Genomic DNA, 57,671 nt, shown 5'->3' with positions numbered 1-57,671 from the left:
TTCTCCGCCGGTGACCGGCTCACGCCCGAGGGGGCGAGCGCGCTGGCCGAGCTGGGGCGGCGCCTCACGGGCCGGGATGTCACCGTGGCGGTCATGGGGCATGTCGCCGCCGGGCCCGGCAGCCAGGCGCGTGCGGGGTCCCCACTGGCCCTCTGGCGGGCGCAGGTCGCCGTCCGCGAGCTGAGCGACCACAGCGGCCGACCGTTCAGCACCTTCACCGCGGCCAGCGGTGACGCCCGGCACGCGCCCTTCCCCTCTCCCGGCCGCAATCGCACGGTCACCGTGACCGTCACTCCGAATCAGCCGTGAAAGCCCGTACGACAACGGTGGGGTGGGGTGACGACGTCCCCTCCACGCCGGATCTCGAAGCCACGGCAGACGCCGTTCTGCGCGCCCTCGACCAGCCACCGGAACTCGTCCTGGCCTGCCACCGCCTGCTCTCCCACGCGGCGCGGGCACCGCGGCGCAGCGAGCACCGCCGCCTGTGGGCCGCCGCCCAGGGCCTGTACGCGTGGGGACTGACCCGCACCCCGCACGGCGACCGGGAGCACAACCACGAGCGGGCCCGCACAGCCCTGCGCTCCGGGGTTCACACATACCGGTTCCTCCAGGACGGCGCCGGCTCCCGGGACGGCGACGGCCTGCGGGAGTTCCGTGACGGTGACGGGCTCGCGGCGCAGGAAGCATTCCTGGCGTGGCTCGACGACGGTGCGGCGGCGGCCGCTTCGCGCCTCGCCGCACCCGGGGGCCGCCCGGAGGATCTCGTGGGCCGGTTGACCGACGCGTTCCAGTACGCGGTGCGCGACCTCTGCGCGAGCCCGGACCGAGCCCACAGCGAGTATCGCTACGCGATCCGGCTGCTCGACGACCTGGAGGACACGCGCCGCAACGCGGAAGCGGCGATCGCCCACCTCTTGGCCGCCGTTCGCGGTTACGACCGCGCAGCCGAGCCGACCCGCTGGGCCGACGCTCAGCTCCGCCTCGGCGAGTGCTACGCGTCCCGCCCGCACGGCTCGCGCCGTACCAACCTCGAACGGGCCATCGCCTGCTACGAGGCGGCCCTGGAAGCACGCGGCCACGGCTCGGGCTGGCGGCGTTGGCCAACCGCGATGACGGGTCTGGCACAGGCCTACTCCCGCCGCATCGCCGGGAATCAAGCCCAGAACGCTGAGACAGCCCTGGCCACGTTCCGGACGCTCCTGGCCACGCTCACCCCGGACCTCGACCCCAAGCTGTGGTCGGACACGCACCACGGCCTCGGCCTCGCCTACAACCATCGGGTGCACGGTGACCGGGCCGAGAACATCGAGCGCGCCATCGATCACCTCAAGGAGGCGTTGCGCCACCTCTCACCCGAAGCCGATCCGTATAACTGGGCCGTCAGCCACCAGGCCCTGGGCGCGGCCTACGACTACCGCGAAACCGGCGACCGCGCCGCCAATCTCAAACTGTCCGTCAGCCACCAGGAGACCGCACTCCGGGCGGCCACCCGGGACCGGGCCCCAGACCTCTGGGCGTCGATCAAGGCGAACCTGGGGCTTACCTACTGGCACAGCAGCCATCAAGACCACAGCCAGGAGAATGTGGAGCGCGCGACCGCATGCCTGGAGGACGCGCTCACCGTCCGCACGCGGGAGGCGATGCCCGGCGCATGGGCCCGGACCATGGACACCCTGGCCGCGGTGCACACGGGACGGGCCGGGGACGACGCCTTGGAGTACGTCGACCGGGCCATCGCCACGCTGCGTACTACAGCGGCGGTACACGACCGGCATGCCGATCCCGAGGCTTGGGCCCTTAACCGCCTCACCCTCGCGAAGGCCCTGGAGCGACGGACCGAGCTGACCGGAGAACAGACCGCCGAGAAGCGCGTCGCCCTCTACCGTTCGCTCCTCGACCACTACTCGATCGACAACCACCCGTATGGCTGCCTGGGCGTCGCCTCCGAGCTCGGGGCGGCCCTTGGCGACCTCGGCCGGTGGCCGGCCGCCGCGGAGGCGTTCGACACCGCGTTGGACGCCTTGGAGGCGCTGATCGCCCCCTCGCTCACGACCGCTTCGCACGCCCGCCTCGCCGGTTGGGGCACGGTCGCACGCTGGGCTTCCTACGCTCAGGCCCGCGACGGTCGGCTCCAAGACGCGGTGGTCACGCTGGAGCGCGGCCGCGCCCGGGCTCTGGGGGACGCCCTGGACCGTGACCACACGGACCTCACCGCACTGCGTGCCGAACACCCGGGGCTGCACGAGGCGTATCGGGACGCCGCCGCACGGCTACGCCGCTTCCAGGACCTGAAGCTGGAGAACAGCGGGTCCGCCACCGCCCCCGACGACGACGTCGACGCCGACGGCGGCCATGACGACGACAAGGACGACGGACAGGACCACGACCACGACATCGGCCCGGAAGGGGGCCGCTTCACCATCGATGACCGGGAGCTGGGCAGCGCCCTGATCGAACTCGCCGAGGGTTCCCGGGCCGCCCGTGCTCGCCTCGAAGAGGTCATCGAGCAGATACGCGGGATCGATGGACACACGGACTTCCTGGCCTCCCCGGGATGGGAGACCGTCGCCGCTGCCGTGGAGCCGGGCGCCCCGCTCGCCTACCTCAACACCACACCGTGGGGCAGCCTCACCCTCCTCGTGCACCGCACCGGCGCCGACCCAGGGGCGATCGACGTGCACCCGGTGTGGTCGCGCGACTTCACTCAGGACGACATCGATCAGCTGTTGCACCGCTCGTCGGCCGCCGACTCCCCGTTCCCGTTCCTCAGCGGCTTCCTGATGCGCCAGTACAACCTCGTCCATACGAACTTCCCGGACGGCAATTCGGCGCTGACCTGGGGACGTTGGGACGTGCCCGGGGCCGTCACGCGCACGGCACTGGACGAGGACGGTGACATGGACGTCCTCGGCCGCCGGGTCATCGCACCGCTCACCCGGAGCCTCGCCAAACGCCACGTGCGCCAGGTGACCCTGATTCCCTGCGGCACCCTCACCTCACTGCCGCTGCATACCGCGCACTACGACGACGGGGCGGGGGGTCCCGGCCGCCGCTGCCTCCTCGACGAGGTCGACGTCAGCTTTGCGCCCTCCGCGCGGGCGCTACGGCACGCCCGTGCCCGCGCCCGCCGGCCCTGGGGCACACCGACCCTGGCCGGAGTCGGCAATCCGCTCCCGCACCCGGCCCCGCTGCGCTTCGCCGCCTTCGAGCTGGACCGCATCACCCCGCTCTTCGCCACCCGCACCGCGTTGTACGAGGAGCGCGCGACCAAGGAGGAGACCCTGCGGGCGGCCGCCGCCGCCACGTACATCCATCTCGCCTGCCACGGCGCCGTGGACTTCGGCGGCGACGACGCCCGGCTGCAGTTCGGGGGCACCGAGGACCTGACCCTCGCGGAGATCGTGCGCGAGCGTCCCTTCGCCGGGGCCCGGCTCGTCGTGCTCTCCGCGTGTCAGAGCGCCGTAGGCGGCCGTACGGGCTCCATCGACGAGGTCGTCGGGCTGCCCACGGCGATCATGTCGTCGGGCACGCCCGGCGTCATCGGCACCCTGTGGCCGGTGGACGACCTGTCCACGGCGCTGCTGATGGAGCGCTTCTACACGCTGCATCTGCGCGGCGACGAACGTACCGGCGAAGGCCCGATGGCCGCGTGCCGCGCCCTGGGCCGCGCCCAGCGCTGGCTCGCCACGGTCACCTGTGCCGAGCTGCATGAGCGCTTTCTTCGCGAAACAGACCTCGTAGACGTAGACGGGCCGGACGTTGACGGGCCGGACGGGGGCGGAAAGAACTTGGGCGGACAGGACTCGGGCGGACCGCACGGCGGACCGTCCGCCGCCGCGATGGCCGCGGCCAACGCCGCCCGCTTCGGCCTCGACGACCCCGCGGCCCGCCCCTTCTCGAACTCGTTCTACTGGGCGCCCTTCGTCTTCCTGGGAGAGTGACTGTGCCGGACGATGCCGCGGCCTTCGTGGACCAGGTCGTCACCGTGGTCCTGGCCAACTGGGATGGATATCCCGCCCACTTCGGCCCCAAGTGGCCGGACACCCGTGCCACGGTCGAGGACCTCCTCCGCCGCATCGAAGCCACCGAGAACCTGGACTTCAAGTGCGTCCTCGCCATGCGCCTGGCCCTGCTGTTCGCCGGCCACCCCACGGTCGCCCCGCAGCTGCGCTCCGACGCCGCCGCCCATGTACGGGGCACCCACGGCGCCCGCCGGGAGACCGGGCCCTTCTCGGAGAAGGAGAAGGAGGCGCTGGAACGGGCCTTCGAGAAACTGACGGCAGAGGGAAAGGTGACGGAGCTCCCCGTCAACTCTCCCGGCTATCCCGGGCCTCGCGGGGGACTCCCGCCCCAGGCCCCGGGTGCCCCCGAGCCCCGCCACCTCATGGCCGAGCTGGCCGAACAGGCCCCGCCCGGCCGCGAAGTGCCGCTGCATGTCCAGGTCGTACGAACCGCCCACGCCGCTGACCACAGCACGCCCCTGCGCCCCCTCGCCGTACCGGACGGCGGCGTCCGCCTGGTGATCAGCGTGCACGCCCCTGGCCTGGTCGCCCTCGGCCACCTCCAACAGGAGGTAAGCGTCAGCGCGGGCCGGGACTCCGATGTTCTGCGGTTCGGTCTGCGCACCACCGTGGCGGGCCTGCACACCGTCGTCGTACGGGCCTTTCTGGGCGGCGCCTGCCTCGGCGAACTGCGCCTGCAGATCTCTGTACGGTTCGACACCCCCGGCCGCGACGGGCCCGCGCACACCACTCCGCTGGCCCCGCTGACCACCGACCCGGGCGAGGCCACCCTGCAGGTCCTGCGGGACGGTGACGGCACGTTCTCCTTCCAACTCCTGAGCGAGACCCGCTACGCCCCGGAGGTCTTCCGCATGCGGGCCGGTGACCCACGCGAGGCCACCGAGCGCATCTACGGCGAGCTGCGGCGCACGGCTGCGGCGTCGATACGCGCGGAGCGGTTCGACGCACAGCGGGCGCAGGACCGGCTGCGGGGCCTCGGTGCCGAGTTGTGGGCCGCCGCCGTGCCCGACGCAGTCCGCCGGCAGTTCTGGCAGGAGGCCGAGCGCTTCACCTCCGTCACCATCCTCGGCGAACACAGCGCCGTGCCATGGGAGTTGATGTATCCCGTCGACGGCGACCAGGAGGGCGACGGGTTCCTCGCCGAGTGGCTTCCCGTCGTACGCCAGGTCTTCGGTCAGCCAAGGGTGAGCCACCTGCCCGTGCCGCACGCCACGTTCGTGGTTCCCCCGGGCTCGCCGCCCGAGGCCCATCGGGAAGTCCAGGGCCTGCGCCGGCTGTTCACCGACACCGTTCCCTACAACGGCACTCTCACCGAACAGCGGGCCCTCGGCGGCCTCATCGACCAAGGGCTGGGCGGGGTGCTCCACTTCGCCTGCCATAACACCTTCGACAGTGCCGGGTCCCGGATGCTCATGGCCGACGGGGAGTTCTTGCCGGTCGACCTCTCTCTCGCCAAGCAGCGGGGCGCGCTGCGAGCCACCCATCCGCTGGTGTTCTTCAATGCCTGCCGCAGCGCCGGCGAGATCGACTGGTTCGCCGGGACGCTCGGCTGGGCCCCGCAGTTCCTGCAGGCCGGGGCCGGTGCGTTCATCGGTACGTTGTGGCCGGTGCGCTCGGACTCCGCGCTCACCTTTGCCGACGCCTTCTACCGCCAACTGATCGCAGAGGGGCAACCGCTCGGTACCGCCTCCCTGCACGCCCGCCGCGCCACCAGTGGCGACGACGGCGATCCCTCCCGGCTCGCTTACGCCGTATACGGCAGCCCCGCCGCCCGCGCCCTGCCCGTGACCGCCCACACGTGAGGAGTCCCGCCCCTATGACGGCCGATCGCCCCGCACCTGCCCCTGGCCCTGCCCCCGCCCCGAGCGCCACGCAGGACCCGGCCTTCGTCATCCATGGGGTGGCCAACCGCGACCGAGACCACTTCGGCCGGGACGTCGCGGCGTTGCAGGCAGCCTCCGGAGTGGAGCTCGTGCCGGTCTACTGGGGCGATCTGGGAGCCCAGGAACGACACATCGAGGCGGCCCTGCCGCCCCGTACGGCGCCACAGACGCACCCCGCCGACGGCGGCCCCGACGACGGTCTGCGCGAGGGCGAGCCCTTCCCCCGGGACACCACCCTCGCCCATCTCTCAGCCTCCGCCCTCCTCGGCGACGGCCTGCGCGCACCCGAACCGTCCGCGCGACTCGCCGTCGTCGAAACCTCCCTGCGCGAGCGGTACGCGTCCCGGCAGCACGAGCCGGACGAGTCCGGGCTCCGGGGCGGTTCCGCTTCCCCCGAGGCCCCCGACATGCGCGACATCCTCGACTGCCTGCGGGAGGAATGGCCGCGGACACGCTGGCTGCGCCATGCCGACGATCCGGCGCTGCTCGCACGTACGGGCGAAGCCCTTGCCGACGCCGTTGCGGACACCGCCGCCATCGCGGAACGCGCGGGCGAGGCCCTGGACAGCACCGAGGACGGGCTGCGGGCCGAGGCCCCCGAGGGCGGCCGGTTGCATACGCTGATACGGCGCAGGCTGCGCGATCTCGACCGGGTCGCGGGCGCAGCGGTCCAGGCCGTCGCTGGACGTCTGAACCATGCGGTGCGGACCCGTTTCGGCCCGGGCACGACGCGATTCCTGGGCGACGTCCTCGTCTATCAGCGCCACCAAGCGAAGATCCACGCGCGTGTACGCGAGACGATCGATGCCGTCGACCCCGCGCTCGGCCGCGGCCCCGACCGCCCGGTCCGGGTGATCGCCCACAGCCTCGGCGGAGTGATCGCGGTGGACATGGCCACCGCCTCCGTACCGCTGTGGACCGGGTCTCTGCTGACGTTCGGATCGCAGGCCGCGTTTTTCCACGTCTGCGACCCGCGCGGCGGCCAACTCGCCCCCTTCGCGGGGGCGGAAGGCGTCATGCTGCCGCCCTCCCTCGGCAGCTGGACCAACCTGTGGGAACCCCTGGACATGCTGGCGTTCGCGGCATCGAAGGTCTTCCGCTTGCACGACGGCAGCCCCCCTGTCGACATCGCCCTGCCGCACGCCGCCAGCGACGGCCTGTGGACCCACTCCGCCTACTGGACCCTGCCGTTTCTGACCGACATCATCGCGAGCAGCGTGTAGGAAACCTTGCTCCCCAGTGTCGGCCGTCCCTTTCCCGCCCGCCGGACCGACCGAACGTGCCCGTCGGCCGAGCACCCGGTTCTCCATGTGATCCGTCGAGTCATGCGAGGTGTTCGCTGACCTGCCCGACGAAGGCTGCCTCGTCATGATTGAGCTTCTTCAGCGTTGCCGCTCCAGGGTGAGGTCGGCTTTGGCGATGGGTGTAGTGAGGTTCAACCTCGGGAGTGGACACCGGGTTTCATGCGACGAGCGACAGCCTCTGTGATGTGGCCAGCTGTTGTTCGAACTCGGCTGGTGTGAGGTAGCCGAGCACGGAATGGCGGCGACGTCGGTTGTAGTAGGCCAGCCAGCGGAACAGCTCCAGACGGGTCCGCGCCTTCGAGGCGAAGCGACGGCCGTGCAGCAGCTCCCGCTTCAACCCCTGGAAGAACGACTCGGCCAGGGCATTGTCGTAGCTTGAGCCGACACGGCCCATGCTGCGGCGGATGCCGTGCTGCAGGCAGCCCTCGGCGAAGGTCGCCGACGTGTACTGGGTGCGCCCGGTCGGTATGGAAGACAACACCGTCGACGCGGCCGCGGGCGGCGACCGCCATCTCGATCGGTCGGCGATCGACCAGCCGATCACGCGCCGCGAGCAGATGTCGATGACCGTGGCCAGATACAGTCACGTCGCGCCGACGGCTATGTAGGTGATGTCGCCGCACCATCTGGTGTTCAGCGCCGTCGCGGTGAAGTCCCTGCCGATCAGGTCCGCCACGGGCGGCGCGCTCTTGTCGGCGATTGTGGTGCGCTTTCGGCGCCGCAGGTGCCGGCCGACCATGTCGTTGACGCGCATCAGGCGGGCGACCCGCTTGCGGTTGATCTTCTGGCCCCGGGCCCTCAGCTCGGCGTGGACGCGCGGGGCGCCATAGGCGCCGTGGTTGACTTCGCCGACCCCGACCACGCAGGCATCGGCACCGTCCCTTACGTCCGCACGCCCAACCTGCCGGCCTCCGTCATCCGCGGTCCCAACCTGCCGGCCTCCGTCATCCGCGTGCAGAAGAACCCCAACGCGGTCCAGGACGGCAACTTCGTCCTGGAGGAGGGAAAGTGCAGCCCAAGCGGCGCGCTCACCCGGTGCCCGGAGAAGCCCTACGACCCGGACAACCCCACTGACGCCGGGTACTGCTTCGGCTGGCACCGCGTCCTCGTGCCCGCCCATCAGTCGAGCACCTTCACAGGGGAAGGCAGCCTGACCCTCACCCGGTTCATTGTGGAAGCTGCGGCCGGTGAGCGGATCCCGTTCCAGCGGGGCGGCCACCACGGTTGGCTCCCCGCACAGCAGTGGCAGCAGTACCTCGAGGCGAACAGGCCTGCCCTGGACGACAAGGAGCGCCAGCCATCCGTACGACAGGGGGACCGGCGCGACAGGTGCACCGAGGACCGTCCGGCTTCAGAGGTGCGGGCTGAACCGAAGCAGAGACGTGGCAGCCGCGCGATCGTCCTTGAGTCCCGCCCCCTGGAAACCGAGGCCGCCAGGGTTCCGGTCGACGCGTCGGGTCAAACGATCCCGCTCTGCCGCTTCGGCTGCGGTCAGCCCGCAAGCCTTCCAGGACCCGAAGGGCTGCCCGAGCACTTCTCCTGCCGCAGGGCGCATGAGGCGTGATCTATCGGCCACCGCTGACCGCCCCTCGCTCCGTCACCTGGTGCCAGAGCCTCCTGCCCGGTCCGGGCGGGGGGTGTGGTGTTTCCGCCCAACATGTCAGCCCCCGGTGCCACAGTGAGCGCAGCACACCCAGCACCCCTTCCCCGAGGAGCCGAAACCTCGTCCGGCACCTCTCTTCGCGAGTTGCGGCCTACCCGACGACCACAATTCCACCGCCTACCACACGGCCCAGCGTCCAATCTGCAACAACATGCTGGAGCTCTACGCAGCGTAGTCAGCACCAAGTCAGCACGGGAGGGGTGGGAACGGGTGATGACATGGGCTTTTGGTCAGCACCAAACCAGCACGGGAGTCAGTACGGCACCCCCAAACCATGCCCGATGAACGCAAGGCGGACAGCCTCTTCGGCGGCCTCGTTTGAGGCCGCCGCGGAGGCCAGGCATCGCCTCCATGGTGACCACGCGCACTCCGGGACCAAGAACTATGGTGTTCCACCACATACGCCTCTGACCTGCGTATTTCTACGGTGTGGTGACACGCAAACGTCCCCGTCGAACGCCAGGAAGTGGTGCCGATGTCCACCCCCGCGACCGCTCCGCCAGCCCCCTCCAGTCTCAAGCGCATCGTCGCCGCGAGCCTCATCGGCACCACCACCGAGTGGTACGACTTCTTCCTGTACGGGTCCGCCGCCGCGCTCGTGTTCAACAAGCTGTTCTTCCCCGACTCCGACCCGCTCGTCGGCACGCTCCTGTCGTTCCTGACGTACGCCGTCGGGTTCGCCGCGCGGCCGCTCGGGGCGCTCGTGTTCGGGCACTACGGGGACCGGCTCGGGCGGAAGAAGCTGCTCGTGCTCAGTCTGCTGCTGATGGGCGGGGCCACCTTCGCCATCGGGCTGCTGCCGACGCACGCCACCATCGGGTCGGCCGCTCCGGTGCTGCTCACCGTGTTGCGGCTGGTGCAGGGGTTCGCGCTCGGAGGTGAGTGGGGCGGGGCCGTGCTGCTGGTGTCGGAGCACGGGGACGCCGAGCGGCGCGGGTTCTGGGCGTCGTGGCCGCAGACCGGGGCGCCGGCCGGGCAGTTGCTGGCGACCGGGGTGCTGTCCGCGCTCACGGCCCTTCTGTCGGACGCCGCCTTCACCTCATGGGGCTGGCGCATCCCGTTCCTGCTGTCCGGTGTGCTGGTGATCGTCGGTCTGTGGATCCGGCTGTCCGTCGACGAATCCCCCGTCTTCAAGGCCGCGTTGGCCCATGCCGAGGCCCGCAGGGAGGAGTCCGGGCAGCTGGAGAAGATGCCGCTCGTCGCCGTGCTGCGGCACCACTGGCGCGATGTGCTGGTGGCGATGGGCGCCCGGATGGCGGAGAACATCAGCTACTACGTGATCACTGCCTTCATCCTGGTGTACGCGACGACGTCGGCCGGGATGAGCAAGCAGACCGCCCTCAACGCCGTACTCCTCGCCTCCGTCGTGCACTTCGCCGTGATCCCCGCCTGGGGTGCGCTGTCGGACCGCGTCGGGCGGCGGCCGGTGTACCTGATCGGCGCGGTCGGCGTGGGACTGTGGATGTTCCCGTTCTTCGCCCTGATCGACAGCGGCAGTTCCGGCGGTCTGCTGCTCGCCGTGACCGTCGGGCTCGTCCTGCACGGGGCGATGTACGCGCCGCAGGCGGCGTTCTTCTCGGAGATGTTCGCGACGCGGATGCGGTACTCGGGCGCATCCATCGGCGCGCAGTTCTCCTCGGTGGCCGCAGGGGCGCCCGCGCCGCTCATCGCGACGGCGCTGCTCGCCGACTACGGCAGCTCCACGCCGATCGCGCTGTACGTCATCGCCGCGGCGCTGCTGACCGTGGTCGCCATCGGGTGCGCCCGGGAGACCCGCAGCCGGGACCTGACCGAGGCGGACGAGGCGGACGAGGTCGCCGAGGTGGCCGACGACGCCCCGGGGCGCGCCACCGCGGACCGCTGAGGCACGGACGGGACGGACGGGACCGACGGCCGGCCGCACCCGCGGCCGGCCCTTTCGGTGGCCGGCCGTTACGGTGGCCGTCTCAGTGGGCGACCGCGGCCGACATCGAGTGGAGCCGCAGCGCCAGCTGGATCTCCAGCGCACGGGACGGGGACTGCCAGTCCGGGCCGAGGAGGCAGCCGATCCGGTCGAGGCGCTGCGCCACCGTGTTGACGTGGACGTGGAGCGCGTCCTTGGTACGGGCCGGGCTCATCCCGCTGGCGAAGTACGCGTCGAGGGTGCGGACCAGGTCGGTTCCGCGGCGCCGGTCGTACGCGATGACCTGGCCGATCGTGCGGGTGACGAACCCGGCGATGTCGCGCGTGTCGGCGAGCAGCAGCCCCAGGAAGCCGAGGTCCTGCGCCGCGACCCCCTCTCCGGAGCGGCCGAGCAGCCGCAGGGCCTCCAGGCAGCGGCGCGCCTCGGCGTACGCGGCGGATATCGCGCCCGGCCGGGTGGCGGGCGCGTCGACGGGTGACGAGGCGCCGACGGTGACCGGTTCGCGCAGGGTGCCGCCGAGGTGCTTGGCCACCTGCCGGGCGAGGTCGGCGGCGGTGTCGTCGGGGCCGAGCGGCAGCAGCAGGACCGTGCCGCCGTCCCGCGCGGAGGCCAGTCCGTGCCGGGTGGCGGCCAGGTGTGAGGCGGCCGACCACAGGCGCTGCCGGTCGGCGCCGTCCCGTTCCACGCTGCCGGGCGCGGGCCGGTCGATCCGGGCGGCCAGCACGGCGTGCGGGGCGTCGAAGTCGGTACGCAGGCGGGCGGCGCGCTCCTTGAGCAGCCGCCGGTCGCGGTCGGGCGCGTCCAGCAGGTCGTCGAGGAGTTCGCCGCGTACCCGCTGCTCCGCCTCGCCGGCCGAGCGGCGAGCGAGGAGCAGCAGGGAGGTGACCATCGCGGCCCGTTCCAGGGTGCGCCGGTCGACCGGGTCGAGGTGCGGGTGGCCGTGCACGACGAGCGCGCCGAACACCTCGCCGCCCGCCGAGACGGCCGCCACCCAGTCGTCGCCGTGCCGTACGGCGTGGCCGTCGCCGTGCGCCGTCGGGAGCGGCCCTTCGGTGAACTCGACGGTTCCGCCCAGCACTTCGGCGAGGGCGGCGGCGACGTCCTGCACTCCGCCGCCGCGCAGCACCAGCTCGGTGAGCCGGTCGTGGACGTCCGAGGCGCGTTCGATGACGCCGCTGTGGGCGCGGATGATCGCGTTGGCCCGCTCCAGCTCGGCCAGCGCGGTACGGGTCTCGGCGAGGAGGTTGGCGGTGTCGATGGCGACGGCGGCGTGGGCGGCGAACGAGCCGAGCAGGGCGATCTGTCCGCGCTCGAACACCCGGGCCCGGCGGTCCGCGGCGAACAGCACGCCGATGACCTGGCTGCCCAGCATCAGCGGCACGCCGAGGATGGCGACGAGCCCTTCGTCCCGCACTCCGGAGTCGATGGCACGGGTGTGGCGGAACCGGTCGTCGTCGAAGTAGCTCTCCGTCACGTACGGGCGGGCGGTCTGGGCCACGAGCCCGCCGAGGCCCTCCCCCATGCCGAGCCGTAGTTGCTGAAAGCGCGCGGACACCGAGCCCTCGGTGACCCGCATGTAGGTGTCCCCGGCGGCCGGGTCGTTGAGGCTGAGGTAGGCGACCTCGGTGCCGAGCAGGGACCGGGCGCGCTGCACGATGGCCCGCAGCACCGCATCGAGGTCGCGCAGCCCGGCGAGGTCGTGCGCGGTCTCGAACAGCGCGGACAGCTCGGCCTCCCGGCGTCGCCGGCCCTCCAGCTCCGCGCGCACGCGCAGCGCGAGCCGCTTGGCCCGCTCCAGCGCGGCCAGCGCCTCGGGGTCCGCCCCGCCGGCGCGGGCGAGCAGCACGGGCCGGTCGTAGGCCTCCCCGGCCGCGCCACGGGCGAGGAGCTCCAGGTAGGCGAGCTGTGCGGGCTCGCCGAGTCGCTCGGGCTGAGGGGGCTGGTCGGGCTGGTCGTCGGACATGGTCACAGGATTCCTGCCGTACGGGTGAGCGCACCAGCCCTGTGGACAACCCCGGGGCGCTGCACGGGGCTCAGTGCGCGGTCCAGCCGCCGTCGAGGACGAGTGAGGTGCCGGTGACGAAGGAGGCGTGTGGTGCGCAGAGATACGCGACGGCCTCGGCGACCTCCTCGGGCTCGATGAGCCGCTTGAGCGCCGAGTCCTTCAGCAGTACGTCGGCGAGGACGCGCTCGCGCGGGATGCCGTGCGCGGCGGCCTGGTCGGCGATCTGCGCCTCGACGAGCGGGGTGCGTACATAGCCGGGGCTGACGCAGTTGGAGGTGACTCCGTGCGGGGCGCCTTCGAGGGCGGCGGTCTTGGAGAGTCCCTCCAGGCCGTGTTTGGCGGCCACATAAGCCGACTTGTAGGCGGAGGCGCGCAGCCCGTGGACGGAGGAGATGTTGACGATGCGGCCCCACTCCTGCCCGTACATGTGCGGCAGTGCGCCCCTGATCAGGCGGAAGGGTGCTTCCAGCATCACGGTGAGGACGGTGTGGAAGACGTCCGGCGGGAAGTCCTCCAGCGGGCTCACGCGCTGCAGCCCGGCGTTGTTGACCAGGATGTCGATGCCGACGGCGGCCTCTTCGGCGGCGTCGAGGTCGGTGAGGTCCAGGAGGTGCGGGGCGACCGCGCCGGGCAGGCCGGGCGTCGCATCGGCCAGCGCGGCCAGCGCGGCGAGGCCGTCGGCGTCCCGGTCGACGGCCCTGACCTTGGCCCCGGCGGCCGCCAGCCGGAGCGCGCAGGCCCGGCCGATGCCGCCCGCGGCGCCGGTGACGAGTGCGGTGCGGCCGCCGAGGTCGAGGGGGGTGACGAGGGGGTGGGGTGCGGTCATGCTCGGCACTGTATGAAGCCGGAGGTCAGCGACGTATGTGCTCCGGCTCCACACTTCGCTTTACGGAGCCGTGGTGGCGAACCATGTGGGGTCGTCCGTGAGGGCCTGCTTGATCCGGAACAGCTCTCCCTCTCGCAGTGCCGGCAGCGCGTCGAGCGGGAACCAGCCCACCTCCAGCGACTCGTCGTCGTTGACGCGCGCCTCCCCTCCGACGGCCCGGCAGCGGAAGGTCGTGTCCATGAACTGGCACTGGTCGCCGTTGGGGTACGTCAGCGGCTCCCGCTGCGCCTCCACCAGGACGACCCGCTCCACCACGCACTCGACGGCGGTCTCCTCGTACACCTCCCGTACGGCGGCGACGGCCGGCTGCTCCCCCGGCTCCGGGATCCCTCCGACCAGCGACCACCGGTGGTTGTCCGCCCGTCTGGCCAGCAGGACCCGTCCCGTGTCGTCGAAGACGACGGCGGTGACGCCTGGCAGGAAGAGCAGCTGGTGGCCGGCGGTGGCCCGCAGGGCCCGGATGAAGTCGGGGGTTGCCATGCCCCTGACCTTAGGCCCATGCCCCCGGTCTCAGGCCCCGGCCTCAGGCCGCGGGCCCATGCCCCCGGTCTCAGGCCGCAGCAGAACGGCGGGTACGCCGTGCCCGGGCGGCGGCCCAGCCGAGCCCGGCCGCGGCGATCGCCACCAGGGCGGCCTCCGGGAGGGTGCCGAGGCGGGTGGCGGGTGTCAGGGAGGACCGTAGCGGCACCTCGGCGACCAGGGCGTCCGGGGTGAACATCCGGGACTCCCGGACGATGGTCCCGTCCGGCCGGATGATCGCGCTGACGCCGCTGGTGACGGGCACGACCACCGCGCGGCTGTGCTCGACGGCCCGTACGCGCGACATGGCGAGCTGCTGGTAGGTCATCTCGCTGCGCCCGAAGGTGGCGTTGTTGCTGGGCACGCTGATGAGCCGGGCGCCGTGCGTGACGGTGTCCCGTACCGCCCAGTCGAACGCCGCCTCGTAACACGTCGCCAGCCCCACCCGGGTCCCCGCGAGGTCGAAGACACCGACCTCGTGGCCCGGTCCGAAGTCCCGGCTGACGCGGTCGACGTCGTTGTTGAAGATCCGCACGAAGGACCGCATGGGGATGTACTCGCCGAACGGCTGCACATGCCTCTTGTCATACGTGTCGACCGGGCCGCGCCGCGGGTCCCACACGATGAGCGTGTTGCGCAGCGGTCCGGTCTCGGGCGTGAGGACGGCGCCGACGACGACGGGGACGCCGATGGCCTTGGCGGCGCGGTCGATCGCGTCGTGGGCGTCGCCGTTGCGGTACGGGTCGAGGTCGGAGGAGTTCTCCGGCCACAGGACGAAGTCCGGCCTGGCGGCCTTGCCGGCCGCGACGTCCGCGGCGAGCTGCTCGGTGCGGTGGACGTGGTTGTCGAGGACCTGGCGGCGCTGGGCGTTGAAGTCCAGGCCCAGGCGCGGCACGTTGCCCTGGACGGCGGCGACGGTCGCGGTGCCGTCCTCGGCCGCGTCGGAGACGAGCGGCTGCGCGGCGAGGGCCGAGGTGACGGGCACGAGCACGGAGAGCAGGGCCGCGGCGAGCGGGCCGCGCGGCAGGGCGCCGGTGCTTCGGTAGGCGCGCAGGGCGCGGGCCGCCTCGTAGAGGCCGAAACCGCACAGGGCGACGGCGAAGCCGAGGACGGGCGTACCGCCGGCTGCGGCGAGCGGCAGGAACAGGCCGTCCGCCTGGCCGAAGGCGATCTTCCCCCAGGGGAAGCCGCCGAAGGGGACACGCGCGCGTGCCGCCTCGCCCAGGACCCACACGGCGGCGGCGAACACCGGCCACGCGGGGACCCGCGAGACGGCGGCGGTGAGCAGGCCGACGGCCGCCAGGAAGAGCGATTCGACGGCGACGAGCGCCAGCCAGGGCACGGCGCCGACCTCCTCGCCCGTCCACACCAGGAGCGGGAGGAGGAAGCCCAGTCCGGCGAGGTAGCCGAGACCGAAGCCCGCCCTGAGGCGCCGGCCGCGCAGCGCCCATCCGAGCAGGGCGAACCCGGGCACGGCGAGCCACCACAGGGGACGGGGCGGGAAGCTGAGGTACAGCAGGACGCCGGAGAGCGCCGCCGCCCCGGTTCTCGGCAGCTGCCGCAGGAGCCGGGTGCTCCGCCGCTCCTCGGCGGCCGCGGGCGGAGGTGCGTCGTCGACGGGGGTCATGGTGGCGCTCACGAGCGGAGTCTACGGCGGCGCCCCGGAGGGACGGGAAACCGGTCCTGGCCACCCCCGACGCCACCTCATCGCCTCCCGCACCGTCCCTCTCACCGCCTGCCTCATCGTTTCTGCACAGGCTCTCCACATCTCGGTCCCAGTGCCCTACGGTGAGCAACGGACCCCTCTCACCAGGGGGCCCGTCACTTTCGGGGGGTTGACGGGGATGTTTGCCGTGTCGAAGCCGGTCGCGGACCGGTACCGGGGGACGGTCTTGAAGCAGGTGCCCTCGAACCGGGTGGTCTCGAAGCGAGCCGTCTCGAAGCGAGTGGTCCCGGTGCGTGTCGCGGACCCGGCTCCGGAGCACATCGCGGACGGCGCTCCAGGAGGCGTGTCCGAGCAGGTCGCGGAGGTCCGCAGGGGCTCGGACGTCGTCGGTGCCGCCCTGCTCGGTGCCTGCGCCGTCGCGGCGCTGATCAGCGCGGCCGGGCGGGACGCGCGCCCCGAGGGGGTGCTGCTCGCGGTGCTCGCCGTCGCGGCGGGGTACGCGTGCGGCCGGATCGCCGGGGCGCTGCTGCCGGTGGCCGCCGCCGCGGGTGCGGCGCTGGGCGTCGTGGGCCTGGTCCTCGCGACGTGGCCCGGGCTGCCGGGCGCGACGGCCGTCGGCCCGGTTCCGCCCGGGAGCACCGGCGCGTACGCCGCGCTGGCGGCGCTGGCCGTGGGCTTCGCCTGCTGCGCCGCCGCGGCGGCCCGGCGCCCGGTACCCCGCCTGGTCCTGCGGCTGCTGGCCCTGGGGGTGGCCTGCGCCGCCTTCGCGCTGGGGTCGGTGGCCGGAGGCGTCGCGGGGCTGCTGGTGCTGCTGTGCTCGCTGGCGGCGGTACGGATACGGAGGCGGCTGCCCGCGCTGGCGGCGCTGGCCCTGGTCGCGGGGCTGCTCGCCGGGACGCCGTGGGCGGTGGCCGCCGGCGCCGTTCCGGCAGGGCCGGCCGCCTCCGTGGAGGGCCCGCTCACCTCGTACCGGACGCAGGTGTGGCGCGACGCGATCGGTGTCGCCCGGACGGATCCGCTCTTGGGGGTGGGGCCGGGCCGATTCGGCGCTCTGAGCGCGACGGCCCAGCAGTCGCCGCGCTCGGACGGCAAGCCGCACTCCGCGCCGCTCCAGCAGGCGGCCGAGCAGGGGCTGGTCGGCGTGGTCCTGCTGGCGGCGCTGTGCGGCTGGCTGCTGTACGGCCTGTGGCGCTCACCCCGCCCGACGCCGGTCGCCCTGTCCGCCGCCGCCGCGCTCACGGCGCTGGCCGCCTTCGCGGCCGTCGGCAGCGCGCTCAGCTTCACCCCCGTGACGACGGCCGCCGGCCTGCTGGCCGGCCTGGCGACGGCGCACGCCCCGGCGACGGTACCGGGGGGCTCCAGCCTCAGAGGTTCTCAGGGTGGTCCTCGCGGCGGCTCTCACGCCGGCTCTCACGGTGGTGGAGGGGCAGGCGGCGGCGGATGAAGCGGACCGCGCCCTCCGCGTCGTCGACCGTCACCGTGAAGCTGCATCCGTCCCCCAGGGTGAGGACCAGCGCCTCGCCCCGGCGCACCACCACGGCCGTGCCCTTCTCCGGGCGCCAGCGGTAACCCCAGCCGCCCCACTGGCGCGGGGTGACGGACGGGGCGAACTCGGCGCACACCACGTGCTTCAGCGGGATGCGGCGGCGCGGCACGCCCATGTGGCCGCAGCGCACTTCGAGGGCGTCGTGGTCGACGGTGAGCTCGACGTGGACGAAGGCGAGCGTCCCGAAGAGCACCAGCAGCCCGGCCGCGACACAGCCGATCACCGCCATCAGCAGCGCCGCGACGCCCGAGGTCCACGGGGATTCGACGGCCAGCTCGACGCCGAGGGCCACGCAGGCCGCGCCCGCGGCGGCGAGGAGCCACTGGCCGCGGTTGGTCGCGCGCCCCGTCCAGACCTCGGGCAACGGGTCCGTCGGAGGGGACGGCTCGCTGCGGGGGTGGTCCCTCATGCGTAGCAGCGTACTGACGTTCCGCGTTCGCGGCCCCTCGACGGGCGCCCCTCGGAGCCCCCGGGCGGCTCGGCGGTGCCTCAGCGAGCGGGCGCGACGGCGGCCAGTACGCGGCCTTCGGCGTACGTGAGCGCTGCTTCCGGCAGCTCGGAGGGGCGGCCGCTGAGCAGCACCTCCAGGGAGGTGCTGGGCGTGGCGGTCGGGTCCGGGTCGGCTCCGATCCGGCGCAGCGCCTGGGCGGCGACCGCGTCGGCGGAGCCGTACAGGGCGACGGGCGGCAGGCCGGCCGGCTGGACGGCGGCGCGGATGCGCTCGGCGAGCAGTTCGTAATGGGTGCAGCCCAGGACGACGGCCCTTACGTCGTCGGGCGTGAGGGCGGCCGCGGCCGCGATGGCCCGGTCGATGGCGTCCTCGTCGGCGTGCTGCACGGCGTCGGCGAGCCCGGGGCACGGCACCTCCGTGACGTCGACGGAGTCGGCGAAGTCGCGGATGAGCCCGCGCTGATATGGGCTGCCGGTGGTGGCGGGGGTCGCCCAGATCGCCACCGGGCCTCCGCCGGCCGCGGCGGGCTTGATGGCGGGGACGGTTCCGATGACGGGGATCCCGGGCTCCAGCTCGGCGCGCAGCGCCGGCAGGGCGTGTACGGAGGCGGTGTTGCAGGCCACGATGAGCGCGTCCGGCCGGTGCGCGGCGGCCGCCCGGGCGACGGCGAGCGCGTGCTCCATGAGGTAGTCCGGCGTGTGCGGTCCCCAGGGCATCCCGTCGGGGTCCGAGGAGAGGACCAGATCCGCGTCCGGCCGCAGCCGACGCACGGCGGCCGCCGCCGGCAGCAGGCCGATTCCGGAGTCCATGAGCGCGATCTTCACCCGGTCACCCTAGCCGACGGCCCTTGCGCTCCCGTCGTTGTGGGGCAGACTGCGACGAATGAGCACCATTGCGTGGATCGCGCTGGGGTCGTTGGCGGCATGGGGCTGGCTGTTGCTCGGGCAGGGCTTCTTCTGGCGGACGGACCAGCGCCTACCCCGCCGCGAGGACCCCGCCCGCTGGCCGTCCGTCGCCGTCGTGGTGCCGGCCCGGGACGAGGCCGAGGCGCTCCCGGTGAGCCTGCCCTCGCTCCTGGTCCAGGACTACCCGGGACCCGCGTGGATCGTCCTCGTCGACGACGGCAGCAAGGACGGTACGGGCGACCTAGCCCGCGCGCTGTCCGTACGGTACGGGGGGCTGCCGCTGACGGTGGCGTCACCGGGTCCGCCGGAGGCCGGCTGGACCGGGAAGCTGTGGGCCGTGCGGCACGGCATCGCGGTGGCGCGCGCGAGCGAGGCGTGGCCGGAGCCCGAGTACCTGCTGCTGACGGACGCGGACATCGCGCATGAGCCCGACAGCCTCCGCGAGCTCGTGGCCGCGGCCACCACGCACTCCATCGACCTCGTCTCGCAGATGGCCCGGCTGCGGGTGGCGAGCGGCTGGGAGCGGCTGGTGGTGCCGGCGTTCGTCTACTTCTTCGCGCAGCTCTATCCCTTCCGCCGGGTCAACAAGGACGGCGCGCGGACGGCCGCCGCGGCGGGGGGCTGCGTACTGCTGCGTACGGAGACGGCGGACCGGGCGCGGGTGCCGGAGTCGATCCGGCACGCGGTCATCGACGACGTGTCCCTGGCGCGTGCGGTGCGGAGGGCGGGCGGCCGGCTGTGGCTGGGGCTCGCCGAGCGGGTGGACAGCATCCGCCCGTACCCGGGGCTGGGCAGCCTGTGGCGGATGGTGTCGCGCAGCGCGTACGCCCAGCTCCGGCACAACCCGCTGCTCCTGGCCGGCACGGTGGGCGGGCTGCTGCTGGTGTACGTGGCGCCGCCCGCCGCGCTCGCCGCGGGGCTGTTCGGGGGCGACACCGCGGCCGGGCTGCTGGGCGCCGGCGCATGGGCGGTGATGACGGGTACGTACGTCCCGATGCTCCGCTACTACCGCCAGTCGCTGTGGTCGGCCTTCCTGCTGCCGTTCACGGCGCTGCTCTATCTGTGTATGACGGTCGATTCGGCGGTGCAGCACTACCGCGGGCGCGGGGCGTCCTGGAAGGGCCGCACCTATCCGCGTCCGCGGACGGGACATTCGCGCGCCTAATCATGGACATGCCCACTCACGTGCACCCGCCCCCGTTTCCACCCCGCCCGTCGCTCCGAACCCTGAACTACCGCGGGAGTTTTATGTACCAACCAACGAAAACAAGGACGGTGGACCACCGGTAACCCCCTGCTCAGCATGGGCTTTACCAGAAGAGGCGCCCCTTTTCCCCACGTTCGATGGCATTGGGTCCCGGTGGCCGCTCAGTACACGTAAAACAACCCTCTTACCGGGCTCCCCACTAAGCACATCGTGGGCTTAACTTATGTGCCATGACCTCCCCCCGTTCCTACGGCGGCGCTTACTACGGCGTGCCGTCGTTCCCGGACACCCCCATCTACGACTCCCTGGTCGCAGAGCGGGGCACGCCTCAGATCGCCCCGATCCGAGTGCCCGCCGCGTACGACACCGGCAGCAGCCACCTGCCGGCCCTTCCCTCGGCGCTGCCCGCCCTCCCGGCAGCCCCCTCCCAGCCCGGTCCTTCCTACGGCGGCTCCTACGGTTACCCGCAGCCGCAGTCGCAGCCCTACCCGCAGCCCGTCCAGGCGCAGATGCCGCAGCCCACGCCGCTGCACCAGGCGCCCGCGCCGTACATCCCCCAGCAGGCGACGGCCCCGCGCGGCTACCCGGCGCCGCAGGCCGCCCCGTACGCGCGGCCGGTCGCCACCGGCTACGAGGCGATGCGCCCGGCGGCGCCGCGCCCCGCTCCGGTGCCCGTCCAGCCCGCTCCGTACGACGACCCGTACAACCGCCCCTACCAGGGCGGGGGATACTGACCGACCCGGTACCCGGAGCGACTGGCAGGATGAGGCCATGCCCACTCCTGTACTGCGCTCCCTGCACATCCACCCGGTCAAGTCACTCGGCGGTTGTACGCCCGCCGAGGCGGTGGTGGAGCCGTGGGGGCTCGCCGGGGACCGCCGCTGGATGCTGATCGACACCTCGGGGAAGGCGGTCACCCAACGCCGGCACGCGCGACTGGCGTTGGCCCGGGCCGAGCGGCTCGCGGACGGGGCGCTCCGGCTGTCCGCCCCGGGGTGCGAGCCGCTGACCGTCGCCATACCGTCCGGGTCGGCGGGAACGGTCACCACGGACATCTTCGGCACGAAGGTGGAGGCCGTACCGGCCGGCCCCACCGCCGACGCGTGGTTCGGCGGCTATCTCGGCGACGAGGTGCGGCTGACGTACATGGACGAGCCCGCGCACCGTCGCCCCATCGACCCGGACTACGCGCTGCCCGGCGAGACGGTCAGCTTCGCCGACGGCTACCCCCTGCTGGTCACCACCACCGCCTCGCTGGACGCCCTCAACTCGCTCATCGCGCAAGGCGACCACCCGGACGAGGGCCCTCTGCCCATGGAGCGTTTCCGGCCGAACGTCGTCGTCGACGGCACCGAGCCCTGGGACGAGGACCACTGGACGCGGATCGCGATCGGCGAGGTCTCCTTCCGCGTCGCCAAGCCGTGCGGCCGCTGCATCGTGACCACCACCGACCAGCGCACGGCACAGCGCGGCAAGGAGCCGCTGCGCACCCTCGCCCGGCACCGCCTCTTCGGCAAGCGGATGGTCTTCGGCCAGAACCTCGTCCCGGAGAGCACCGGCACCCTCCGTACCGGGGACCGGGTGCAGATCCTCGAGCGCAGCTAGCAACACCGCCGGGGCAGCGGCCGCGCCGGGCCCAAGAGGCCGGAACGGTGCGCATGGGCGGTGTCGTCACGGGAACCCGGGAGGTCCGTACGCGCGTTGACGGACACGGAAAGGGGGTGCTGGCCCGTTGCACACCGTCCTCGGGCTCTGGCGCTGGCGGCACAACCCCCTGCGCCGGACCACCGATCTCGCGGAGGCGTGGACCGCCTTCGCCGCCCTGCTGCTGATCTGTCTCGTCGCTCCCGCCGTGGGCTGGGCCTCCGGCGTGGCGACCGAAACCTCCCTCCAACGGACGGCGCGGATCCAACACGAACAGCGCCACCCGGTCACGGCCGAGGTGATGGGCCCCGCCCCGGGGCGCGAGGGGTCACCGCGCGACCCGGAGGCATCCGCCGAGCACCGGCTGCGCGAGCCGGTGGCGGCGCGCTGGACCGCGCAGGACGGCACGGTACGGACCGGGGTCGTGACGGCCGCCCGGCACACCGTGGAGCCGGGCGACACCCTGCGCATCTGGGTCGACGACCGGGGCCGCCCGGTGGACCGGCCGATGGACGCGGACACGGTCCGCGACCACGCCGTACTCGCCGGGACCGGTATCGCGGTCGGGTTCGCCGGCCTGGTGGAAGTGGCCCGCAGAGCCGTCGTCGGGCAGCTGACGCGGCGGCGGTACGCGCGCCTGGACCAGGAGTGGGCCAGGGCGGGCCCGGACTGGGGCAGGACGGGCGCGGACAGCTGAAGGGGGCGCGAAGGGCGCCCAGGGGAACCCCAAGCGGCCGAGCGCAGCCGAGTGCGACCAGGCCGCGGCCGGGCGCGGCCGAGCACACCCGAGTGCGACCGGGCCACGGCCGGGCGCCGCCGAGCCGCCCGACCGGTCAACTCGCCCTCGCCACGCGCGCTACGGTGGTGCGACCGTTTCGCAGCGACGCACGACGAGGTGGGGGGCTCAGCAGCACCATGGCACAGGGCACGGTCCAGGTGACGCACACCGGCACATCGCGGTGGCGGCGCCGCACGGGCGAGTACGCCTCCCTCGCCGCGGCCCTGGAGGCCGCCGCGGACGGCGACGTCCTGACCATCGCCCCCGGTACGTACCGGGAGAACCTGGTCCTGCGCCGCGCGGTCACCCTGCGCGGCGCCGACGGCGCGTCCGGCTCCGTGCGGATCGCCCCGGCCGACGGCGTACCGCTGACCGTACGGGCCTCCGCGACCGTGCAGGACCTCCAGGTGGAGGGCCAGGACAGCTCGGCGCCCGCCCTGCTCATCGAGGACGGTACGCCGGAGCTCTCGGACCTGCGGATCGTGACCCGTTCGGCGTCGGGGGTCGAGGTGCGCGGCGCCGCGCGGCCCACCGTACGGCGCTGCACCGTCGACAACCCGGCGGGCGTCGGCATCGGCGTACTGGACGGCGCGGGCGGCGTCTTCGAGGAGTGCGAGGTGGTCGCGGCCGGGCAGGCGGGCGTCTCGGTACGCGGCGGCGCACATCCGCGCCTGGAGCGGTGCCGTATCCACCACGCCTCCGGCGCGGGCGTGTCCGTGACCGGGGAGGGCAGCGGCCTGGAGGCGATCGGCTGCGAGGTGTACGAGATCAAGGGCAGCGGCGTCCAGGTGACCGCGCGGGCCGTCGCGCACCTGACGGACTCCTCGGTGCACCGCACCACGGCCGACGGCATCACCCTGGACACGGACGCCGCGCTCACCCTCTCCGACTGCGACATCCACGACGTCCCGGAGAACGCCGTCGACCTGCGGTCGCGCGCCGTGCTGACGCTGACCCGCTCGACGGTGCGGCGGTTCGGCCGCAACGGCCTGTCCGTGTGGGACCCGGGCACCCGCGTGGACGCCAACCAGTGCGAGATCCACGACAGCACCGGCGACTACCCGGCGGTGTGGGTCTCCGACGGTGCGGCCGCCGTCCTCGACGGGTGCCGTGTGCGCGACGTACCGGACGCCCTCTTCGTCCTCGACCGCGGCTCGCGCGTGGACGTCGTCGACAGCGACCTGTCGCAGGTGCGCAACACGGCGGTGTCGGTCAGCGACGGCGCCATCGCGCAGCTGGACGACTGCCGCATCCGGGAGGCGTCGACCGGCGCCTGGTTCCGGGACCACGGCAGCGGCGGCACGCTCAGCGGCTGCACCATCGACGCCGTGCAGACCGGGGTCATCGTCACCAAGGGCGCCGATCCGACGGTCGAGCGGTGCACGGTCACCTCCCCCGCCGAAGCGGGTTTCTACGTCTCGGCGGAGGGCCGCGGCACCTTCCACGGCTGCCGGGTGACGGGCAGCGGAGGGTACGGCTTCCACGTCATGGACGGCTGCCGTACGACGCTGCGCCGGTGCCGTACGGAGCGGTGTGCGCGCGGGGGGTACGAGTCCGGTGAGGACGGCCCCGTCATGGAGGAGTGCACGAGCGACGAGAGCGGCGTCGTCCGCGCGGCACCGGAGGGCGCCGCGCACGGCACCGTGCGGACGGCGGCGCAGGCGCCCGCGGGCGGTCTGCTCGGCACGGTACCGGCGCAGGTCCCCGTCCTTCCGGAACGAGCCGCGGCCCCCGTCGCGGCGGCGGTCGTCCCGGTGACGCCCGACCCGCCCGTGCGGGGTGCGCAGGACGTCCTCGGCGAACTGGACGCGCTGGTGGGGCTCGACAGCGTCAAGCGGGAGGTCCGCACCCTCATCAACATGATCGAGGTCGGCAGGAAGCGCCGGGAGGCGGGGCTCAAGGCCGCCTCCGCACGCCGTCATCTGGTCTTCACCGGCTCCCCCGGTACGGGCAAGACCACGGTCGCCCGCCTGTACGGCGAGATCCTGGCCTCCCTCGGTGTGCTGGAGCGCGGTCATCTCGTCGAGGTGTCGCGGGTGGACCTGGTGGGCGAGCACATCGGTTCCACCGCGATCCGCACCCAGGAGGCGTTCGACCGGGCGCGGGGCGGGGTGCTCTTCATCGACGAGGCGTACGCGCTCTCCCCCGAGGACTCGGGGCGGGACTTCGGCCGCGAGGCGATCGACACCCTGGTGAAGCTGATGGAGGACCACCGGGACGCCGTCGTGGTGATCGTGGCCGGGTACACCGCCGAGATGGAGCGGTTCCTCAACGTCAACCCCGGGGTGGCGTCCCGGTTCTCACGGACGATCACCTTCCAGGACTACCAGCCCGACGAGCTGGTGCGGATCGTCGGGCAGCAGGCCGAGGAGCACGAGTACCGCCTGGGCGCGGGCACGGGTGAGGCACTGCTGAAGTACTTCACGGAGTTGCCGAAGGGACCCGCCTTCGGCAACGGCCGTACCGCGCGCCAGACGTTCGAGTCGATGGTCGAGCGGCACGCGGGCCGGGTCGCGGCGCTCGCCGAGACGAGCACCGACGACCTGACCCTGCTCTATCCGGAGGACATCCCGGACATGCCCTGAGCCTCGTCCGTGCGCTGCTGCGGGACGGGCAGCGGCAGGGCGGGCGGGAGCCGGTCGAGCAGGATGGTGCGCTCCTTGGCGAAGACCGGGTCCGCCCGGTAGTCGCCGTGGCCGAGGACCGGCTCGGGCAGCGGGTGTTCGGGGGTGCGCCCGTACACGACCGGGTCGCGCAGCGCCTTGTGGTCGACCTCCGGCTTGTCGCCCTCGGCGGGGAGGTTCACCGGGCCGCCGATCGGGTCGGTACGGCGCCACAGGTTGCGCCAGCAGTGCACCTCGCGGTGGAGGGCGGCCAGCGGGACCGGACCGAAGTAGGCCGGGAACCACCGTCCGTACAGCCGCTCCAGGGGGGACCCGTACGTGAGCAGGGCGACGCGGCGGCGGGTTCCGGCCGGGAGCTGCCAGACGGCCGCCGCCGCGAGCACGCTGCCCTGGGAGTGGCCGGAGATGACCAGACGCCCGCCGGTGCGGCCGGTCCAGGACGACATCCGCCAGGCCAGGTCCGGGACGGCCCGCTCGGCGTAGCAGGGCGGCGCGAACGGATGGGCGGCGCGCGGCCAGAACGTACCGACGTCCCACAGGATGCCGATGGTGCGCCGCGCTGAGGCGTCCCGGTAGGCGCGCCGGCCCCAGGTGACGAACAGTATGAAGCCGAACCCGATCAGCCAGGAGCCGAGCGCCTGCGCGGCCTCGGCCACGCTCTCGACGAGGGGGTGGGTGCCCGCGAAGGCCTTGCCGGGCACCGTTCCGCTCGCGCGCGACCCGACGAGGGCGACCGCGCCGAGCAGCAGGGTGGCACCGGAGAGGAGGCCCACGATGCCGGGCGCCGAGTCGGTGAGCGCCGCCCGCGCGCGGACGGCGGCGATGCGGCGGGTGCGGACGGGGTCGGGCTTCTCGCCCTCGTACTCCGCCTCCACCACCGGGCCGAGACGGCGGGCGGTGAGCGCGGTGCGGACGGCGAGGACGAGCGCGGGGATCAGCAGCAGGAGCAGCAGCACGGGGATGACCGAGGCCTGCCAGCTGAGCAGCACCGGCGGGCCCACGATGGGGCCCTTTCCGGTGCCGGGGGTGGCGGGCCCGTCGAGCCAGTCGGCGACGCGCTGCGCGATCCCGCCGCTCATCACGCCGCCGAGCGCGCACGCGAGCATGGCGACGGTGGGGCCGCCGAGCCCGTACAGCACGGTACGCGTGTGCGGGGCGCGGCGGTGGAGCCGCAGGGCGACGGCGGCGAGGGCCAGGACGAGGACGCCCTGGGCGAGGGTGATGACGCTGAAGGCCAGGTCTCCGGGGAGGGTGCGCGCGGAGCGCCAGTCGGGGCGGGACCAGGCGGCGTACGCCATCGCGAGGGCGAGCAGGGCGAGGGAGGAGCCGGGCAGCCAGCCGACGAGGGCGCGGTCGAGCCGGTTGTCGAGCCGCTTCTCGCTGCGCCCGCGGCGGCACACCACCCATGTCACGACCACCGCGCCGAGCAGCAGGGCGCCTTCCAGGGCCCAGCCGAGCAGCTCGCGCGTGGTGCTCGCCGCGCCGCGGTCGTAGCGGGCCGCCGCGCCGCCGACGGCGGCGGCGATGGTGAGGAACCCGGCGGCGGTGTGGGCGGCGCGCAGACGGGCGACGAGGCGGCGTCCGTACCAGAAGCCGGGGCGGCCGAGGGCGGGGCGCGGCTGCCGGCCGGCCGCCGTGCCGTCGCCGTCCTGCTCGCCGCGGGGCGGGCGTTGGGCCTCGTACGCGCTCCAGGTGCGGTTGGACAGGTACCACAGGAGCCCGACGAGCGCGGCGGGGACCAGTGCGGCGAGCGCGAGGCGGCGGCCGGGCTGCGACCACCAGCCACCGTTGGTGACGGAGAGGAAGCCGAGCCAGGACCGCCCGTCGGCGCAGCGGGCGGAGCCCGCGCACTGCCAGGCCGTCAGGTCCAGCGCGACCTCGCAGGCGGCGGCGGTGAGCAGCACGGTGAGGCTGAGCGCGACGAGCCGTACGAGCACGCCGTAGAGCCGGACGGCGGCGGCCCGCCCTTCGGCCGGGGGCCGCATCCAGTGCGCGAGGTTGACCACCATGAACGGCAGGAGCAGCAGCCACAGGGCGCGCGATCCGTTGCCTGAGGTGAGGTTGCACCAGCAGTACGCCTCCTGGACGGGGCCGTGGCGGAAGCGTTCGGGCTCCTTCTCGGCGTCCCGGTCGGCGGTGCGGCGGAAGATGGCGGCGGTGTTGTCGCCGGTCACCCGTACGGTACGGGGGTCGTCGAGCATCTCCTCGGGCGTGGTGCCGCCGACGCCGTGGACGAGGAGTTCGAGCGCGGCTCCGGGGCCGGCGGGCTCCGTGGTGGCTGGGTGCACTTCGGCGGCTCGCTCTCTGCGGGGCGGAAAGGGGCGGGAGTAAGGGGGCGGGGCGGGGCGGAGTGGGGCGGGGCGAGTTGGGCACGGGACGGGGGTGGAGTGGGGGCGCTTGACAAGAATCGTCCATGGGCGCGGCGATGTGTACGGCTCATTCACGCAATCTCCCCGCCGTACCGCGCCGTGCGGCGCGTGGCAGGATGAGGGATCCCTGGCGAGCGTGTCGACGACGTGGAAGGACCGGCCCCTGCGGTGAGCGACAACCAGAACCTCCTCGCGGAGCAGCGGCGCGCCTTGATCCTGGACGAGGTGCGGCGGCGCGGCGGTGTGCGGGTCAACGAACTCACCCGCAGGCTCAACGTGTCGGACATGACGGTCCGCCGCGACCTGGACGCGCTGGCCCGTCAGGGCGTCATCGCGAAGGTGCACGGCGGGGCGGTGCCGGTGGCCGAGGCCAGCACGCACGAGCCGGGCTTCGAGGCGAAGTCGGCGCTGGAGCGGAGCGCGAAGGAGGACATCGCGCGGGCGGCCGCCGCGATGGTGGCGCCGGGGAGCGCGATCGCCCTGTCGGGCGGGACCACGACGTACGTGCTGGCGCAGCATCTGCTGGAGGTGCCGGACCTGACGGTGGTGACCAACTCGGTGCGGGTGGCGGACGTGTTCCACGCGGCGCAGGGCACGGCGTCGGGCGCCGGAGCGCCCCGGCCGGGCGCGGCGACGGTGGTGCTCACCGGCGGGGTCCGTACGCCGTCGGACTCGCTGGTCGGGCCGGTGGCCGATCAGGCCATCCGTTCGCTCCACTTCGACGTGCTGTTCCTGGGGGTGCACGGCATCTCGGTGGAGGGGGGCCTGTCCACGCCGAACCTCGCGGAGGCGGAGACCAACCGTCGTCTCGTCCGTTCCGCGCGGCGGGTGGTGGTGGTCGCCGACCACACCAAGTGGGGCACGGTGGGCTTGAGTTCCTTCGCGCGCCTGGACGAGGTCGACCACCTGGTGACGGACGCGGGCCTGTCGGCCGGGGCTCGGGCGGAGATGGCGGAACACCTGCCGGGCCTGATCGTGGCGGGCGAGGACACGGGCGACACCGGCCCGGACAGGGGTGCGGACACGGGGCCTGGCACGGGCGCCGACCCCGGCGAGGACTGATCCGGGGGTGGCCGTTTTCCGGATCGAGCGATGGGCGCCGCTGGACGCCGCCGAAGCGTGGCGGCGGGTGACGGACTGGCCGGCGCACGGAGCCCGCGTGCCGTTGACCCGGGTGGCCCCGGTGCCGGACGGGCCGACGCAGAAGGGCGGCCGGATCAACGCGCGTACCGGGATCGGACGGTTCGGGTTCGACGACCCGATGGAGGTCGTGCGCTGGGAGCCTCCGGCCCCCGGCCGGACGGTGGGCGTGTGCCGCCTGGAGAAGCGCGGACGGGTGGTCACCGGGTGGGCGGAGATCGCCGTCCACGCGACCACGGACGGCCGCACGCGTGTGACCTGGACCGAGGAGCTGCGCGTACGGGGCCTGCCGCGCGCGTGCGACGGGCTGCTGGCGCGCGCCGGGCGGCTGGTCTTCGGACGCACCCTGGCCGGGCTGCTCGAAGCCCGCTGAGCGGGCGGCCCGGGGGCCCGGCGCCTAATCGGGCCAGGATCCGCTGCGCAGGAACTCGTCGATGGCGGCGCTGTACGGGGCGATGTCCAGGCCCTGTTCGGCCAGCCAGTCGTCGGAGTAGTACTTGTCCAGATAGCGCTCGCCGGGGTCGCAGATGAGCGTGACGACGCTGCCGGTGCGGCCTTGCGCCACCATCTCGGCGACGATCTTCAGCGCGCTCCAGAGGCCCGTTCCGGTGGAGCCGCCCGCCTTGCGGCCGATGGCGTTCTCCAGTGCCCGTACGGCGGCGACGCTCGCCGCGTCCGGCACCTTCATCATCCGGTCGATGGCGCCGGGGACGAAGCTCGGCTCCATCCGGGGGCGGCCGATGCCCTCGATGCGAGAGCCGCAGTCACTGGCGGCCTGCGCGTTGCCGGTGGTCCACCCTTCGAAGAAGCAGGAGTTCTCCGGGTCGGGGACGCAGATGCGGGTGTCGTACTGCATGTAGCGCACGTAGCGGGCGATGGTCGCCGACGTGCCGCCCGTGCCCGCCGTGGCGACGATCCACGCCGGTTCCGGATAGCGCTCCAGGCGCAGCTGCTGGTAGATCGACTCCGCGATGTTGTTGTTGCCGCGCCAGTCGGTGGCGCGCTCCGCGTACGTGAACTGGTCCATGTAGTGGCCGCCGGTCCGGGCGGCGAGGGCCGCCGCCTCCTCGTACATCATGCGCGAGTCGTCGACGAAGTGGCACTGGGCGCCCTGGAATTCGATGAGCCGGATCTTCTCGGGGCTGGTGGTGCGCGGCATGACGGCGATGAACGGCACGCCGACGAGGCTCGCGAAGTACGCCTCGGAAACGGCCGTCGAGCCGCTGGACGCCTCGATGAGGGGCTTGTCGGGACGGATCCAGCCGTTGCACAGCCCGTAGAGGAAGAGCGAACGCGCCAGGCGGTGCTTGAGGCTGCCGGTGGGGTGGGTGGACTCGTCCTTCAGGTAGAGGTCGATCCCCCAGCGCTCGGGCAGCGGGAAGCGCAGCAGGTGCGTGTCGGCGGACCGGGTGGCGTCGGCCTGGACCTTGCGTACGGCGTCCTTCAGCCATGCGCGGTAGTCCGGGTCGCTCCGGTCCACGTCGATGGTGGGCGCCGGTCGGTTCGTCCCGGCTGCCCCTGTCGTCCCGGCCTGCTCACCAGTGCCCACGCGTCGCGCTCCTCAACTGTCTCCACTGCCGTCTCTCTGTGAACATACCCCCCTCACCTGCGCAAACGTTCACTTTGATGCTCCATAGGACCGGCTTGGGGAACGGCCGGCCGACGCGCCCTGGTGTACACGCGGGTACTTGTGCAGACTGACCGGACCGACAAGCCGCACGAAGGGGGCGGGACAGTCATGGCTGGGCCTGATTTCAGTGCCACGGGCGTACGGATCGAGCGGTGGCCACGTTCGCTGACGACGGCGGGCGAGGTCCTGATCGAGGACGGCAGTCTGGCGCTGCTCACCAGCTGCGGGCGGGTGATCGACAGTGCGCCGGTGCGCGCGGTCCGGGCGGGCAGGCCGTGGTTCGCGGGGCGCGGTGACGCGACCGTGGCGACGCTCAACGGCCACCGCTACCGGCTGACGATGGGGCGGCGCGGCCGCGGGCCGGGCGGGCCCACGAGCCTGGCCGGGTGCTTCCTGGAGGCGGTCCGCACGGCGGGCACGGCGAAGGACCGGGCCGAGGACCGAGCCGGGGACCGCGACAAGGACCGAGCCGAGGACCGGGCGAAGGACCGCGCCGGGTAACGAGCCGGGGACCGAGCCGACCGTTGAGCAGGCGATTGAGCCAAGGACGTTGCAGGACCGAACCGTGATCGGTGGCCGCGAGTTGCACAACGGTCACCGCTGGTTCACGCTGGTTTGACATCACTACTCAGGGTGCACCGGCGGTGACGCTGTGATCCAGCCCGCCGGACCGAACAGCCAGCCATCTACTGGATCCGATCTCCGTCTTCTTCCGGACCTCATTTCGGGGAGTCGCAGCCGTGATCAGCCAGGCAAGCAGGCAGTGCACGGTAGAGCTCCAAGCCCTGCCGTCGCGGATCGGACAGGTCCGCAGAATCGTGTCGGCGCAACTGCGCTACTGGAATCTCGACAGTCTGATCGAGAAAGCCGCACTCGGTGTCACCGAGCTGCTGACCAACGTCCACCAGCACGCCCAACCGGACAAGGTGTGCACCGTCGAGCTCGAGCTGCTGCTCGACCGGCTGACGGTCTCGGTCCATGACCACGACCCCCGCCTCCCGACGGTCCTGACACTCAACCCCGCCGACCCGCTCCCGACTTCGGGGCGCGGGCTGGCCCTGATAGAGGCGTTCAGCGAGAGCTGGGGCGCGCGACCGCAGGGCGACTCCGGCAAAGTCGTCTGGTTCACCCTTCCAGCGCCCTCGGCCACTCCCCTGCCGCCGATCCCTTCGCTCCCGGTGTACGGGGCGGCCGGCGGCGCGCCGTTCACGGAACCGGTCCCCTTCGAGACGGTCGAGGCCGTGCGCGAACGCCCCCCGGCCGACCGGTCGCCCGCCGTGGCGGGCTGACGGGGCGACACCCGGCCGGTGCGTGCCTGTACGGCGGCGAGGGCCCCTCGCCGCCGTACAGGCATGCGCTCACGTCTGTACCTACTGTTATGTACAGTACGATCATGAGCACTCACGACCGGCTGATCGAGGCGACGCGGGACCTGCTGTGGGAGCGGGGTTACGTCGGCACGAGCCCCAAGGCCATCCAGCAGCGGGCGGAGGCGGGCCAGGGCAGCATGTACCACCACTTCACCGGGAAGCCCGCCCTGGCGCTCGCGGCCATCCGGCGTACCGCCGAGGAGATGCGCGCCGCCGCCGAGTCGGCCCTGGGCGGCGGCGGATCGGCGTACGCGCGGATCGAGGCCTATCTGCGGCGGGAGCGCGACGTCCTGCGTGGCTGCCCGGTCGGACGGCTGACGATGGACCCGGACGTCATCGCCGACGAGGAGCTGCGCGCACCGGTCGAGGAGACCCTGGCCTGGCTGTGCGGCCGGCTCGCCGGGATCGTCCAGGAGGGGCTCGACAGCGGGGAGTTCACCGGGCCGCTGAATCCGCGGGACACGGCGGCGGCCATCGTGGCGACCGTCCAGGGCGGCTATGTACTGGCCCGCGCGTCAGGCTCCCCCGCCCCCTTCGACACCGCCGTGAACGGCCTGCTCACGCTGCTCACCGCCGCCCGCAGCACCCGTACCGCAGCCTGAGGAGACCCGCACCGTGCATGCCATGCAGTACGAGATCACCCTGCCCGCCGACTACGACATGGACATCATCCGCCGACGGGTCGCGACGAAGGGGCACCTCCTCGACGACTTCCCCGGGCTGGGCCTGAAGGCCTACCTGATACGGGAGCGCGCCGACGGCTCCCCCGTGAACCAGTACGCCCCCTTCTACCTGTGGACGGCACCCGAGGGCATGAACGCCTTCCTCTGGGGCCCCGGTTTCCAGGGCATCGTCCGGGACTTCGGCCGCCCGCGGGTGCAGCACTGGACGGGCCTTTCGTACGAGGAGGGGCCCGCCGCCTCGTCGGCACCGCGTTCCATGACGCGCCGCCGGGTGCGTACGGACGAAGGCGAGAACCCCGCCGACACCGTGGCCCGGGCCCTGGAGGAGCACCGGTCACAGGCCCGCACGCAGGGCGCGGTGGCCGCCGCCCTCGCCGTGGACCCGCACCACTGGGAGCTGCTCCACGTCACGTTCTGGGCCGGGGAGGCGCCACGGCCGGCGGACGGCGACGTGTACCGCGTCCTGCATCTGTCGGCACCGGAACGGCACCGGCTGCGCCGGGGACGGCAGTGGTGAGGGCGCCGCGAGCCCGGCAAGATCGGCAAGACACCCCCTAGGGAGCCTCCACCGCCGCCGCGGGGCGGCCGAGCGTGGCGAGCGGGTCGTCGAGGACCGGCTGCCACGCCAACTCCGCCGCTCCCACCAGGCTGTTGTGGTCCAGGGTGCAGCCCAGGATGGGCACCACGCCGCTGCGGCCCCACAGGCTGCGGTCGGCGACCACCGCGCGGAGCCGTTCCGGGTCGGCGGCGAGGAGCTCGCGGTGGAGCCCGCCGAGGATGATCCGGTCGGGGTTGAGGATGTTGACCAGGCCGGCCAGGCCGAGGCCGAGGCGGTCGATGAGCTCCTCGGTGGCGGCCCGTACGGCCGGGTCGCCGCCCTCCATACGGAGCAGGTCGCGGGCCTGCTGGAGCAGGGACACCTCGGGGCCCGGGTCGCGCCGTGCGGCGGTGAGGAAGGCGAGCGGATCGGTCTCGACGTCGAGGCAGCCGCGGCTGCCGCAGTGGCAGGGGCGCCCGCCCTCGGGGTGGACGGTGAGGTGGCCCACCTCCAGGGCGAGGCCCGAACTGCCCGTGTGCAGGCGCCCGTCCAGGACCAGGGCCCCGCCGACGCCGCGGTGGCCGGTGGCGACGCAGAGCAGGTGCTGGGCGCCGCGGCCCGCACCGTGGCGGTGTTCGGCGAGGGCGGCCAGGTTGACGTCGTTGCCGGCGAAGGCGGGGCCCTCGATGCCCGCCGCGCGCACCTGTGCGGCGAAGATGTCGCGGACGGGTGCCCCGGCCGGCCAGGCGACGTGCAGCGGGTTGAGGGCGGTCCCTTCCGGTTCGGCGACCGCGGACGGCACGGCGAGCCCGGCGCCCACGCAGCGGCGCCCGCTCTCGCGCAGCAGCCGGGCGCCCTCCTCGACGACGGCCGCGAGCACCTGGGCCGGATCGGCCGTGACGGTCACGCAGCCGGGGGCGGTGGCCACGATGCGGCCGCCGAGGCCCACGAGGGCGGCGCGGAAGCCGTCGGCGTGGACCTGCGCGGCGAGGGCGACGGGGCCGTTCTCGTCGACGATGAGCCGGTGCGAGGGACGGCCCTGGGAGCCGGCGGCCGCGCCGGGGCGGGAGTCGACGCGGATCAGCCCGAGCGCTTCGAGTTCGGCGGCGACGGCGCCGGCGGTGGCCCGGGTGACGCCGAGCTCGGCGGTGAGCACGGCGCGGGTGGGCGCCCGACCGGTGTGCACCAGTTCGAGCGCGGGGCCGAGTGCGCTGCGGCCCCTGTCCAGCCGTGATCGGGTCATGGTCGCCTTGCCGTTCATGGGGGCGAGTCTCCCATGATCCAGCATGCGGACGGTCGGCCCTGTCCTGTCCAGTGCCGGTCCGCACACTGCCGCCCGCACGGCTCCGCGCACTGTTTCGGCCGGTCGTGGACGGGTACTGCGGGTGGCTGACGCACGCTGCGCGGGCGGCGCGAGGCGGGAGGTCCCATGTCACGCTCCGACACCAAGGCGGTGGTACGGGCGCTGCTCGACGAGCGGGCGCGCACGTACGCGGAGGAGGCCGGGATCCACCTGAAGGACACCCCGCAGCCGCTGTACCAGCTGCTGGTGCTGGCCCATCTGCTGAGCGCCCGCATCCGCGCCGACATCGCGGTCGCGGCGGCGCGCGCCCTGTTCGCCGCCGGGATGAAGGACGCGCGGCACATGCGCGACGCCACCTGGCAGCAGCGGGTGGACGCGCTCGGAGAAGGCGGCTACCGCCGGTACGACGAGCGGACGGCCACCCAGCTGGGGCAGGTCGCCGAGCTCGTCCTCGACGCGTACGGCGGTGATCTGCGCCGGATGCGCGAGAAGGCGGGCGGCGACCTGGACCGGTTGCGCGCGCTGCTGCAGGAGGCGCCGGGCATCGGCCCCGCGGGGGCGGACATCTTCCTGCGGGAGGTGCAGGGCGTCTGGCCGGACGTGGCGCCGTACCTGGACGGCAGGACGCTGGACGGCGCGGAGCGGCTGGGCCTGCCGGCGGACCGGGAGGAACTGGCCGGCCTGGTCGGAGAGGCGGATCTGCCGGCTTTCGCCGCCGCGCTGGTGCGCGCCGCGCTGGACAAGGACGTCGCCGAGGGCGTCCGCGAGACAGTCAACGAGACCTGACCAAGGGAGGACCGGATGAGCACCGCCGACCGCGGCGAACTTCCGCTGCCCGACTACGACCAGTTGCCCGTCGGAGCGCTGGAGCACCGCATCCGGGCGCTCAGCGGCGAGCAGATCGACCAGCTGGTGCACTACGAGCACGCGCACGCCGACCGCCCCATGGTCGTCCAGGTCCTGACAGCCCGCAAGCACCAGCTGGAGCAGGGGGCGACCCCGTCCGGCGGTGATCCGGGCGCGTTCCAGCCCGAACATCCGGGCAAGGCCCAGGCGGGTTCGCCGGGCTCGCCCTCGGGCTCGCCGCAGCCGATCCACCCGCCGCCGCACGGCACGCCGTTCCAGTCCGGCAAGCCGAAGGGGGACATGGAACGACCCTGAGGCCGTGAAACGAGCCTGAGGCCGTGGAACTGCCCTGAGGCCGTGGCTCGACCCCGCGGCGCGGGCCTCCGGACCGGCACGGTTGTACGCCGGTCCGGGCGGCCCCTATGCTGACTTTGTGCCGCACCTAAACAAACTACGGACGGCCGTTCCGGGGGAATCAGGCGGAGACACCGCCGCACGCTCCCTGACCCGCCTCCGCACCGCCCTGACCTTGTTCTTCGCCCTCGACGGCTTCCTCTTCGCCGGCTGGGTGGTCCGCATCCCCGCGATCAAGGAGCAGACCGGCTCCTCCCCGAGCGACCTCGGGCTCGCCCTGCTGGGCGTGTCGGCCGGTGCCGTCCTGACCATGACCCTCACCGGCCGGCTGTGCCGCCGCTTCGGCACCCACCCCGTCACGGTCACGGCCGGTGTCCTGCTCTCGCTGAGCATCGCGCTGCCGCCGCTGACCCACTCGGCGCTCGCCCTCGGCCTGGTGCTGCTGGTCTTCGGCACCGCGTACGGCGGCATCAACGTGGCGATGAACAGCGCCGCCGTCGAGCTGGTCGCCGCGCTGCGCCGCCCGGTGATGCCGAGCTTCCACGCCGCCTTCAGCCTCGGCGGCATGCTCGGTGCCGGGCTCGGCGGGCTCGTCGCGGGCGGCCTCGCGCCGCGCACGCACCTGCTGGCCCTCACGGCCGTCGGGCTCCTGGTGACCGCCGCGGCCGGTTCCGTGCTGCTGCGCCACCCGTGCCCCGCACCGGCGGAGGCGCTGCCCGCCGACGGGCCCGCACCGCGGCGCATGGACGGCCGGACACGCGGCCTGGTCACGGTCTTCGGGCTGATCGCGCTGTGCACGGCGTACGGGGAGGGCGCGATGGCCGACTGGAGCGCGCTCCACCTGGAGCAGGACCTGCACGCCCATCCGGGCGCGGCGGCCGCCGGATACTCGCTCTTCGCGCTCGCCATGACCGCCGGGCGCCTCTCCGGTACGGCCCTGCTGCAGCGGCTCGGCCAGACCCGGACGCTGGTGGCGGGCGGGGCGGCCGCGGCCGCCGGGATGCTGCTGGGCGCGCTCGCGCCGACGGTGTGGCTCGCGCTGCTGGGCTTCGCGGTCACGGGGCTCGGCCTGGCGAACATCTTCCCCGTCGCGGTGGCGCGCGCGGGCGCGCTGGCCGGCGCCGGCGGCGTGGCCGCCGCGTCCACGCTCGGCTACGGCGGCATGCTGCTGGGGCCGCCGGCGATCGGGTTTCTGGCCGACTGGTTCTCGCTGCCGGTCGCGCTGACGACGGTGGCGATGCTGGCCGCCGGGGCGGCGCTGATCGGGTACGCGGTGCGCGACGCGTCGGCGCGGGAAATTCCCGGACCGGGCGTCCGTGGTCGCTGACACAATCCCCGCATGGAGATCACCGAGTACCTCGAAACCCTGGCCCGGGACGGCCGGTTGATGGCCGAGGCCGCCGAGAAGGCGGGCCCCGGCGCGCCCGTGCCGCCCTGTCCCGGATGGCGCGTACGGGACGCGCTGCGGCACACCGGCGTGGTCCACCGCTGGGCCACCGCGTTCGTCGCGGAGGGGCACACTGCCTTCCAACCCATGGGCGATGAGCCCGATCTGGACGGCGAGGAGCTCGTGGCGTGGTTCCGCGAGGGCCACGGGCTCCTCGTCCGGGCGCTGTCGGACGCGCCCGACTCCCTGGCGTGCTGGACCTTCCTGCCCGGGGCGTCCTCGGCGCGCGGCTTCTGGTCGCGGCGCCAGGCGCACGAGACGGCCGTCCACCGGGTGGACGTCCAGGCGGCGCTCGGCGACGCGGCGCTCGGCGCGCTGGACCCGGTGGACCCGGTGTTCGCCGCCGACGGGATCGACGAGTTGCTGTGCGGCTTCCACGCGCGGGAGAAGAGCCGGGTGCGTACGCCGGAACCGGCCGTCCTGCGCGTACGGGCGACGGACACCGGCGATGTGTGGACCGTACGGCTGTCGGCGCAGCCCTCGCGGGCGACGCGGGGCGACGACGGGGGCCCGGCCGACTGCGAGCTGAGCGGCCCGGCGGAGCGGCTGTACCTGACCCTGTGGAACCGGCTGCCGCAGAGCGCCGTGACCATCACGGGCGACGAGCGCCTGGCGCGGCTGTGGCGGGAGACCTCCGCCGTCGTCTGACGGCCGGAGTGCTCAGGCCCGGCAGGCGGGCCCTTCGGAGGCACCGGGCTGTCCCGCGGCCAGCGCCCGGCCGAGCACCGCGCGCTGCAGGGGCAGCACCTCGGCGTGCCGGGCGCGGCCCAGGTCCGTCAGGGCGACCTCGACCCCGCGCCGGTCCTGGCTGCACATGCCGCGCGTGACGAGGCCCTCCTTCTCCAGGCGGGCGACGAGCCGGGACAGCGCGCTCTGGCTGAGGTGCACGCGGGACGCGAGCTCCTGGACGCGGTAGGAGGAGCCGGTCCCCTCGGCCGCGGCGTCGGCCAGGGCGTCGAGAACCTCGAAGTCGCTGGCGCCGAGGCCGTAGGGGTGCAGCTCACGGTCGAGCTCGCACGTCGTACGGGCGTGCAGGGCGCGCACGCCGTGCCACTGCTCCACGAGCGCGCGCTCGGAGTTCGTCGCAGCCATGGGGTCACGTTAGCAAGAGGTGCCTTTCCTTGCAACGGAATTAAATGCGCTTGCATTCAATGCAAGTGCATGGAACTGTGCTCCGCATGACCTCTCCGCTCACCGCTTCGTCCCCCGCGCCTCAGGAGCGCTGGACCCCGCGGCTGTGGGGCACCCTGCTGGTGCTCTGCGCCGCGATGTTCCTCGACGCCCTCGACGTCTCCATGGTCGGCGTCGCCCTGCCGTCCATCGGCGCCGACCTGGGCCTGTCCACCGCCACCCTGCAGTGGATCGTCAGCGGCTACATCCTCGGCTACGGAGGCCTGCTCCTCCTGGGCGGCCGGGCCGCCGACCTCCTCGGCCGCCGCCGCGTCTTCCTGATAGCGCTGGCCGTCTTCGCGCTCGCCTCACTGCTCGGCGGTCTCGTCGACTCCGGGCCGCTGCTGATCGCCAGCCGCTTCATCAAGGGCCTCAGCGCCGCGTTCACCGCGCCCGCCGGGCTCTCGATCATCACCACCACCTTCAAGGAGGGGCCGCAGCGCAATCGGGCCCTGTCCATCTACACGACCTGCGCCGCCACCGGTTTCTCCATGGGCCTGGTGCTCTCGGGCCTGCTCACCGAGCTGAGCTGGCGCTGGACGATGCTGCTGCCCGCGCCGATCGCCCTCGTCGCCCTCGTCGTCGGCCTGCGGATGATCCCGCACAGCGACCGCGAGGACACCCGCGGCGGCTACGACCTGCCGGGCGCCGTCACCGGCACGGCCGCGATGCTGCTCCTGGTCTTCACCGTCGTCGAGGCGCCCGAGGCGGGCTGGGCGTCCGCCCGCACGCTGCTGTCGTTCCTGGCGGCCGCCGTCCTGCTCGCCGCCTTCGTCGCCATCGAGCGGCGCACCGCGAGCCCGCTGCTGCGGCTGGGCGTGCTGCGCTCCGGCACGCAGCTGCGGGCCCAGCTCGGCGCGGCCACCTTCTTCGGCTCGTACGTCGCCTTCCAGTTCATCGTGACGCAGTACATGCAGGGGCTGCTCGGCTGGAGCGCGCTGCAGACCGCGCTCGCCTTCCTGCCGGCCGGCCTGCTGGTGGCGCTCTCCTCCACCAAGGTCGGTGACGTGGTGGACCGGTTCGGAACGCCGCGGGTGATCGCGACCGGCTTCGCGCTGCTCGTCGCCTCGTACGCCATCTTCCTCCAGGTCGACCTCACCCCCCGGTACGCGGCCGTCGTCCTGCCGTCGATGCTGCTGCTGGGCGCGGCGTGCGCGCTGACCTTCCCGTCGCTCAACATCCAGGCGACGAACGGCGTGGACGACGACGAGCAGGGCATGGTCTCCGGCCTGCTGAACACCTCCGTCCAGGTGGGCGGCGCCGTCTTCCTCGCCGTGGTGACGGCCGTGATCACGGCCGGCGGCGCCGAGGGCGGCTCCCGGCAGGCGGTTCTCGACAGCTTCCGGCCCGGGCTGGTGGTGGTCACCGCCATCGCGGCCGTGGGCCTGCTCATCACCCTGACCGGCCTGCGCCGCGGTCGTACGCCGCAGCCGTCGGTCGTGATCGCCAAGTCGGCGACGCCGGTGAGCCCGGAAGCGGTGGAGGCCGCGGAAGCCGCCACCGTAAGGAACTGACACCACGACAGGGCGGCGCGGCCGGTGGGCAATCCTCTTGCCCACCGGCCGCCCGCTTGTGAGACTGCCGGACATGGGGACCAGGACGGCCGGGACGGCCAGGACGCAGGCGCAGCGCGACGCCATGACCATCGAGATCGGCTACGCCCTGCTGACCGGCGTCTTCGTCGCGGCAGGGCTCTTCTGCCTGGTGGCGGCCCCGGTGATCGCCTTCGACCTGGACGGCGGCGCCGAGCGGGCCGTGCTGGTCGCGGCCGCCGCCACCGCCTGCCTGGGGTTCGTGGCCCGCGTCGTACGCGTGCTGTGGCGGTTCGGGGACGGGCGGTCGGCCGGGCCGGGGGCGTAGGCCGGTACGGCGCGTGCTCCCCTCACGCGGCGGCCTCGCTCAGGCCGGCGCGGCGGTGCAGTCGGCGCAGCGGAGCCGGTGCCCACCAGTTGGCGCGGCCCGCCAGGCGCATGGAGACCGGGAGCAGCACCACCCGGATCAGGGTCGCGTCCACCAGGATCGCCAGCGCCGTGCCGACGCCCAGCTCCTTGAGGAAGACGACACCTCCGGTCGCGTACGCCGCGAAGCTCAGCGCCAGGATGCCCGCGGCCGCCGTGATCAGCGGGGCGCTGCGCCGGATGCCCGCGACCACCGCGCGCTCGGTGTCGCCGGTGCGCTCGTACTCCTCCTTGATCCGGGCCAGCATGAACACCTCGTAGTCCATGGACAGCCCGTACACGACGCAGAACATCAGCACCGGGATGCTCGGCTCGATCGAACCGGTCGGGGTGAAGCCGAGCAGGTCGGCGAAGTGGCCGTCCTGGAAGACGTACACCAGGCAGCCGAACATCACCGACAGGCTGAGCAGGTTCAGCACCGTGGCCTTGGCGGGCAGCAGCAGGCTGCCGGTCATGAGGAAGAGGATCACGAAGGTCGCGACGAGGATCAGCGCGATGACGACGGGCAGCCGGTCCAGAAGGGTGGCGCGGAAGTCGGTCGTCTCGGCCGGGTAGCCGCCGACGAGCACACCGGGCGGTCCCGCCACCGCCCGCACCCGCTCCACAAGGGCCGGGACGTCGCCGTACATGGCCTCCTGGGTGGGGACGACGCCGATCCGTACGGCCCCGCCGTTCGGGGCGTGCTCCGGCGGGTCGACCTGGAAGACGCCGGGGACGCGGGCGAGTTCGGCGGCGTACGCGGTGAGCTCCGCGGGCGTGGCCGGGCCGTCCACGACGACCTGGAGGACGTCGGTGGGCTCGGCCGCGTACGTGCGGTGGATCGTCTCCGAGGTCGTACGGGACGGCGTCCCCTCGGGCAGCGTGCGCTCGTCCGGCAGGCCGAAGCGCAGGCCGAGGACCGGGGAGGCGGCGAGGAGGAGGACGCCGAGGACGGCGGCGCCGCTCAGGACGGGCTTGCGCATGGCGCGCAGGGCGACGCGGTGCCAGAGCCCCGTCCGGGCGGACGGCGGACGCTCCATGCGGTGGCCCCAGCGGGCCAGGGCGGCGGGCAGGACGACGACCGCTCCGGCCACCGCCGTCAGGACGACGAGGACACCCGCGTACGCGAAGGAGGAGAGGAAGAAGAAGGGGAAGACCAGCAGCGCGGAGAGCGAGACCGCGACGGTGACGCCGCTGAAGATGACCGTGCGGCCCGCGGCGGCGGTGGCGCGGACGGCGGCGTCCTGCTGGTCGCGTCCCGCGGCGCGCTCCTCGCGGTAGCGGTTGATGACGAAGAGGCTGTAGTCGATGCCGAGGCCGAGCCCGAGGACCAGCGCGATGTTGGCGGCGAAGGTGGAGACGGGCGTGACCTGTGCCAGGGCGCGCAGCCCGGCGAGCGTGCCGACGACCGACAGCAGGCCGACCGCGACCGTGACCAGGGCGGCGGCGGTGCGCCGGTAGACCAGGACGAGGAGGAGCAGGACGGCGGGCAGGACGAGCGCCTCGGCGGTGAGGAAGTCCCGCCGGGCCTGCTCGCCGACCTGCCGGGAGATCTCCTCCTGGCCGCCGACCTGCACGGTGAGGTTCGGGGTGGTGCGGGCCAGGCGGGGTGAGAGGGTGGCGAGTTCGGCGCGGGTGGCGGTGGCGCTGCCTTCGAGGCGGGCGAGGACCAGCGCGCTGCCGCCGTCTTCGGCGCGCAGGGCCGGGCTGCCGCCGTCCCAGTACGAGTCGACGTCCGTGACCATCGGGTGGCGGGCGAGCTCGGCGGCGAGCGCGCGGGCCTCGCCGGCGGCCGCGGGCGCGTCGACATCGCCCCCGCGGGCGGTGACGAGGAGGGCGAGGTTGGGATTGCCGGTGGCGAACTCCGCGCGCAGGATGCCGGCCGCGGCGACGGACTCGGTGCCGGGCGCGTCCCAGCGGGCCAGTTGGAGGTCGGCCTGGGCGCCCGCGCCGTAGGCGGCGAGACCGGCGAAGAGGAGGGCGGCGGCGAGCAGGACGGCGCGGCTGCGGCGTACGGCGAGACGGCCGAGGCGCGTCAGGGGGCCCGAGGGGTGCGGGGGTTGTTCCTTCATGGTGCGTACGGTCGACGCGGCCGCTGGAAGGGCCGCTGGAAGGCCCGCTGGAAGATCCGCTGGAACCCGGACCGGGAACGGGCCGGGATAGGCTCGCGGGCATGGGTGAGGGGATCCGTTACCGTTTCGAACTACTCGGCCCGCTCAGGGCGTCGCGGGGTGGCGAGGAGGTCCCGCTGGGCCCGCCGAAGCAGCGGTCCGTGCTCGCCGTGCTGCTCCACCAGGACGGCAGGGCGATGTCGTACGGGGCGCTCGTCGAGGCCGTGTGGGGCGCCGAAGTCCCCGCGCACGTACGGAACCTGGTGCAGAAGTACGTCTCCGGGCTGCGGCGCGCCCTCGGGGGCGGGGCCGGTGGGCCGGAGCTCACCTGGACCGGGAGCGGGTACCGGCTCAGCGGCGCGCGGATCGACGACGTGGCGGAGCGGCGCACCCTGGTCGACGCGGCGGTCGCGGCGCGGGACGCCGGGGACCGGGCGCGTGCGGACGAACTCGTGCGGCGGGCCGAGGGGTTGTGGCGCGGCGAGTACGCCGAGGGGCTGTCGGGTCCGTATCTGGAGGCCGAGCGGCGGCGCTGGGCGGAGAAGCGGCTGCTGGTGCTGGAGGCGCGGCTGGAGTCCGAGATCGAGCGGGGGCGCGCGTACGAGTGCGTCCACGAGCTGGTCCGCCAGGTCGCGGCGCACCCGCTGCGGGAGGGGCTGGCCGCCCTGCTGATGCTGGCCCTCTACCGCGCCGGGCGCTCCACCGACGCGCTCCTGGCGTACGAGGACGCGCGGCGGCGCATCGCCGAGTCCATCGGCGCGGACCCGGGCCCGGCGCTGCGCGACCTGCACCAGCGGATCCTGCGCCAGGACCCGGCGCTCCTGCCGGCCGGCGGCACGGGCTCCGGCGGCACGCGTCGCTCCGGCGGCGCGGTGGCCGCCTAGGCGCGGCGGGCTGGGCCCGGCGTGGGGCGGAGGCCCGGCCGGCCGGGGTCTCGCCGCTCCGGGTGCGCCGCGCGATGCGCGCGGGTGTAGCGATGGCCTTCGTCGGGAAGGCCGGGAAGGCCCTCACGCCCACGAGGGCGACCGGACACGCCCCTTGTGGGCGGACGGGTTCAGGTCAGGTTCAGCCCGCCGTCGAGAACGATCACCTCGCCCGTCAGGTACGAGCCGGCGATCAGCGACGCCACCAGCTCGGCCACGTCGGCGGGCCGCGCCGGACGGCGCATGGGCGCGTGCTCCCGCCACAGTTCGTGCGCCTGCGCCCAGTCCTTCGTCATCGGCGTGTCCACCAGCCCCGGCGCGACCGCGTTGACCCGCACCTCGGGGCCGAGCGCGGCCGCGAGCAGCCGGGTCACGTGGTTGAGCGCGGCCTTGCTCGCCGCGTACGGCACCGACGCGCCCTTGGGGCGCACCCCGGCGTGGCTGGTGATGTTCACGATGCTGCCGCCCCCGGGAGACCTGCGCAGCGCCGGAAGTGCCGCCGTGCACAGCACCCAGGGCGCGATCAGGTTGACCTCCAGCAGGTGCCGCCAGTCGGCCGGCGTCGCCGCGGCGAGGTCGTCATGCGGGATCCGCCGGCTGATGCCCGCGTTGTTCACGAGGACGTCCAGCCGCCCGTACCGGCCGAGCGCCGCCTCGACCAGCCCCCGGGCCTCCTCCTCCACCGCCAGGTCCGCCTGTACGTACGTCCCGCCGAGCTCCGCGGCCAGCGCCTCCCCGGCCTCCGCGCTGTGTCGCGAGTGCACGACGACCCGCATCCCGTCCATGGCCAGCCGCCGCGCGATGGCCTGACCGATGCCCGACGTGGACCCGCTGACCAGGGCGACGGGCGCATCCGCTTGTTCGATCCTCATGCCGGCGGATCATGTCACGGCGGCCGTCGCGCCCCGCCCGCCGCGAGAACGGGGCCCACGCGACAGCCCCCGTCGCGTCAGTCCCTCGTCCCGTCAGCTCCCGTCGCGTCAGCCCTCGATGCGGCGGTCCAGGGCGTCCAGGGCCCGGCGCGCCACCCCGTGGGAGCGGATGATGCCGGCCAGCGTCGTCACACCGCGGGTGATGTCCGCGAAGGCGTGCCACGCCGGACGGAAGCCGGTGATCGCCGCGTGCAGCAGACCGGGGCGGCGCTCGAACAGCGTCAGCATCCGCCGGCCGACCGCCATCTCCACGCCGAGGCCCGACTTGATGGCGAACGCGTAATTCAGCGCCTGCCGCCGCGCGTCCACCGCGTCGTGGGACTCGGCGATCCGCACCGCCCACTCCCCCGCGAGCCGCCCGGAGCGCAGCGCGTACGAGATGCCCTCGCGGGTCCACGGCTCCAGCAGCCCGGCCGCGTCGCCGCACACCAGCACCCGGCCCCGCGACAGCGGCGAGTCGTCGCTGCGGCAGCGGGTCAGGTGGCCCGAGGAGAGGGCCGGTTCGAAGCCGGCGAGCCCGAGGCGGGCGATGAAGTCCTCCAGGTACCGCTTGGTCGCGCCGCCTTCGCCGCGTGCCGAGATCACACCCACGGTGAGGGTGTCGCCCTTCGGGAACACCCAGCCGTAGCTGCCGGGCATCGGACCCCAGTCGATGAGCACCCGCCCCGCCCAGTCCTCCGCGACCGTCGGCGGCACCGGGATCTCCGCCTCCAGCCCCAGGTCGACCTGGTCGAGCTTCACGCCGACGTGGGCTCCTATGCGGCTGGCGCTGCCGTCCGCGCCGACGACCGCCCGCGCGAGCACGACCTCGCCGTCGGCCAGGACCACGGCGACCGTGCGCCGGTCCGGCACGGCGGTGCCGTGCTGCTCGACGCGCGACACCGTGGCACCCGTACGCAGCTCGGCGCCGGCCTTTTGGGCGTGCTCGACGAGCGCGGCGTCGAACTCCGTGCGGTTGACCAGCCCGAACAGCATGCGCCTGGAGCGGCGCGTCCGCGTGAAACGGCCGTTCATCGAGAACGACACGGCGTGCACCCGGTCCTGGAGCGGCAGCTCGAAGCCGGGTGGCAGCGCGTCGCGCGAGGGGCCGATGATGCCGCCGCCGCACGTCTTGTAGCGGGGCAGCTCCGCCTTCTCCAGGAGCAGCACCCGGCGGCCCGCGACGGCCGCCGCATAGGCCGCGGAGGCCCCGGCCGGCCCCGCCCCGACCACGACGACATCCCACACCGGCGCGGAGTGCTCGTTACCGGCGTCTGCGTTCTCGCTGCTCACGATGTGCTTCTGCTCCTGTCCCGACGTCCGGCCGATCCCGGCCCGTGCCCATGATCTCGATCGCATCCTACGGCTCGGGCCCGCGCCACCCCCTGTGGGAGGATCGGTCGTGCGTTCGCCCGTACGCGTACAACGGTCACCACCGTCAGTCCAACGTCGCACCTACCAGGAGCGTGCCCATGTCCGCCAGCACCACCGACCCGACCGCCGCGCCGATCGCCGAGACCGTCGCCTCCCTCATGCCCCGCGCGAAGGCGGAGCTCGCGGAGCTGGTGGCGTTCCAGTCGGTGGCGGACCCGGCGCAGTTCCCGCCGAGCGAGTGCGAGGCCGCGGCGGCCTGGGTGGCGGACGCCCTGCGCGCGGAGGACTTCCGGGACGTGGCCGTCCTGGACACCCCGGACGGTTCGCAGGCGGTGTACGGGTACCTGCCCGGTCCGGCGGGCGCCCCGACGGTCCTGCTGTACGCGCACTACGACGTGCAGCCGCCGCTCGACCTGGCCGGCTGGGTCACTCCGCCGTTCGAGCTGACCGAGCGCGAGGACGGCCGCTGGTACGGCCGCGGCGCCGCGGACTGCAAGGGCGGCGTCATCATGCACCTGCTCGCGCTGCGCGCCCTCAAGGCGAACGGCGGGATACCGGTCGGCGTCAAGGTCGTCGTCGAGGGCTCGGAGGAGCAGGGCACGGGCGGCCTGGAGCGGTACGCCGAGGAGCACCCGGAGCTGCTGGCGGCGGACGCGATCGTCATCGGCGACGCGGGGAACTTCCGCGCCGGTCTGCCCACCGTGACGGCGTCGCTGCGCGGGATGACGATGCTGCGCGTCCAGGTGGACACGCTGGAGGGCAACCTCCACTCGGGGCTGTTCGGCGGGGCCGCGCCGGACGCGCTGGCCGCCCTCATCCGCGTCCTGGACTCGCTGCGCGCCGAGGACGGTTCGACGACGGTGGACGGGCTGGCGGCGGACGGCCGGTGGGAGGGGCTCCGGTACCCGGAGGAGGACTTCCGCAAGGACGCGAAGGTGCTCGACGGGGTGGGCCTGATCGGTCACGACGCGGTCGGCGACCGCCTGTGGGCGCGCCCGGCCGTGACCGTCATGGGCATCGACTGCCCGCCCGTGGTCGGGGCCACGCCGTCCGTGCACGCCTCCGCGCGGGCGCAGATCAGCCTGCGGGTGCCGCCGGGCCAGGACGCCGCGGAGGCGACGAAGCTGCTGGCGGCGCACGTGGAGGCGCACACGCCGTGGGGTGCGCGGGTGTCGGTGGAGCAGGTGGGGCAGGGGCAGCCGTTCCAGGCGGACGTCACGAGCCCCGCGTACACCTCCATGGCGGAGGCGCTGCGGGCGGCCTACCCGGGTCAGGAGATGCAGGCGGCGGGCATGGGCGGCTCCATCCCGCTGTGCAACACGCTGGCCGCGCTGTACCCGGAGGCGGAGATCCTGCTCATCGGGTTGAGCGAGCCGGAGGCGCAGATCCACGCGGTGAACGAGAGCGTGTCGCCGGAGGAGCTGGAGCGGATGTCGGTCGCGGAGGCGTGCTTCCTGGTCAACTACGCCCGCTCCAAGCGCGGCTGAGCCGTCCCGGCCGGCCGCGAACGGAAGCCGCGCACAGCGGAAGGCCGGGGCGCGGGCCCGGATCGTGCACACGCCGGGCCGCACGCCCGGCCTGAGCCGTGCCGGCGAAGCAGCGCCCGCCCGTCCGTCCGGGCCCGCCGCTCAGCCCACCGGGATGCCCGCCTCGAGGTTCAGCACGGTGCCGCGTTCGCGGGCGCGCAGGGCCCAGCGGAGGCGTTCGTACCGGACCGGGGGCAGCAGGCCCGAGGCCTCCTCCTCGGTGACGAAGCGCCAGCCGCGCAGCTCGGCTCCGGGCAGCAGGACGCCGGCGGCCTGGGCCCCGGTGAGGCGGCCGCCGTCGAAGAGGAGGCGCAGGCCGCCGTAGCCGGGCGGGCGGGGCGGTTCCCAGTCGACGAGCAGCAGTTTCGGTACGGCGTCGAGTTCGAGCCCTATCTCCTCGGTGACCTCCCGCATGCCGGCCCGGGCCGGGGGCTCGCCCGGCTCCACGACCCCGCCGGGGAACTCCCAGCCGGGCTTGTAGGTGGGGTCGACCAGCAGCACGCGGTCCTGTTCGTCGAAGAGCAGCACCCCGGCCGCGAGCGTCTCTCCGGTCGGCTCCGGCGTCTGCACGATCTCGCACGCGCCGACCGCCTCGCCGCGCACCGCCTCGGCGATCGCCGCGGCCGTCTCGTACGGAGTGAGGCGGCCGTTGTCGACGGCGTACGCGTCCGAGCCCAGCCAGCCGCCGAGTGCGGCGCGGAAGGGCTCGATATGGGCGTACGCCCACTGCCGTACGCGCTCGTTGCCGTCCGGGTCGCCGTCGAACTCCCGGCGCTCGGCGATACGCCTGCGCAGGATCGTTTCGTCCTGTGTCAGAACGACATGGTGTACCGCGATGCGACGGGAGGCGAGCCCGCCGAAGATCTCGTCGCGGTACTCCTGTCGCAGCAGGGTCATGGGTACCACCAGCACCCCGCCGACCTCCGCGAGCAGCGCGGCCGCGGCGTCGACGACCAGCCGCCGCCACATGGGCAGGTCCTGGTAATCGGTCACCTCCGCGAGACGCTTCTGCGGCAGCAGCCGGCCCAGCGCCCCGCCGATGACCTCGGGGTCGTACAAGGTGCTGTTCGGGATCAGATCGATCAGTTCGCGCGCGGTACTGGTCTTGCCCGCACTGAACGCACCGTTGATCCAGACGATCACGGCTCCCCCTCCTCCGTAGCCCCCAGTGGCTTTGCCCGCACCACACTGCCATGGAAACCCGCGGCCGGACAGACCGGCGTAGACAGTGTCTACGCCGGTCTGGTAGACACCGTCCATGACGGAGACGACCTCAGGGCTGCGGGCCCGTTTGATCGAGACCGGCGTCGAACTGCTGAACAGTGAGGGGATCCCGTCCCTGACGCTGCGTGAGATCGCCCGGCGGACAGGGGTGTCGCACGGCGCCCCGCGCCGCTACTTCCCGACCCACCTGGCCCTGCTGTCGGCCATCGCCCGGGAGGGCTTCGCCGAACTGGCCGAGAAGGTGGGGGCGGCCCTCGACACCGACGGGGCGGCGGCTGCCGCGACGCCTCGGGAGCGGCTCCTGGTCCTGGGGCGCCTGTACCTGGACTTCGCGCGGACCCACCCCGGCATGTTCGAGCTGATGTTCCGCCACGACCTGCTGGAGAGCGGCGTGCTGGGTCTGCGCGAGACGACGCTCCCCCTCTTCGACGTACTCGTGGACCTGGTCGGCCGCGCGCGCCCCCGGAGCGAACCGGCGCCGGCGGTCGTCGCGGGCGCACTGTGGGCGAACCTGCACGGCATCGCGCAGTTGTGGCGCTGGGGCAGCCTGCCCCTCGCGACCGGCTGCGACGACGTGGAGCCGCTGCTGCGCGCCGCGCTCGACGCGCATCTGGGCAGGGAGACGGGACCGGAAACGGCAGCGGTGACGGGGCCGGAGGGCCGGTGAACGTGCGACGCCCGCAACGGCTGATCCTCACGGGCAGTGTCGCCGGGGCGGCGATCGTCGCCCTGGACGGAACCGTGCTGACCGTCGCCCAGCCCACCATGGGGCGCGACCTGCACGCCTCCTTCACCGAGGTGCAGTGGACCAGCACCGGCTACCTCATCGCCGTGGCGAGCCTGCTGGTGTTCGCCGGACGGCTCGGCGACCGGTACGGCCACCAGCGGCTCTTCGCCGTGGGGATCCTCGGCTTCGGCGCGGCCTCGGCGGGCATCGGCCTCGCGCCCGGCGTGCGCTGGGTGATCGCCCTGCGGGTCGCCCAGGGCGTCTTCGGCGCGCTGCTGCAACCGGCCACGCTGGGCATGCTGCGCGCGGCCTACCCGCCCGACCGGATCGGTCGGCCGCTCGCGCTGCGGACGGCCGTGATCGGCCTGGCGGCCGCGGCGGGGCCGGTGGTGGGAGGAGTGCTGACCACGCAGTTCGGCTGGCGGGCCGTGTTCCTCCTCAACGTCGTCCCGGCGGTCGCGATCGGCGTGGCGGCGCTCACGGTGCGCCTGCCGGAGCGCGCGCGCCGGCGCGCGGTGGGGCTCGATCTGCCCGGCGCGTGCCTGCTGGCCCTCACGCTGGTGAGCCTGGTGCACACTCTCGTCGGCATTCCGGCGGCCGGCTGGACGGCGGCGACGGCACTGGGGCTCGTCGCGGCGGCGGCCTGCGGCGGCGCGTTCCTCGTGCACGAACGGCGTACGGCGAACCCGCTGCTGCCGCCGGAGGTCCTCGGGTCGGCGACGGTGGCCACGGCGCTCGCCGTCCTGCTGGCGGCGTCGGCGTCGCTGTTCGGCGCGCTGTTCGTCGGCACGTATCTCCTCCAGGAGGTCCTGGCCATGGACCCGCTGGGCAGCGGCCTCACGGCACTGCCCCTGGCCGTGATGATGGTCCTGAGCGCGGCGGTCGCGGACCGGCTGACACGCCGCCTCGGGCCACGCCGGTCGACCGTGTCGGCGATGGCGCTGCTCACCCTCGGGGCCCTGGCACTGTCCTGGCTCGCCGTCACCGGAACGGATTCCGGTTACGCGGCCGGTGGTGGCTTCCTGCTCCTGGGCGCCGGGTTCGGCACGGTCATGGTCACCGCCACCGCCGTCCTCGTACGCCATGCGCCGGTCGAGTACGCCGGGGTGGCGGGCGGGTTGCAGCAGACGGCGATGAACGTCGGGCCCGCGCTCGGCGTCGCCGTGGCGACCATGGTGATGGCCCTGGCCGCGCCGGGCGGCCGGCACGGAACCGGCGCGCCGGGAACCGGCGGGCCGCGGTCGGCGTGGGCGGCCGAGGGCCTCACCACCGCGATCGGCGTGACGCTCACCGTCCTCGCGGCCGTCGCCGCGGCCGGGGCGCTGTGCGCGACGGCGCTGCCCGCGCGCGAGAGCGGGAGCGCAAGCGAGCGGCCGGGGCGCGGAAGCCCGGCCGGGAGCCGCGCGAGCGCCGGCTCCGGCGTCGGCGCTCACGCTCGGGCTCGGGCTCGGGCTCGCGCTGAGGGCCGGTGACGGCCTACGGGCAGCTGGGCGTGGGGCTCAGTTCCGCGACACCGGCGAACGGGATGTCGATGCCCCGCCCCTGAACCTGGATGCGGAGGCTCCCGTCGCCGCCGCCCGGGGCCAGGGTTCCGCAGAACGTACCCGCCGACGTCGTCACCCGCAGCAGGTGTCCGGACGGCGCGGCGGGCTCGGGCCGGGGCTCGGGCGAGGGCCACCACGCCGAGGCCGCCGCCGTGGCGACCAGCACGACGGCCACGAACGTCAGGGTCAGTCCGGCGCGCAGCCGGCGAGCCGCCCGCCCCTGCGCCTCAGCCGGGCCCTCCGGCCCCGCCGCCCCCACCGCCATCGCCCCGGGCAGCGGCCATGCCACGCGCGCCACCAGGTACGTCGCCCAGCACGCCACGGCGAGCGCCACCAGGACCAGGACACCCGCCGCCTCCTCGACGGCGCGCGGCACCGCCGATCCGCCCCCGCCACTGCCACTGCCACTGCCACTGCCACTGCTCTTGAGCACCCCGCAGATGCCGATGAATCCGAAGACCGCGAGCTGGACGGTGTGCCAGCCACGCGCGGAGGTCTGCAGGTCACTCATGCCGCGAATGTTACTCTCTGTGCCGATAACAGCACCTTGTGTCGTGAGCAGCTCGCCCCTTGAAGGGCGGTTCGACGGGAGCGCGCGTGAAGATCGCCTGCGTCGGTGGAGGGCCCGCCGGTCTCTACTTCGCCCTCCTCATGAAACGCCTCGACCCGTCGCATGACGTCACCGTCCACGAGCGCAACCCGGCCGGTTCGACGTACGGCTGGGGGGTGACGTACTGGCCGGGACTGCTCGACAAGCTCTACGCGTACGACCCCCCGTCCGCGCGCGCCGTCGCCGAGCACTCGGTCCGCTGGAGCGGCGGCGTCGCGCACGTCCGCGACGCCACCACGGCCCACCACGGCGACGAGGGCTTCGGCATCGGCCGCCACCACCTCCTCGACGTCCTCGCCGGCCGCGCCCGGGACCTCGGCGTACGGCTGGAGTTCGAGGACGAGGCGGCGGCGGACCCGGGAGCCGGCGGACCGCAGTCCGACGCGGATCTGATCGTCGCCGCGGACGGGGTGCACAGCACGCTGCGCGACCGCCACGCCGGCCACTTCGGCACCGAGGTGGCCGTGGGGCGCAACATGTACGTCTGGCTCGGCACCACCAAGGTCTTCGACGCCTTCACCTTCACCTTCGTGGAGACCGCGCACGGCTGGATCTGGTGCTACGCCTACGGATACGGCGAGGACCGCAGCACCTGCGTCGTCGAGTGCTCGCCCGAGACCTGGCGGGGCCTCGGCCTGGACCGGGCGAGCCATGCCGAGGGGCTGGCGCTGCTGGAGGAACTGTTCGCGAAACCGCTGGACGGCCATCGGCTGATCGGCCGGGCGCACCCCGACGGCAGCGCGCAGTGGCTGAACTTCCGCACCGTCACGAACCGGACGTGGTACCGCGACAACATCGTCCTGGTCGGCGACGCCGCCCACACCACGCACTACTCCATCGGCGCGGGCACCACACTGGCGCTGGAGGACGCGATGGCGCTGGCGGGAGCGCTCCGCGCGTCACCCGCGCTCCAGCCGGCCCTCGCCCGCTACGAGCGGGAACGGCAGGCGGCCCTCCTCCCCCTCCGCAGCGCCGCCCGGTACAGCGCGCAGTGGTACGAGAACCTGCCGCGGTACGTGAACCTGCCGCCGCCGCGGATGTTCGCGCTGCTGGGCCAGCGGCACTCGCCGCTCCTCCCGCACGTCCCGCCCCAGCTGTACTACCGGCTCGACCGGGCGGCCGAGCGGCTGGAGGCGCTGCGCAGGCTCAAGCGGTGGCTGGGGCCGCGGGTCGCGGGCACGCTGCAGGCCGCCCGCTCCCGGTAGCCCCGGCCCGGGTACGTGGCCGCCGGGCCCCTCAGCGGCTGAGGCTCGCCGCCGTGGCCGCCGTCCCGGACGGCCGGTGCGGGGCGGCTGCCGCCGCGGCGCCCAGCAGCCCCGCGTCGGTGCCCGTGAGCGCCGGGGCCACCGTCAGGCGGCGCACGAAGGAGAGGGTGGCGTAGTCGCCCAGGGCCCGCCGCAGCGGCGCGAACAGCACCTCGCCGGCGCCCGCCACTCCCCCGCCGATCACCGCGACCTCGATCTCGACGAGCGTCGCGGTGGCGGCTATCCCCGCGGCGAGGGCCTGGGCGGCGCGCTCGAAGGACGCGACGGCGACCGGGTCCCCGGCGCGCGCGGCGGCGGCCACCGCGGCGGCCGTGGCGTCGCCGTCGGGGCCGGGCCGCCAGCCGTTGCCGAGGGCGCGGCGGGCGATGTTGGGGCCGCTGGCGATCCGTTCGACGCAGCCGCGCGACCCGCACGGGCAGGGGTCCCCGTCCAACTCGACGCTGATGTGGCCGATGTGGCCGGCGTTCCCGGTGGGGCCCGCGTGGAGCCGGCCGCCCAGGACGAGTCCGCCGCCGACGCCGGTGGAGACCACCATGCAGAGCGCGTTGTCGTGGCCGCGGGCGGCTCCCTGCCAGTGCTCGGCCGCGGTCATCGCCACACCGTCCCCGACGAGCTGGACGGGCAGGCCGCCGGTCGCCCGGCGCACCCGCTCGACGAGGGGGTAGTCGCGCCAGCCGGGGACGTTGACGGGGCTGACCGTACCGGCGGAGGCGTCGACCGGACCCGCGCTGCCGATGCCGACCGCCGTGACGGCGGCCCACAGCGGTGAGGCGGTGAGCTGGGCCAGGACCGCCTCGACGGCGCGCATCACCGTCTCGCCGTCCTCACGCGCCGGGGTCGGCCGCTGGGCCCGTACGAGAATCCCGCCGTCGCCGTCCACCAGGGCACCGGCGATCTTGGTGCCTCCGATGTCGAGCGCGGCGGTGAGGTCCGAGTGCATCGGCGTGTGGTCCCCCGTGAGAGCTGTCAGTTACTGGCGCGTACCTACGCGTACCCGCGAGTACCTGCGAATACAGACCTTGTTCAGGAAGAGTCTGCCTCAGTACGCCAGCGTTGACAACGTTGTCCAGGGCCTATGCTCGACGCCAACAGGCTGATACACCCGTCCATCTCACTATCCGAACACTCGTCTCACCCGACCATCCGACCGTCGGACCATCACATCCGACGCCCCGACCCCGACCCCCGGCCCTCCGACGCCTAGACCCCGACTCCGACCCTCCGACCCTCCGACTTTCCGACGATGACGACAGGAAGCAGGAAGCGCACTGTGGCCCAGACCGCCCGCCGCCCCGACCACCGCTACGGCACCCGGCCCACCATGAAGGACGTGGCCGCCCGCGCGGGTGTCGGACTCAAGACCGTCTCCCGCGTGGTGAACGGCGAGCCGGGCGTCACCCCCGACACCGAACGCCGCGTCCAGGAGGCCATCGAGGCGCTCGGCTTCCGCCGCAACGACAGCGCGCGGGTGCTGCGCAAGGGACGCACCGCCTCCATCGGGCTGGTCCTGGAGGACCTCGCGGACCCGTTCTACGGGCCCCTCAGCCGTGCCGTCGAGGAGGTCGCCCGCGCCCACGGGGCCCTCCTGATCAACGGCTCCAGTGCGGAGGACCCGGACCGGGAGCAGGAGTTGGCGCTGGCGCTCTGCGCGCGCCGCGTGGACGGGCTGATCGTGATCCCGGCCGGCACCGACCACCGGTACCTGGAGCCGGAGATCAGGGCCGGTGTCGCCACCGTCTTCGTGGACCGCCCGGCCGGGCGCATCGACGCCGACGTGGTGCTCTCCGACAGCTTCGGCGGCGCCCGCGCGGGCGTGACGCACCTGATCGCGCACGGGCACCGCCGGATCGGTTTCATCGGCGACCAGCCGCGCATCCACACCGCCGTGGAGCGGCTGCGCGGCTACCGGGCGGCGATGGAGGACGCGGGGCTGGCGGTGGACGACTCCTGGGTCTCGCTCGGTTCGACGGAACCGGAGCGCGTGCGGGGCGCGGTCGCCGCGATGCTGGCCGGGCCGGAGCCGGTGACGGCGCTGTTCGCGGGCAACAACCGCGTGACGGTGACGGTGGTACGGGAGCTGGCCGGGCGCCCGCACCCGGTGGCGCTGGTCGGTTTCGACGACATCGAGCTCGCCGACCTGCTGGGCATCACCGTCATCGCGCAGGACGCGGCGGCGCTGGGGCGCACGGCGGCGGAGCGGCTCTTCCGGCGGCTGGACGGCTCGGACGACGCCCCGGCGCGAGTGGTGCTGGAGACGACGCTGATCCCGCGGGGCTCGGGCGAGATCGCGCCGCCGTCCTCCTGACGCGGGCCGGCCGTCTGGGCCGGCCGGCCAGCCGGCCCAGACGCCCTCGCCGCCTCCCTGCCTACCTGCCTACCTGCCTACCTGCCGGTCAGCACACCGGCAGGCCGGGCACCGGCGCGTCGTTGTCACCGCCCCGGATGTAGACGTCGCTCACCCACACTCCGGCGTTGCCGCTGTCGTCGTCCGTCTTGGCCCACCACACGTTGGTCCACTCGCCGTGGGTCTCGCGGCGGCCGAGGTTCGACTGGCAGAAGAAGTAGTTGGTGCCGGCGTTGAGGACACCCGCCTCGCTGCCGTCGGCGCGGTACGACTTCGCCCTGGCCCACACCTGGCAGTTGTACTTGCCGCCGCCGATGGAGTGGCACACGGGGGCGGGCGCGGAGGAAGGCGCGGGGTCCGCCCCGCCGCCCCCGCCCGTGTCCGTACCCCCGCCCGTGCCGCGCGTGGGCGGCTTGCGCGTCGGCGCGGGCGACGGGGAGGCGTCGGGCGCCTTCGCGGACGGGGTGCCGGACGCCGGTGTGGCGGCGGACTCCGACGGCTCGGCGTCGTCGCCCGGTGTCGCGGCGGCGGAGGGTGACGCCCCGGCGCCCTGGTCGAGCGCGCGACCGGGGTCGCGCGTACCGGACGTGGGATCGGCCTGACCTCCCACGAGCGCCTGTCCGCCCGTCGGCTGGTCGCGCTCCATGAGGACGTACGTCACGCCTCCGCCCGCCAGCAGGACGGCCGCGGTCGCCACGGCGACGAGGAGCCTGCCGCGGCTCTTGCGACGCGTCGCCGCACGCTCCGCCCGCCCGGCCGCCGGAACGGCCGTCGGAGCGGCCGACGGCCCCGGTGCCGGCCCCGGGCCTGCACCCGCCGCCGACACCGGAGGCACCGGACCCGGACCCGCGGCGGGCGGCGGGCCGAAGCCCTGCGGCCGGTGCGGCACGGCGTTCAGCTCGGTGGGCACGTACGCCGACGGGGGCGCCGTCCGGGGCGCCCGCCCCTCCCCCACCTCCGCGAGGAGCCGTGCCGCCGTCGCCGCGTCCGGGCGCCGCGCGGGGTCCTTGTCCATGAGCAGTCGCAGTACGGGGCCGAGGGCCCCCGCGCGCTGGGGCTCGGGCAGCGGCTCCGCGACGATCGCGCTGAGCGTCGACCACGCTGACGTACGGCGGAAGGGCGAGGAGCCCTCGACCGCCGCGTACAGGGTGGCGCCGAGCGCCCAGATGTCGGAGGGGGGTCCCGGCTCGTGGCCCTGGGCGCGCTCGGGGGCCAGGTAGTCGAGCGAGCCGACGATCTCGCCGCTGCGCGTGAGGTGGGCGGTGGAGCCGTCGCCGGGGTCGTCCATGGCGGCGATGCCGAAGTCGGTCAGGACGACGCGGCCGGTGCGGTCCAGCAGGACGTTGCCCGGCTTGACGTCGCGGTGCAGCACGCCGACCGCGTGGGCGGCGCCGAGCGCCTCCATGACGCGGGCCCCGATCGCGGCGGCCTCACGCGGGTCCATGACGCCGCGCTCGGCGAGCACGTCGTCCAGGGAGGGCCCGTCGACCAGTTCCATGACGATGACGGGCCGGCCCTCGTGGTCGGCCACGTCGTGGACGGAGATCACCCCGGGGTGGCGTACGCGCGCCGCAGCCCGGGCCTCGCGCTGCATCCGCAGCCGCAGGTCGGCGAGCTCGTGCCCGGAGGAGTCCGTGTACGTACGGAGCTCCTTGAGGGCCACTTCGCGGCCCAGCACCTCGTCGAGCGCGCGCCAGACGACGCCCATGCCGCCGCGGCCGAGCTGCCGGATGACCCGGTAGCGCCCGGCGATCAGTTCGTTCTCCCCCGAAGACACCGCTGGCCCGTCCCCTGTGTCGCGATTCCCGTCCGAATACGCGTACAGAGTACGGGCCAGCGGTGACAGCCCCGGCGCCTACTGGGCCGTGGCCGTCAGATCCCCGCGCCGCGGAGCGGCGAAGCCGTCCAGGTCGGCGCGGGAAAGTCCGGTGAGGCGGGCGACCTCGTCGGTGTCGAGGGCGCCGCAGTCGATGCCGCGCAGCAGGTAGGAGCTGAGGGCCTTGGCGGTGGCGGGCTCGTCCATGACGTCGCCGCCGGCGTGGTTGGCGTACGCGGCCAGGCGCTTGGCGGCCTGCTCGAAGCCCTCGCGGTAGAAGGCGAAGACGGCGGCGTAGCGGGTCGGGAGGTGGCCCGGGTGCATGTCCCAGCCCTGGTAGTAGGCGCGGGCCAGGGCGCGGCGGGTGAGGCCGTAGTGGAGGCGCCAGGCGTCGTGGACCTTCTCGGTGGGGCCGACCGGGAGGACGTTGGTGGAGCCGTCGGAGACGCGTACGCCGGTGCCGGCGGCGGCGACCTGCATGATCGCCTTGGCGTGGTCGGCGGCCGGGTGGTCGCTGGCCTGGTAGGCGGCGGAGACGCCGAGGCAGGCGCTGTAGTCGAAGGTGCCGTAGTGGAGGCCGGTGGCGCGGCCCTCGGCGGCGTCGATCATGCGGGCGACGGTGGCGGTGCCGTCGGAGGCGAGGATGGCCTGGCTGGTCTCGATCTGGATCTCGAAGCCGAGGCGGCCGGCGTCGAGGCCGTGGGCCTTCTCGAAGGCCTCCACGAGCCGGACGAAGGCGCTGACCTGCTCGGCGTAGGTGACCTTGGGCAGGGTGAGGACGAGGCCCTCGGGCAGCCCGCCGCGCTCCATGAGGCCGGTGAGGAAGACGTCGGTGGTGCGGATGCCGCGGTCGCGTACGGCGGCCTCCATGCACTTCATGCGGATGCCCATGTACGGCGCGGCGGTGCCCTGTGCGTACGCCTCCGAGATCAGGCGGGCGGCGCGGGCGGCGTCGGCGTCCTCGTCCTTGCCCCCGTACCCGTCCTCGAAGTCGACGCGCAGGTCCTCGATGGGCTCGCGCTCCAGCTTGGCCCGTACGCGCGCGTGGACGTCGTCGGCGAGCTCGTCGGAGAGGCCGAGGACGGCGGCGAGGGAGGCGGCGTCGGGGGCGTGCTCGTCGAGCATGGCGAGGGCCTGGTCGCCCCAGGAGCGGATGGTGCCCGCGTCGAAGACCTCACCCGGTACGTAGACGGTGTGGACGGGCTGGCGGGTGCCGGGGTCGCCCGGGTAGCGGCGGGCGAGCTCCTCGTCGACCGAGACGAGGGAGGCGCTGATGCCCTCGCTGACCGCTCCGGCGAGGCTCGTCGCCACCTTCTCCTGCTGACCCTGACCCATTCCCACACCCTCCACTTTCCACTACACGGAAACAACAATCCGTATGGTGAAGTTAATGGGTGTCCGTGACCTGCGTCAATGGTCCCTCCAACGGGCCGGGGGGGGGGGGGGGGGGGGGGGGGGGGGGGGGGGGGGGGGGGGGCAGGAAAAACAGGGGGGGGAATTCTT

At 73.8% G+C, this 57,671-nt stretch carries 48 protein-coding genes and 1 pseudogene (1 of these 49 running past the window's edge); 30 read left to right on the top strand and 19 right to left on the bottom strand.

Annotation, left to right across the window (positions count from 1 at the left end):
- The 4 genes in view from ACZ42X_RS20630 to ACZ42X_RS20615 are tightly spaced (at most 17 nt apart) and all read left to right on the top strand, a layout consistent with a single transcriptional unit that may run on beyond the window.
- Positions 1–309: the final stretch of a hypothetical protein gene (locus tag ACZ42X_RS20630; RefSeq protein WP_468291882.1), read on the top strand. The gene continues 723 nt to the left of window position 1, outside the view; 309 of the gene's 1,032 nt are visible here — the last part of the coding sequence; the start codon falls outside the window, past its left edge; it ends in the stop codon at positions 307–309.
- Positions 310–326: 17 nt separating this feature from the next.
- Entirely contained in the window at positions 327–3,941 is a 3,615-nt protein-coding gene (locus ACZ42X_RS20625) for a CHAT domain-containing protein (RefSeq protein ID WP_468291879.1), read from the top strand.
- 2 nt (positions 3,942–3,943) lie between these two features.
- A complete protein-coding gene (locus ACZ42X_RS20620) occupies positions 3,944–5,824 on the top strand; it encodes a CHAT domain-containing protein (protein ID WP_468291876.1) in 1,881 nt (626 codons plus the stop codon).
- Between the two features lie 14 nt (positions 5,825–5,838).
- On the top strand, positions 5,839–7,128 hold the full coding sequence (locus ACZ42X_RS20615) for a hypothetical protein (protein WP_468291872.1): 1,290 nt from the start codon (positions 5,839–5,841) through the stop codon (positions 7,126–7,128).
- Between the two features lie 238 nt (positions 7,129–7,366).
- On the opposite strand, the pseudogene ACZ42X_RS20610 reads toward ACZ42X_RS20615, so the two are convergent.
- Positions 7,367–8,050, bottom strand: a pseudogene (locus ACZ42X_RS20610) (IS3 family transposase); the annotation flags it as partial.
- Here ACZ42X_RS20610 and ACZ42X_RS20605 point away from each other — a divergent pair.
- Together ACZ42X_RS20605 and ACZ42X_RS20600 are read left to right on the top strand one after the other, a co-directional pair.
- Complete coding sequence (locus tag ACZ42X_RS20605; protein WP_468291869.1) at positions 8,045–8,773, top strand: hypothetical protein; 729 nt, start codon at positions 8,045–8,047, stop codon at positions 8,771–8,773. The pseudogene ACZ42X_RS20610 and the gene ACZ42X_RS20605 overlap by 6 nt on opposite strands.
- 574 nt (positions 8,774–9,347) lie before the next feature.
- Positions 9,348–10,736 (top strand): MFS transporter, encoded by a 1,389-nt coding sequence (locus ACZ42X_RS20600; RefSeq protein WP_468291866.1) that lies wholly within the window; start codon positions 9,348–9,350, stop codon positions 10,734–10,736.
- An 82-nt stretch (positions 10,737–10,818) separates the two neighbouring features.
- Here the strand turns inward: ACZ42X_RS20600 and ACZ42X_RS20595 are convergent, their stop codons facing one another.
- From ACZ42X_RS20595 to lnt, 4 genes are all read right to left on the bottom strand, one after another.
- On the bottom strand, positions 10,819–12,738 hold the full coding sequence (locus ACZ42X_RS20595) for a helix-turn-helix domain-containing protein (protein WP_468291863.1): 1,920 nt from the start codon (positions 12,736–12,738) through the stop codon (positions 10,819–10,821).
- Between the two features lie 70 nt (positions 12,739–12,808).
- Positions 12,809–13,606 (bottom strand): 3-hydroxybutyrate dehydrogenase, encoded by a 798-nt coding sequence (locus ACZ42X_RS20590; RefSeq protein ID WP_468291860.1) that lies wholly within the window; start codon positions 13,604–13,606, stop codon positions 12,809–12,811.
- 60 nt (positions 13,607–13,666) lie between these two features.
- Entirely contained in the window at positions 13,667–14,146 is a 480-nt protein-coding gene (locus tag ACZ42X_RS20585) for an NUDIX hydrolase (protein WP_468291857.1), read from the bottom strand.
- A 70-nt stretch (positions 14,147–14,216) separates the two neighbouring features.
- Complete coding sequence (gene lnt, locus ACZ42X_RS20580; RefSeq protein WP_468291854.1) at positions 14,217–15,824, bottom strand: apolipoprotein N-acyltransferase; 1,608 nt, start codon at positions 15,822–15,824, stop codon at positions 14,217–14,219.
- 370 nt (positions 15,825–16,194) lie between these two features.
- On the opposite strand from lnt, the gene ACZ42X_RS20575 reads away from it, so the two are divergent.
- On the top strand, positions 16,195–17,295 hold the full coding sequence (locus ACZ42X_RS20575) for an O-antigen ligase family protein (RefSeq protein WP_468291851.1): 1,101 nt from the start codon (positions 16,195–16,197) through the stop codon (positions 17,293–17,295).
- On the opposite strand, the gene ACZ42X_RS20570 is transcribed toward ACZ42X_RS20575, so the two are convergent.
- On the bottom strand, positions 17,216–17,806 hold the full coding sequence (locus ACZ42X_RS20570; RefSeq protein ID WP_468291848.1) for a hypothetical protein: 591 nt from the start codon (positions 17,804–17,806) through the stop codon (positions 17,216–17,218). The genes ACZ42X_RS20575 and ACZ42X_RS20570 overlap by 80 nt on opposite strands.
- 80 nt (positions 17,807–17,886) lie before the next feature.
- The gene (locus tag ACZ42X_RS20565; RefSeq protein WP_468291845.1) at positions 17,887–18,672 is read right to left on the bottom strand and encodes a glutamate racemase; all 786 of its coding nucleotides are present in this window, start codon (positions 18,670–18,672) and stop codon (positions 17,887–17,889) included.
- 58 nt (positions 18,673–18,730) lie between these two features.
- Here ACZ42X_RS20565 and ACZ42X_RS20560 point away from each other — a divergent pair, with 58 nt between their 5' ends.
- The 5 genes from ACZ42X_RS20560 (at position 18,731) to ACZ42X_RS20540 (ending at position 24,967) form a co-directional block, all read left to right on the top strand.
- A complete protein-coding gene (locus ACZ42X_RS20560; RefSeq protein WP_468291842.1) occupies positions 18,731–19,918 on the top strand; it encodes a glycosyltransferase in 1,188 nt (395 codons plus the stop codon).
- A 272-nt stretch (positions 19,919–20,190) separates the two neighbouring features.
- The gene (locus tag ACZ42X_RS20555) at positions 20,191–20,694 is read left to right on the top strand and encodes a DUF6643 family protein (RefSeq protein WP_468291839.1); all 504 of its coding nucleotides are present in this window, start codon (positions 20,191–20,193) and stop codon (positions 20,692–20,694) included.
- Between the two features lie 37 nt (positions 20,695–20,731).
- Entirely contained in the window at positions 20,732–21,565 is an 834-nt protein-coding gene (locus ACZ42X_RS20550; RefSeq protein ID WP_468291837.1) for an MOSC domain-containing protein, read from the top strand.
- Between the two features lie 127 nt (positions 21,566–21,692).
- Positions 21,693–22,301, top strand: a complete 609-nt coding sequence (locus ACZ42X_RS20545; protein WP_468291834.1) for an Rv1733c family protein — start codon at positions 21,693–21,695, stop codon at positions 22,299–22,301.
- A gap of 218 nt (positions 22,302–22,519) precedes the next feature.
- Positions 22,520–24,967, top strand: a complete 2,448-nt coding sequence (locus tag ACZ42X_RS20540; protein WP_468291831.1) for a right-handed parallel beta-helix repeat-containing protein — start codon at positions 22,520–22,522, stop codon at positions 24,965–24,967.
- On the opposite strand, the gene ACZ42X_RS20535 is transcribed toward ACZ42X_RS20540, so the two are convergent.
- Positions 24,937–27,294: a hypothetical protein gene (locus ACZ42X_RS20535; RefSeq protein WP_468291828.1), complete on the bottom strand. Its 2,358-nt coding sequence runs from the start codon at positions 27,292–27,294 to the stop codon at positions 24,937–24,939. The genes ACZ42X_RS20540 and ACZ42X_RS20535 overlap by 31 nt on opposite strands.
- A gap of 249 nt (positions 27,295–27,543) precedes the next feature.
- Between ACZ42X_RS20535 and ACZ42X_RS20530 the strand changes: the two genes are divergently transcribed.
- Together ACZ42X_RS20530 and ACZ42X_RS20525 are read left to right on the top strand one after the other, a co-directional pair.
- Entirely contained in the window at positions 27,544–28,437 is an 894-nt protein-coding gene (locus tag ACZ42X_RS20530) for a DeoR/GlpR family DNA-binding transcription regulator (RefSeq protein WP_468291825.1), read from the top strand.
- A 7-nt stretch (positions 28,438–28,444) separates the two neighbouring features.
- Positions 28,445–28,888, top strand: a complete 444-nt coding sequence (locus ACZ42X_RS20525) for an SRPBCC family protein (RefSeq protein ID WP_468291822.1) — start codon at positions 28,445–28,447, stop codon at positions 28,886–28,888.
- 24 nt (positions 28,889–28,912) lie between these two features.
- Here the strand turns inward: ACZ42X_RS20525 and cds1 are convergent, their stop codons facing one another.
- Positions 28,913–30,064: an L-cysteine desulfhydrase Cds1 gene (gene cds1 / locus ACZ42X_RS20520; protein WP_468291818.1), complete on the bottom strand. Its 1,152-nt coding sequence runs from the start codon at positions 30,062–30,064 to the stop codon at positions 28,913–28,915.
- A gap of 189 nt (positions 30,065–30,253) precedes the next feature.
- Here cds1 and ACZ42X_RS20515 point away from each other — a divergent pair, with 189 nt between their 5' ends.
- From ACZ42X_RS20515 to ACZ42X_RS20500, 4 genes are all read left to right on the top strand, one after another.
- Positions 30,254–30,646 carry a hypothetical protein gene (locus ACZ42X_RS20515; RefSeq protein ID WP_468291815.1) on the top strand — a complete coding sequence of 131 codons (393 nt, stop codon included), beginning with the start codon at positions 30,254–30,256 and terminating at the stop codon, positions 30,644–30,646.
- 239 nt (positions 30,647–30,885) lie between these two features.
- Positions 30,886–31,434, top strand: coding sequence for an ATP-binding protein (locus ACZ42X_RS20510; protein ID WP_361420057.1), 549 nt, complete (start codon positions 30,886–30,888; stop codon positions 31,432–31,434).
- Positions 31,435–31,523: 89 nt separating this feature from the next.
- Positions 31,524–32,117 (top strand): TetR/AcrR family transcriptional regulator, encoded by a 594-nt coding sequence (locus tag ACZ42X_RS20505; RefSeq protein WP_468291812.1) that lies wholly within the window; start codon positions 31,524–31,526, stop codon positions 32,115–32,117.
- Positions 32,118–32,130: 13 nt separating this feature from the next.
- Positions 32,131–32,715, top strand: coding sequence for a DUF4865 family protein (locus tag ACZ42X_RS20500; protein ID WP_468291809.1), 585 nt, complete (start codon positions 32,131–32,133; stop codon positions 32,713–32,715).
- A gap of 37 nt (positions 32,716–32,752) precedes the next feature.
- Here ACZ42X_RS20500 and ACZ42X_RS20495 read toward each other — a convergent pair whose 3' ends face one another.
- Positions 32,753–33,997, bottom strand: coding sequence for an ROK family protein (locus ACZ42X_RS20495; protein WP_468291806.1), 1,245 nt, complete (start codon positions 33,995–33,997; stop codon positions 32,753–32,755).
- 168 nt (positions 33,998–34,165) lie between these two features.
- Between ACZ42X_RS20495 and ACZ42X_RS20490 the strand changes: the two genes are divergently transcribed.
- The 4 genes from ACZ42X_RS20490 (at position 34,166) to ACZ42X_RS20475 (ending at position 37,334) form a co-directional block, all read left to right on the top strand.
- Positions 34,166–34,825, top strand: coding sequence for an HhH-GDP family DNA glycosylase (locus tag ACZ42X_RS20490; protein ID WP_468291803.1), 660 nt, complete (start codon positions 34,166–34,168; stop codon positions 34,823–34,825).
- A 15-nt stretch (positions 34,826–34,840) separates the two neighbouring features.
- Positions 34,841–35,200, top strand: coding sequence for a DUF8129 domain-containing protein (locus tag ACZ42X_RS20485; protein WP_468291800.1), 360 nt, complete (start codon positions 34,841–34,843; stop codon positions 35,198–35,200).
- A gap of 118 nt (positions 35,201–35,318) precedes the next feature.
- Positions 35,319–36,566, top strand: coding sequence for an MFS transporter (locus ACZ42X_RS20480; RefSeq protein ID WP_468291797.1), 1,248 nt, complete (start codon positions 35,319–35,321; stop codon positions 36,564–36,566).
- 12 nt (positions 36,567–36,578) lie between these two features.
- Positions 36,579–37,334 (top strand): maleylpyruvate isomerase family mycothiol-dependent enzyme, encoded by a 756-nt coding sequence (locus ACZ42X_RS20475; protein ID WP_468291794.1) that lies wholly within the window; start codon positions 36,579–36,581, stop codon positions 37,332–37,334.
- 12 nt (positions 37,335–37,346) lie between these two features.
- On the opposite strand, the gene ACZ42X_RS20470 is transcribed toward ACZ42X_RS20475, so the two are convergent.
- A complete protein-coding gene (locus tag ACZ42X_RS20470; protein WP_468291791.1) occupies positions 37,347–37,778 on the bottom strand; it encodes a MarR family winged helix-turn-helix transcriptional regulator in 432 nt (143 codons plus the stop codon).
- An 86-nt stretch (positions 37,779–37,864) separates the two neighbouring features.
- On the opposite strand from ACZ42X_RS20470, the gene ACZ42X_RS20465 reads away from it, so the two are divergent.
- Together ACZ42X_RS20465 and ACZ42X_RS20460 are read left to right on the top strand one after the other, a co-directional pair.
- Entirely contained in the window at positions 37,865–39,370 is a 1,506-nt protein-coding gene (locus tag ACZ42X_RS20465; protein ID WP_468291788.1) for an MFS transporter, read from the top strand.
- 73 nt (positions 39,371–39,443) lie between these two features.
- Entirely contained in the window at positions 39,444–39,716 is a 273-nt protein-coding gene (locus tag ACZ42X_RS20460) for a DUF6332 family protein (RefSeq protein WP_468291785.1), read from the top strand.
- A gap of 22 nt (positions 39,717–39,738) precedes the next feature.
- Here ACZ42X_RS20460 and ACZ42X_RS20455 read toward each other — a convergent pair whose 3' ends face one another.
- A complete protein-coding gene (locus tag ACZ42X_RS20455) occupies positions 39,739–41,865 on the bottom strand; it encodes an MMPL family transporter (RefSeq protein WP_468291782.1) in 2,127 nt (708 codons plus the stop codon).
- A gap of 101 nt (positions 41,866–41,966) precedes the next feature.
- Between ACZ42X_RS20455 and ACZ42X_RS20450 the strand changes: the two genes are divergently transcribed.
- Complete coding sequence (locus ACZ42X_RS20450; RefSeq protein ID WP_468291779.1) at positions 41,967–42,788, top strand: AfsR/SARP family transcriptional regulator; 822 nt, start codon at positions 41,967–41,969, stop codon at positions 42,786–42,788.
- Positions 42,789–42,958: 170 nt separating this feature from the next.
- On the opposite strand, the gene ACZ42X_RS20445 is transcribed toward ACZ42X_RS20450, so the two are convergent.
- Entirely contained in the window at positions 42,959–43,699 is a 741-nt protein-coding gene (locus tag ACZ42X_RS20445; protein ID WP_468291776.1) for an SDR family NAD(P)-dependent oxidoreductase, read from the bottom strand.
- Positions 43,700–43,807: 108 nt separating this feature from the next.
- Entirely contained in the window at positions 43,808–45,031 is a 1,224-nt protein-coding gene (locus ACZ42X_RS20440; protein WP_468291773.1) for a geranylgeranyl reductase family protein, read from the bottom strand.
- A 179-nt stretch (positions 45,032–45,210) separates the two neighbouring features.
- On the opposite strand from ACZ42X_RS20440, the gene ACZ42X_RS20435 reads away from it, so the two are divergent.
- A complete protein-coding gene (locus ACZ42X_RS20435; RefSeq protein ID WP_468291771.1) occupies positions 45,211–46,599 on the top strand; it encodes a M20/M25/M40 family metallo-hydrolase in 1,389 nt (462 codons plus the stop codon).
- Between the two features lie 141 nt (positions 46,600–46,740).
- Here the strand turns inward: ACZ42X_RS20435 and ACZ42X_RS20430 are convergent, their stop codons facing one another.
- Positions 46,741–47,781 (bottom strand): NUDIX hydrolase, encoded by a 1,041-nt coding sequence (locus ACZ42X_RS20430; protein WP_468291769.1) that lies wholly within the window; start codon positions 47,779–47,781, stop codon positions 46,741–46,743.
- Positions 47,782–47,896: 115 nt separating this feature from the next.
- Here ACZ42X_RS20430 and ACZ42X_RS20425 point away from each other — a divergent pair, with 115 nt between their 5' ends.
- Together ACZ42X_RS20425 and ACZ42X_RS20420 are read left to right on the top strand one after the other, a co-directional pair.
- Positions 47,897–48,529 (top strand): TetR/AcrR family transcriptional regulator, encoded by a 633-nt coding sequence (locus tag ACZ42X_RS20425; protein ID WP_468291766.1) that lies wholly within the window; start codon positions 47,897–47,899, stop codon positions 48,527–48,529.
- Complete coding sequence (locus tag ACZ42X_RS20420) at positions 48,526–50,061, top strand: MFS transporter (protein WP_468291763.1); 1,536 nt, start codon at positions 48,526–48,528, stop codon at positions 50,059–50,061. The genes ACZ42X_RS20425 and ACZ42X_RS20420 overlap by 4 nt, the downstream gene beginning before the upstream one ends.
- A 4-nt stretch (positions 50,062–50,065) precedes the next feature.
- On the opposite strand, the gene ACZ42X_RS20415 is transcribed toward ACZ42X_RS20420, so the two are convergent.
- Positions 50,066–50,644, bottom strand: a complete 579-nt coding sequence (locus ACZ42X_RS20415; RefSeq protein WP_468291760.1) for a hypothetical protein — start codon at positions 50,642–50,644, stop codon at positions 50,066–50,068.
- An 86-nt stretch (positions 50,645–50,730) separates the two neighbouring features.
- On the opposite strand from ACZ42X_RS20415, the gene ACZ42X_RS20410 reads away from it, so the two are divergent.
- The gene (locus ACZ42X_RS20410; protein WP_468291757.1) at positions 50,731–51,948 is read left to right on the top strand and encodes an FAD-dependent monooxygenase; all 1,218 of its coding nucleotides are present in this window, start codon (positions 50,731–50,733) and stop codon (positions 51,946–51,948) included.
- 31 nt (positions 51,949–51,979) lie between these two features.
- Here the strand turns inward: ACZ42X_RS20410 and ACZ42X_RS20405 are convergent, their stop codons facing one another.
- Positions 51,980–52,948, bottom strand: coding sequence for an ROK family protein (locus tag ACZ42X_RS20405; RefSeq protein ID WP_468291754.1), 969 nt, complete (start codon positions 52,946–52,948; stop codon positions 51,980–51,982).
- Positions 52,949–53,329: 381 nt separating this feature from the next.
- Here ACZ42X_RS20405 and ACZ42X_RS20400 point away from each other — a divergent pair, with 381 nt between their 5' ends.
- Positions 53,330–54,313, top strand: coding sequence for a LacI family DNA-binding transcriptional regulator (locus ACZ42X_RS20400; RefSeq protein ID WP_468292420.1), 984 nt, complete (start codon positions 53,330–53,332; stop codon positions 54,311–54,313).
- A gap of 88 nt (positions 54,314–54,401) precedes the next feature.
- Here the strand turns inward: ACZ42X_RS20400 and ACZ42X_RS20395 are convergent, their stop codons facing one another.
- Both ACZ42X_RS20395 and ACZ42X_RS20390 read right to left on the bottom strand, forming a co-directional pair.
- A complete protein-coding gene (locus tag ACZ42X_RS20395; protein ID WP_468291751.1) occupies positions 54,402–56,129 on the bottom strand; it encodes a serine/threonine-protein kinase in 1,728 nt (575 codons plus the stop codon).
- 78 nt (positions 56,130–56,207) lie between these two features.
- Positions 56,208–57,503, bottom strand: a complete 1,296-nt coding sequence (locus tag ACZ42X_RS20390) for a DUF6986 family protein (protein WP_468291748.1) — start codon at positions 57,501–57,503, stop codon at positions 56,208–56,210.
- Positions 57,504–57,671: the final 168 nt, after the last annotated feature.

Source organism: Streptomyces sp. NPDC030862 (assembly GCF_055571835.1).
The sequence above is the reverse complement of the archived record's forward strand: the minus strand, read 5'-3'. Positions and strand labels throughout refer to the sequence as shown.

Excerpts from the sequence above, each read along its gene's own strand:
- ACZ42X_RS20465 (WP_468291788.1), top strand. The coding sequence starts at position 37,865 with ATGACCTCTCCGCTCACCGCTTCGTCCCCCGCGCCTCAGGAGCGCTGG.
- ACZ42X_RS20585 (WP_468291857.1), bottom strand. The coding sequence starts at position 14,146 with ATGGCAACCCCCGACTTCATCCGGGCCCTGCGGGCCACCGCCGGCCAC.
- ACZ42X_RS20415 (WP_468291760.1), bottom strand. The coding sequence starts at position 50,644 with ATGAGTGACCTGCAGACCTCCGCGCGTGGCTGGCACACCGTCCAGCTC.
- ACZ42X_RS20445 (WP_468291776.1), bottom strand. The coding sequence starts at position 43,699 with ATGAGGATCGAACAAGCGGATGCGCCCGTCGCCCTGGTCAGCGGGTCC.
- ACZ42X_RS20450 (WP_468291779.1), top strand. The coding sequence starts at position 41,967 with ATGGGTGAGGGGATCCGTTACCGTTTCGAACTACTCGGCCCGCTCAGG.
- ACZ42X_RS20560 (WP_468291842.1), top strand. The coding sequence starts at position 18,731 with ATGAGCACCATTGCGTGGATCGCGCTGGGGTCGTTGGCGGCATGGGGC.
- ACZ42X_RS20540 (WP_468291831.1), top strand. The coding sequence starts at position 22,520 with ATGGCACAGGGCACGGTCCAGGTGACGCACACCGGCACATCGCGGTGG.
- ACZ42X_RS20400 (WP_468292420.1), top strand. The coding sequence starts at position 53,330 with ATGAAGGACGTGGCCGCCCGCGCGGGTGTCGGACTCAAGACCGTCTCC.
- ACZ42X_RS20490 (WP_468291803.1), top strand. The coding sequence starts at position 34,166 with ATGTCACGCTCCGACACCAAGGCGGTGGTACGGGCGCTGCTCGACGAG.
- ACZ42X_RS20505 (WP_468291812.1), top strand. The coding sequence starts at position 31,524 with ATGTACAGTACGATCATGAGCACTCACGACCGGCTGATCGAGGCGACG.
- ACZ42X_RS20455 (WP_468291782.1), bottom strand. The coding sequence starts at position 41,865 with ATGAAGGAACAACCCCCGCACCCCTCGGGCCCCCTGACGCGCCTCGGC.
- ACZ42X_RS20555 (WP_468291839.1), top strand. The coding sequence starts at position 20,191 with ATGACCTCCCCCCGTTCCTACGGCGGCGCTTACTACGGCGTGCCGTCG.
- ACZ42X_RS20495 (WP_468291806.1), bottom strand. The coding sequence starts at position 33,997 with ATGAACGGCAAGGCGACCATGACCCGATCACGGCTGGACAGGGGCCGC.
- ACZ42X_RS20405 (WP_468291754.1), bottom strand. The coding sequence starts at position 52,948 with ATGCACTCGGACCTCACCGCCGCGCTCGACATCGGAGGCACCAAGATC.
- ACZ42X_RS20615 (WP_468291872.1), top strand. The coding sequence starts at position 5,839 with ATGACGGCCGATCGCCCCGCACCTGCCCCTGGCCCTGCCCCCGCCCCG.
- ACZ42X_RS20390 (WP_468291748.1), bottom strand. The coding sequence starts at position 57,503 with ATGGGTCAGGGTCAGCAGGAGAAGGTGGCGACGAGCCTCGCCGGAGCG.
- ACZ42X_RS20590 (WP_468291860.1), bottom strand. The coding sequence starts at position 13,606 with ATGACCGCACCCCACCCCCTCGTCACCCCCCTCGACCTCGGCGGCCGC.
- ACZ42X_RS20475 (WP_468291794.1), top strand. The coding sequence starts at position 36,579 with ATGGAGATCACCGAGTACCTCGAAACCCTGGCCCGGGACGGCCGGTTG.
- ACZ42X_RS20600 (WP_468291866.1), top strand. The coding sequence starts at position 9,348 with ATGTCCACCCCCGCGACCGCTCCGCCAGCCCCCTCCAGTCTCAAGCGC.
- ACZ42X_RS20425 (WP_468291766.1), top strand. The coding sequence starts at position 47,897 with ATGACGGAGACGACCTCAGGGCTGCGGGCCCGTTTGATCGAGACCGGC.
- ACZ42X_RS20485 (WP_468291800.1), top strand. The coding sequence starts at position 34,841 with ATGAGCACCGCCGACCGCGGCGAACTTCCGCTGCCCGACTACGACCAG.
- ACZ42X_RS20460 (WP_468291785.1), top strand. The coding sequence starts at position 39,444 with ATGGGGACCAGGACGGCCGGGACGGCCAGGACGCAGGCGCAGCGCGAC.
- ACZ42X_RS20435 (WP_468291771.1), top strand. The coding sequence starts at position 45,211 with ATGTCCGCCAGCACCACCGACCCGACCGCCGCGCCGATCGCCGAGACC.
- ACZ42X_RS20470 (WP_468291791.1), bottom strand. The coding sequence starts at position 37,778 with ATGGCTGCGACGAACTCCGAGCGCGCGCTCGTGGAGCAGTGGCACGGC.
- ACZ42X_RS20515 (WP_468291815.1), top strand. The coding sequence starts at position 30,254 with ATGGCTGGGCCTGATTTCAGTGCCACGGGCGTACGGATCGAGCGGTGG.
- ACZ42X_RS20550 (WP_468291837.1), top strand. The coding sequence starts at position 20,732 with ATGCCCACTCCTGTACTGCGCTCCCTGCACATCCACCCGGTCAAGTCA.
- ACZ42X_RS20595 (WP_468291863.1), bottom strand. The coding sequence starts at position 12,738 with ATGTCCGACGACCAGCCCGACCAGCCCCCTCAGCCCGAGCGACTCGGC.
- ACZ42X_RS20570 (WP_468291848.1), bottom strand. The coding sequence starts at position 17,806 with ATGAGGGACCACCCCCGCAGCGAGCCGTCCCCTCCGACGGACCCGTTG.